Annotated in this window: 44 protein-coding genes (2 of these 44 only partly in view); 20 read left to right on the forward strand and 24 right to left on the reverse strand. The window is 56.4% G+C overall.

Going from position 1 to position 57,671, the window contains the following annotated elements; all coding sequences use genetic code 11:
- From pgsC to Pla100_RS21090, 3 genes are all read right to left on the reverse strand, one after another.
- Positions 1-278 carry the 5' portion of a poly-gamma-glutamate biosynthesis protein PgsC gene (gene pgsC / locus Pla100_RS21080; RefSeq protein ID WP_146579867.1) on the reverse strand. Its footprint begins 238 nt before the window's first position, so 278 of the gene's 516 nt are visible here — the first part of the coding sequence; its start codon is at positions 276-278; the stop codon falls past the left edge of the window.
- Between the two features lies 1 nt (position 279).
- On the reverse strand, positions 280-1,668 hold the full coding sequence (gene pgsB / locus Pla100_RS21085; protein ID WP_146579869.1) for a poly-gamma-glutamate synthase PgsB: 1,389 nt from the start codon (positions 1,666-1,668) through the stop codon (positions 280-282).
- A 342-nt stretch (positions 1,669-2,010) separates the two neighbouring features.
- Positions 2,011-3,285: a hypothetical protein gene (locus Pla100_RS21090; protein WP_146579871.1), complete on the reverse strand. Its 1,275-nt coding sequence runs from the start codon at positions 3,283-3,285 to the stop codon at positions 2,011-2,013.
- A gap of 1,096 nt (positions 3,286-4,381) precedes the next feature.
- Here Pla100_RS21090 and Pla100_RS21100 point away from each other — a divergent pair.
- The 5 genes from Pla100_RS21100 to Pla100_RS21120 all read left to right on the forward strand — a co-directional run bounded on the left by Pla100_RS21100 (position 4,382) and on the right by Pla100_RS21120 (position 12,752).
- A complete protein-coding gene (locus tag Pla100_RS21100) occupies positions 4,382-5,662 on the forward strand; it encodes a glutamate-5-semialdehyde dehydrogenase (protein WP_146579873.1) in 1,281 nt (426 codons plus the stop codon).
- An 8-nt stretch (positions 5,663-5,670) separates the two neighbouring features.
- Positions 5,671-6,972: a flagellar motor switch protein FliM gene (gene fliM / locus Pla100_RS21105; RefSeq protein WP_146579875.1), complete on the forward strand. Its 1,302-nt coding sequence runs from the start codon at positions 5,671-5,673 to the stop codon at positions 6,970-6,972.
- 144 nt (positions 6,973-7,116) lie between these two features.
- Positions 7,117-7,410 carry a hypothetical protein gene (locus Pla100_RS21110; RefSeq protein ID WP_146579877.1) on the forward strand — a complete coding sequence of 98 codons (294 nt, stop codon included), beginning with the start codon at positions 7,117-7,119 and terminating at the stop codon, positions 7,408-7,410.
- 254 nt (positions 7,411-7,664) lie between these two features.
- Positions 7,665-9,542, forward strand: coding sequence for a Mur ligase family protein (locus Pla100_RS21115; RefSeq protein ID WP_146579879.1), 1,878 nt, complete (start codon positions 7,665-7,667; stop codon positions 9,540-9,542).
- A 33-nt stretch (positions 9,543-9,575) separates the two neighbouring features.
- On the forward strand, positions 9,576-12,752 hold the full coding sequence (locus tag Pla100_RS21120; RefSeq protein WP_146579881.1) for an FAD-binding and (Fe-S)-binding domain-containing protein: 3,177 nt from the start codon (positions 9,576-9,578) through the stop codon (positions 12,750-12,752).
- Between the two features lie 54 nt (positions 12,753-12,806).
- Here Pla100_RS21120 and csrA read toward each other — a convergent pair whose 3' ends face one another.
- The 4 genes from csrA to Pla100_RS21140 form a co-directional block, all read right to left on the reverse strand.
- On the reverse strand, positions 12,807-13,031 hold the full coding sequence (gene csrA / locus Pla100_RS21125) for a carbon storage regulator CsrA (RefSeq protein ID WP_007325270.1): 225 nt from the start codon (positions 13,029-13,031) through the stop codon (positions 12,807-12,809).
- Positions 13,032-13,289: 258 nt separating this feature from the next.
- Entirely contained in the window at positions 13,290-13,754 is a 465-nt protein-coding gene (fliW, locus tag Pla100_RS21130) for a flagellar assembly protein FliW (protein ID WP_146579883.1), read from the reverse strand.
- 400 nt (positions 13,755-14,154) lie between these two features.
- Positions 14,155-15,021 (reverse strand): cysteine peptidase family C39 domain-containing protein, encoded by an 867-nt coding sequence (locus Pla100_RS21135; protein WP_231603304.1) that lies wholly within the window; start codon positions 15,019-15,021, stop codon positions 14,155-14,157.
- A 434-nt stretch (positions 15,022-15,455) separates the two neighbouring features.
- Entirely contained in the window at positions 15,456-16,694 is a 1,239-nt protein-coding gene (locus Pla100_RS21140) for a S26 family signal peptidase (RefSeq protein WP_146579887.1), read from the reverse strand.
- Between the two features lie 124 nt (positions 16,695-16,818).
- Between Pla100_RS21140 and Pla100_RS21145 the strand changes: the two genes are divergently transcribed.
- The 8 genes from Pla100_RS21145 (at position 16,819) to Pla100_RS21180 (ending at position 26,317) form a co-directional block, all read left to right on the forward strand.
- Positions 16,819-17,244: a histidine kinase gene (locus tag Pla100_RS21145; RefSeq protein WP_146579889.1), complete on the forward strand. Its 426-nt coding sequence runs from the start codon at positions 16,819-16,821 to the stop codon at positions 17,242-17,244.
- 1 nt (position 17,245) lies between these two features.
- On the forward strand, positions 17,246-17,761 hold the full coding sequence (locus Pla100_RS21150) for a flagellar basal body rod protein FlgB (RefSeq protein WP_146579891.1): 516 nt from the start codon (positions 17,246-17,248) through the stop codon (positions 17,759-17,761).
- A 135-nt stretch (positions 17,762-17,896) separates the two neighbouring features.
- On the forward strand, positions 17,897-18,316 hold the full coding sequence (gene flgC, locus Pla100_RS21155; protein WP_146580044.1) for a flagellar basal body rod protein FlgC: 420 nt from the start codon (positions 17,897-17,899) through the stop codon (positions 18,314-18,316).
- 109 nt (positions 18,317-18,425) lie between these two features.
- Positions 18,426-18,830, forward strand: a complete 405-nt coding sequence (locus Pla100_RS21160; RefSeq protein WP_146579893.1) for a flagellar hook-basal body complex protein FliE — start codon at positions 18,426-18,428, stop codon at positions 18,828-18,830.
- A 56-nt stretch (positions 18,831-18,886) separates the two neighbouring features.
- Entirely contained in the window at positions 18,887-20,476 is a 1,590-nt protein-coding gene (locus Pla100_RS21165) for a beta-cystathionase (protein ID WP_231603306.1), read from the forward strand.
- 5 nt (positions 20,477-20,481) lie between these two features.
- Positions 20,482-22,284 (forward strand): FMN-binding protein, encoded by a 1,803-nt coding sequence (locus tag Pla100_RS21170; protein ID WP_146579897.1) that lies wholly within the window; start codon positions 20,482-20,484, stop codon positions 22,282-22,284.
- Between the two features lie 169 nt (positions 22,285-22,453).
- A complete protein-coding gene (locus Pla100_RS21175; RefSeq protein WP_146579899.1) occupies positions 22,454-24,997 on the forward strand; it encodes a DUF1592 domain-containing protein in 2,544 nt (847 codons plus the stop codon).
- A 9-nt stretch (positions 24,998-25,006) separates the two neighbouring features.
- Positions 25,007-26,317 carry a DUF1552 domain-containing protein gene (locus tag Pla100_RS21180; RefSeq protein WP_146579901.1) on the forward strand — a complete coding sequence of 437 codons (1,311 nt, stop codon included), beginning with the start codon at positions 25,007-25,009 and terminating at the stop codon, positions 26,315-26,317.
- Positions 26,318-26,970: 653 nt separating this feature from the next.
- Here Pla100_RS21180 and Pla100_RS21185 read toward each other — a convergent pair.
- The 5 genes from Pla100_RS21185 to Pla100_RS21205 form a co-directional block, all read right to left on the reverse strand.
- A complete protein-coding gene (locus tag Pla100_RS21185) occupies positions 26,971-27,219 on the reverse strand; it encodes a (2Fe-2S)-binding protein (RefSeq protein WP_146579903.1) in 249 nt (82 codons plus the stop codon).
- 25 nt (positions 27,220-27,244) lie between these two features.
- Positions 27,245-28,321, reverse strand: coding sequence for a sugar kinase (locus tag Pla100_RS21190; RefSeq protein ID WP_146579905.1), 1,077 nt, complete (start codon positions 28,319-28,321; stop codon positions 27,245-27,247).
- A 40-nt stretch (positions 28,322-28,361) separates the two neighbouring features.
- Complete coding sequence (locus Pla100_RS21195) at positions 28,362-29,171, reverse strand: SDR family oxidoreductase (RefSeq protein ID WP_146579907.1); 810 nt, start codon at positions 29,169-29,171, stop codon at positions 28,362-28,364.
- A 163-nt stretch (positions 29,172-29,334) separates the two neighbouring features.
- Positions 29,335-30,819, reverse strand: coding sequence for a DUF805 domain-containing protein (locus tag Pla100_RS21200; protein WP_146579909.1), 1,485 nt, complete (start codon positions 30,817-30,819; stop codon positions 29,335-29,337).
- Positions 30,816-32,114, reverse strand: a complete 1,299-nt coding sequence (locus tag Pla100_RS21205) for a CCA tRNA nucleotidyltransferase (RefSeq protein ID WP_231603307.1) — start codon at positions 32,112-32,114, stop codon at positions 30,816-30,818. The genes Pla100_RS21200 and Pla100_RS21205 overlap by 4 nt, the downstream gene beginning before the upstream one ends.
- 126 nt (positions 32,115-32,240) lie before the next feature.
- Here Pla100_RS21205 and Pla100_RS21210 point away from each other — a divergent pair, with 126 nt between their 5' ends.
- Positions 32,241-32,690, forward strand: a complete 450-nt coding sequence (locus Pla100_RS21210) for an anti-sigma factor family protein (RefSeq protein ID WP_231603308.1) — start codon at positions 32,241-32,243, stop codon at positions 32,688-32,690.
- A 205-nt stretch (positions 32,691-32,895) separates the two neighbouring features.
- Here Pla100_RS21210 and Pla100_RS21215 read toward each other — a convergent pair whose 3' ends face one another.
- The gene (locus Pla100_RS21215; protein ID WP_146579911.1) at positions 32,896-33,549 is read right to left on the reverse strand and encodes a Uma2 family endonuclease; all 654 of its coding nucleotides are present in this window, start codon (positions 33,547-33,549) and stop codon (positions 32,896-32,898) included.
- Between the two features lie 165 nt (positions 33,550-33,714).
- Between Pla100_RS21215 and Pla100_RS21220 the strand changes: the two genes are divergently transcribed.
- On the forward strand, positions 33,715-34,464 hold the full coding sequence (locus tag Pla100_RS21220) for an esterase/lipase family protein (protein WP_146579913.1): 750 nt from the start codon (positions 33,715-33,717) through the stop codon (positions 34,462-34,464).
- Here Pla100_RS21220 and Pla100_RS21225 read toward each other — a convergent pair.
- The 6 genes from Pla100_RS21225 to Pla100_RS21250 form a co-directional block, all read right to left on the reverse strand.
- Complete coding sequence (locus tag Pla100_RS21225; protein WP_146580051.1) at positions 34,431-35,252, reverse strand: lipoate--protein ligase family protein; 822 nt, start codon at positions 35,250-35,252, stop codon at positions 34,431-34,433. The genes Pla100_RS21220 and Pla100_RS21225 overlap by 34 nt on opposite strands.
- A complete protein-coding gene (gcvPB, locus tag Pla100_RS21230; RefSeq protein WP_146579915.1) occupies positions 35,249-36,757 on the reverse strand; it encodes an aminomethyl-transferring glycine dehydrogenase subunit GcvPB in 1,509 nt (502 codons plus the stop codon). Before gcvPB ends, Pla100_RS21225 begins: the two co-directional genes overlap by 4 nt.
- A gap of 498 nt (positions 36,758-37,255) precedes the next feature.
- The gene (gene gcvPA, locus Pla100_RS21235) at positions 37,256-38,653 is read right to left on the reverse strand and encodes an aminomethyl-transferring glycine dehydrogenase subunit GcvPA (RefSeq protein ID WP_146579917.1); all 1,398 of its coding nucleotides are present in this window, start codon (positions 38,651-38,653) and stop codon (positions 37,256-37,258) included.
- Positions 38,654-38,656: 3 nt separating this feature from the next.
- Complete coding sequence (gene gcvH, locus Pla100_RS21240; protein WP_146579919.1) at positions 38,657-39,055, reverse strand: glycine cleavage system protein GcvH; 399 nt, start codon at positions 39,053-39,055, stop codon at positions 38,657-38,659.
- Positions 39,056-39,072: 17 nt separating this feature from the next.
- Positions 39,073-40,248 carry a glycine cleavage system aminomethyltransferase GcvT gene (gene gcvT, locus Pla100_RS21245; RefSeq protein WP_146579921.1) on the reverse strand — a complete coding sequence of 392 codons (1,176 nt, stop codon included), beginning with the start codon at positions 40,246-40,248 and terminating at the stop codon, positions 39,073-39,075.
- A 162-nt stretch (positions 40,249-40,410) separates the two neighbouring features.
- The gene (locus Pla100_RS21250) at positions 40,411-40,974 is read right to left on the reverse strand and encodes a hypothetical protein (protein ID WP_146579923.1); all 564 of its coding nucleotides are present in this window, start codon (positions 40,972-40,974) and stop codon (positions 40,411-40,413) included.
- A gap of 310 nt (positions 40,975-41,284) precedes the next feature.
- On the opposite strand from Pla100_RS21250, the gene Pla100_RS21255 reads away from it, so the two are divergent.
- Together Pla100_RS21255 and Pla100_RS21260 are read left to right on the forward strand one after the other, a co-directional pair.
- Positions 41,285-41,725, forward strand: coding sequence for a hypothetical protein (locus Pla100_RS21255; protein ID WP_231603309.1), 441 nt, complete (start codon positions 41,285-41,287; stop codon positions 41,723-41,725).
- Between the two features lie 76 nt (positions 41,726-41,801).
- Positions 41,802-43,259, forward strand: a complete 1,458-nt coding sequence (locus Pla100_RS21260) for a bifunctional aminoglycoside phosphotransferase/ATP-binding protein (protein ID WP_146579925.1) — start codon at positions 41,802-41,804, stop codon at positions 43,257-43,259.
- Here Pla100_RS21260 and Pla100_RS21265 read toward each other — a convergent pair whose 3' ends face one another.
- Positions 43,260-43,703, reverse strand: coding sequence for a methyltransferase family protein (locus tag Pla100_RS21265; RefSeq protein ID WP_197168120.1), 444 nt, complete (start codon positions 43,701-43,703; stop codon positions 43,260-43,262).
- 420 nt (positions 43,704-44,123) lie between these two features.
- On the opposite strand from Pla100_RS21265, the gene Pla100_RS21270 reads away from it, so the two are divergent.
- Genes Pla100_RS21270 through cls form a run of 3 tightly spaced genes read left to right on the forward strand, consistent with a single transcriptional unit; the run spans position 44,124 to position 49,107 of the window.
- The gene (locus Pla100_RS21270; RefSeq protein WP_197168121.1) at positions 44,124-46,142 is read left to right on the forward strand and encodes a DUF1592 domain-containing protein; all 2,019 of its coding nucleotides are present in this window, start codon (positions 44,124-44,126) and stop codon (positions 46,140-46,142) included.
- The gene (locus Pla100_RS21275; RefSeq protein ID WP_146579929.1) at positions 46,139-47,527 is read left to right on the forward strand and encodes a DUF1552 domain-containing protein; all 1,389 of its coding nucleotides are present in this window, start codon (positions 46,139-46,141) and stop codon (positions 47,525-47,527) included. Before Pla100_RS21270 ends, Pla100_RS21275 begins: the two co-directional genes overlap by 4 nt.
- A 44-nt stretch (positions 47,528-47,571) precedes the next feature.
- A complete protein-coding gene (cls, locus tag Pla100_RS21280) occupies positions 47,572-49,107 on the forward strand; it encodes a cardiolipin synthase (RefSeq protein WP_146579931.1) in 1,536 nt (511 codons plus the stop codon).
- A 352-nt stretch (positions 49,108-49,459) separates the two neighbouring features.
- Here the strand turns inward: cls and Pla100_RS21285 are convergent, their stop codons facing one another.
- The 4 genes from Pla100_RS21285 to Pla100_RS21300 all read right to left on the reverse strand — a co-directional run.
- The gene (locus tag Pla100_RS21285) at positions 49,460-50,968 is read right to left on the reverse strand and encodes an efflux transporter outer membrane subunit (protein WP_197168122.1); all 1,509 of its coding nucleotides are present in this window, start codon (positions 50,966-50,968) and stop codon (positions 49,460-49,462) included.
- A gap of 238 nt (positions 50,969-51,206) precedes the next feature.
- Positions 51,207-52,745, reverse strand: a complete 1,539-nt coding sequence (locus tag Pla100_RS21290) for a phytoene desaturase family protein (protein ID WP_146579935.1) — start codon at positions 52,743-52,745, stop codon at positions 51,207-51,209.
- The gene (locus Pla100_RS21295; RefSeq protein WP_146579937.1) at positions 52,742-55,834 is read right to left on the reverse strand and encodes an efflux RND transporter permease subunit; all 3,093 of its coding nucleotides are present in this window, start codon (positions 55,832-55,834) and stop codon (positions 52,742-52,744) included. Before Pla100_RS21295 ends, Pla100_RS21290 begins: the two co-directional genes overlap by 4 nt.
- 42 nt (positions 55,835-55,876) lie before the next feature.
- Positions 55,877-57,671, reverse strand: partial view of an MBL fold metallo-hydrolase gene (locus Pla100_RS21300; RefSeq protein WP_146579938.1) — the 3' portion only. 794 nt of this gene lie beyond the right edge of the window; 1,795 of the gene's 2,589 nt are visible here — the last part of the coding sequence; its start codon lies beyond the right edge, outside the window — the gene reads right to left on this strand; its stop codon occupies positions 55,877-55,879.

Genomic DNA, 57,671 nt, shown 5'->3' on the forward strand with positions numbered 1-57,671 from the left:
TCGAGGATCGCTCGGAGCGTCGCCGCAACGGCGAAACCGAATACCATCGTGAGCACGACTCGTCGTCGTCCGAAAAGGATCGCGTATCGGTCGATTTCGTGGACCATCCACGCGGTAATCAACGCTGCCGCGATTGTCGCGATCACCGTCAACGGTTGATCAAACGACAACGCCAAGTATCCGGGTACGATCATGCCGCCGACGCTCAATCCGAATGCTTCGGTGAACAAGAGACTGACGACCAGTCCGATACCGATTGACAAAGCTAACCATTCCATTTCAGACCATCTCCATCACACGTTCGCTATTGGACGTTGTCTTTCCGGCCGCAACGATCGGCTTGGAAAACTCGACACAACTGTTCGGATCTGCAAAGAAATCAGCCAACGCCATCCCAGGTCCGGCGATGTTGCCGACTCCCATCAACAGCATTCCCGATGCGGTAGCATTTTCATTGGTAGCGGTCGGGGCGTCGGCTTGCGGTCTGGATGCCGTTGTAGTGGCCGAAACCAACTCAGCCGTCTTGATCGCGGCCGTCGTGTGGCTTGACTTGGCTTTCTCGGCCGCAAACGACTCGATCAGCATCGAGACGACTTCGTCACCATTGGCGTTACCCAAGCAAAGGATGTGATCGGGGTTAACGCCACCTTTGAGCAGCCGACGCAAAAACACGTCGGTACCTGATCCGATGATGACGAATCGGTCCGCTTTGCGCCACTGGACACAAGCATCGGCCATCGTGACGCTGCGGTCGATCCGGTCGACCCGGCAGTTCATTACCAGGACGCGACGCTGCACACCCGGGAAGTAATCATAGGCCGCATCCCAAATACGCGTTGTCGACTCGGGATCGTTGGCGGCGAAGGCGTTGACGAAATGCCACGAGTCGCCACGAACGGTTTGTTGGTGAACACGCATCGCGCCTGGATCGGGTTCGGCGGCCCACATGCCACGCAAGGCGACGTCGCGGTCAATGCCGAGCTGTTGGCACACCGCCAAAGACAAGGCGACATTCTCGGCATGCTCGAGATATGAAAACTGCGACAATTCTTCGGCGGTCACGTTTGCCGAATCGGCGGCCGTGATGCTGTGCATCGTCGTACCCCGATCCTTGCAAGCCGCATTCATGACTTGCAATGAGTCGTTGCGGTCTTCGGCGGTCAACAGCGTTCCGGCAACCGGTACCGTCGCCGACAAAGCGCGGGCGACATCGAGTCGTGTCGGCCCCATGACGTCCAAATGGTCGGCGCGAGCATTCGTGATCACCCCGTGAGTGGATCGGACCAGCTTCAATTCGCAGACCGATTGCAACAACGGTTGCAACGCCATGCACTCGATCACGAGGGCTTCGGCCTGCTCGGCGACGGCCGTCTTGACGATTCGTTTTTGCTCGATCACGTTCGCGCGGTCAGGACGGAAGATCGGCAGTTCGCGACCATCGGTAAAAATCATTCGTGCGAGCGTGCCCGTTGTCTTGGCACACGTTCGAATGCCGCCGGCACGCAATCCAGCCGCGATCAATCGCGTGACCGAAGACTTTCCTCGGGTTCCATTGACGTGAATTCGAAATGGGATCTTTTCAAGCTGGCGACGATACCACCAGGCTTCGGCAAGAGCGGCCGCACCAACGATAGCGGCAACCGCTACCAACGCACACAATCCGTTCACGAACGGTTCACTTTCAAAAGGATAGACGCACGCCACCCATTCGATGCCGACGTTGGCACAGGGGGAAAATGGGCAGCCAAAACGACAAACCGGGAACCAACTGCACTCCAGCGATTGGTTCAATTCAGGGAATGAGGACCTTCACTTCGTTGAACGAAGGTGGTCGAGGCTGAGGAAAAGGCCCGTGAACGAGTCAGCCAAACTCTTAATGCTCTTGGGTGAACGCGAGAATTATTCTTTAGGATCGGCAGGAGTAAAGAGCAGTCCTGAAGAAATTTTCAAGGTTCTTTGAAAGTTCATTCGCGGACCACTCAGTGCCACCTACAGGAATCCGCTGGACCATTAAAGGTTTGAATTCCTCTTGACCAAATCACCCAATTGTCGGTCTCGTTCATACTGCGTGGCAAACCCGATCGAACTGCGACGCACGCCCCAAATGGAGTCGGCTTGCAGTTGAGGCATTCCTTGCTGACGAGCATCGTCGCCGTCTCGATCCATCAACACCCAGGCGGCCACGTCTTGAACTCGTGTCGTGATCGCAGCGTCAACAAACATCGATGGCTTCACCTTCGGCAACAATTCGTCAGGCCGTCGGGCCAACATCCGGCGATCGGCGAGTGACTCCGAAATCGCCTGCCAGCGGTTCCTCCATTGGGGTGATCCGGATGTCGAATCGGCAAAACTTCGTCGCTGTATTTGACGCAATGCCAACATGGAAACCGCCCAGTCGACTGGTAAACGGTCTTCGGATTGCCCGACCGAATCCGCGATCCGTAAGGCGGTGGCGTCACGCCGGTACATCAACGCCAGTCGCAACCGTTGCTCGACCGACCAACCGTACGGGTTGTCGCACAAAGTCCGGTCGATCAACCGCCCCAGCAAACGCGAATCGCTCAAGACGCTCGACATTGTTCGATCGGCCCATTCGAAATGGTCCAGGCGGCGATAAACCACCCTCGCTTCGACCGCGTGATAGTGGGGCTCGGTCGGTGCGATGCACCCGAGATGACTGATAAAAATGTCACAGTCGTCCTTCGTTTGCCCGTCAATCGCAAACCACCGCCACGATGGGCCTGCCTTGCCAGCGAGCCGAGCGAACACTTGCCGCGACTCGAGGTCGTCGCCGGCTCGAGCCGCGAAAGTTTGCCAGTGCAACGCCAGGCAACCGGACGGCTCGAGGTTGGTGGCAAGGTGTGGAATCGGGGCCAAGTCGGGCTCGAGAAAATCTTTCAATTCCCATGAATGTTGCGTCTCATCCAAGTCCGCAAGCAGGCGTTCCAAGCTAAGCTGAGACTCCAGATCCGCATTCAATCCGGCTCGCAATAGGCCCCGCAACAGATGCTGTCGGATGCGATCGAGGGTCATTCGATCGGCATCACGAACAAGCCTTCCGATTTGCTCCTCGGCCCTGACTCGGGTCGCCGGCCGGTCATCACTGAGGGCTTCTGCCCAAATCAAGGCCTCTTGAATCGCCTCGGAGTCGCTCGATACTCGCCCATCGGCCCCCCGACCCTCAACCATTTCGATCAAAAAAAGGCAGCCAACCAGCGTCGCGGGGACGACCAACGAAAAGACCCTGCCCGCTCCATTGGAACGGGCTCGCAGTAAATCTAGCATCCATTTACCCAACGCAAGCGTTTTGTCTGGGAGTGACGAGAGTTCGGACAATCACAAGTCTAGCTCGCAAACCCAGGCGGGCAAAATCCGCGACGTTTATCCTAGTGCTTTGTCTAGATTCAACTTTAGGGTTGGCAACATTAGCCGTTTGGGCGCTAGCGGGCTGTCGATTTAATTAGCCGTACCGCGTTAGCGGCGGTTCCCGCGACCGTTAACCGGGGCTAACGCCCGTCGGCTAATTGTTGTCACTCGGTATACGATTAAACCGACAGCCCGCTAGCCCCGGTTCTTGCGACGAAACCGTGGCTAGCGCCAAAACGGCTAATCCTAAAATCAAAGTTGGACGAAGCACTAGTAGTCTATCGCAGCTCAATTTTCGGGTAGAGGCGTCTTAATTTGATCCGAGCGTCTGCGGTCGTGAACTGCCAATCGATTCCCGTTTGACGCTCGTTTCGCGCGGCATACCACTTGGTAATTCGCTCGCCTCAGCGACCAAAAGGGTTCCTGGGGGAAAGGGGGCCTTACGGAGCGATTCGGCTCAAGCAGCGACCAAAGCCAAACTTGATCAAAGGTTGCCAACTGACAAAGGCTCGTGAATAATCCGGGCTAGCGGGCTGTTGATTTAGTGGTATCGAAACCCGAAGCGTGAGTTTTTGAAGTTGCGCTTTTGCCTGTGGCATTGGTTTATCGTAACCCGAAGCGTAAGCGAGGGATGAGTCAATATCAATTATCCCTCGCTTACGCAGCGGGTTACGAAAAAAGCGCAACTTCAAAAAGCGTGAGCGAGGGATACATACAAAGGACTTAATTGCGATGAATCCCTCGCTCACGCTTCGGGTTACGATTAAATCAACACGCCGCTAGCCGCGGGCATTGCTCAACGCCCGACGCTAGCGGGCTGTTGATTTAGTGGTATCGCGACTCCTTTTCGTTTAACGGCAAGCCGTAGGCGTCAATTGGGGGCATCGCCGACGCCTTCGGCTTGCCGTTAAACGACTAAATCAACAGACCGCTAGCGCGTTCGGCTCACCCTAAAATTAGATTTTGACGAAGCACTAACTTGATAAACACGAATTACCATTAGGTACTCTTCCCCATGACCACTGAAACCGAAAATCAAACCGACTTGGCATCCGCTTGTCTCCAAATCGCCCGTCAAGCGAAAGCCGCCTCTCGCCGTTTAGGTTCACTCGACACCACGATCAAAGACCGGTGGTTGAGCGAGTCGGCGGATGCGTTGATCGAAGCGACCGATGCGATTATCGAGGCGAACGAACAGGACTTAGCCGCCGCCCCGGCTTACGGTCTGACCGATGCCAGCATCGATCGCTTGCGGCTTGATGCGGCGCGGATCGAAGGCATCGCCAAGGGGCTTCGCGAGATCGCGTCCCTGAAAGACCCGATCGGCGAAGTCCTTGATGGATTCACACGCCCCGGAGGCATGCGGATTGAAAAACGGCGGGTGCCGTTGGGGGTCGTATTTTTTATCTACGAGAGTCGGCCCAATGTGACCGCCGACGCGGCCGGAATTTGCGTCAAGAGCGGCAATGCGGTCATTTTGCGGGGAGGCAAAGAAGCCATGCACAGCAGCCGCGCGATCGTATCGGTATTGCACGAGGTCGCTGCTCGGGTCGGGGTTCCCGAGCATGCGGTTCAATTGGTCGAAACGACCGACCGGGCCGCCGTCGGACATTTTCTGAAACTCAACGACCAGATCGACGTGACGATCCCCCGGGGCGGCGAGGGTTTAATTCGCCGGGTTGCCGCCGAGGCGACCATGCCGGTCATCAAGCACTATGACGGCAATTGTCACGTTTACGTCGACGCCACGGCGAACATCGACATGGCCGTCGATGTGATCGAAAATTCCAAATGCCACCGAATGGGTGTCTGCAACGCTTGCGAATCGTTGCTTATTCACGAATGGATCTTGGCCGACGCGTTGCCCGCGATTGCCGCCCGATTGGCCTCTCGGGGAATCGAAATGAGAGTGGACGAGCGAGCGGCCGTGCACGTTCCCGGCGGCATTCCGGCTACGGAAGAGGATTTTTCGACCGAGTTTTTGGGACCTACGATCAGCATCGCGGTGGTCGATTCGCTTGACGAAGCGGTTGAACACATTAATCGCTATGGCTCCGGACACACCGATGCGATTATGACATCGGAGATTGCAGCGGCGGAGCGTTTTACCGATTTGGTCGACAGCGCCGCGGTCATGGTCAATGCCAGCACTCGGTTCAACGACGGCGGAATGTTCGGTCTGGGAGCCGAAATCGGTATTTCCACCGATAAGTTTCACGCCCGAGGCCCATGCGGGTTGCGGGAATTGACCAGCTACAAGTACATCGTACGTGGGAATGGTCATTTGCGGAGCTAGGATTTTCGATGTCAGACGAAGCACTCAGCCAGAACCAGGTCGAAAACCTGCTCAAGGCGATGGAATCAGCCAACGCCGATGCCGATGCCGATCCAGATTCGGACGTGCCCGCTAAGGCGCCCGAAACCAAAGCGGGAACCAAAGCGGGTGCCGCCGACCAAGCAGGCGCGGCCAGTCAAAATGACATCGATAGCCTACTGGCCGCCCAAAATTTAGGCGGTGCCACCCAGGCGAAGCCTGCTCCGCGACCCAACGAAGCCCAACCGCGGGTGCGAACGTCTTCCGGGAAGCCTTATTCGCCGGGGGTCCCCGAAGGTGCTCGGGTCGCCGCGTACGATTTCAAACGTCCCGAACGTGTCGGCAAAGACCAAATGCGGGCGATGCAGTCGCTCCACGAACAAATCGCTCGAAATTTCGGTGCTTCGATCTCCGGTCTGTTGCGAACGATGCTGGAAGTCAAATTGCTCAGCGTCGACCAACTCACTTACAGTGAATTTGTTTTCTCGCTGGATAACCCGAGTTGTTTCAACATCGTCAAACCCGCACCGCTGGAAGGGCATTGGGTGTTGGACATCGCACCCTCTCTGGCCTATGCGATCATCGACCGTATGCTCGGTGGCGAACCGGTTCCCGGCGAAACGATCCGTCGTCCATTGACCGAGATCGAAACGCGATTGATGTGCCGCGTGGTCGATTTGTTCCTTGAACAAATCGTTCCAGCTTGGGAAAACATCGTTACCTTGGAACCCGTCATCGAAGCCACCGAAAGTAATCCACAACTGGCACAGATTGTCCCTCCCAATGAAGTCGCGATCTTGATCGGATTCGAAGTGCTCTTGGGCAAGAACCGCGGCATGATGAATTTGTGCATCCCTTTCAATACGATCGAAAGGTACAACGCGAAATTATCTCGCAACGGTTGGGTCGGCTATGGCAAAACGACTCCCACCGAACGCTCGCGTCGCCGTATCGCTAGCAGCATCGACGCTGCCCCGGTCGATGTGGTGGTAACTTTAGCACGCAGTCGGATCAAAACATGTGACCTGTTGGACCTGTCCGTCGGTGATATCATTGCGACCGAGCAAGACGCGAACCTGCCTTTGGAACTTTCGATCCAAAACGTTCCCAAGTTTCAAGCCACGGCAGGCGCTTATAAAGGCAAGAAAGCTGTTCAGATCCAGCAAATGATTGAACACAAACCTCACTTGCCGATCGATAACGACGAAGCGGAAGCGTCCGCCGTGAACGACGAGGTAGCCAACGCGGTAGCCCAAGCCGAGCAAATTCTGGAATCGGTTGAAACGCATTGATGTTCCAATTGCGTGTCGGGCGTGGAACGACTTGACTTTCACACAACCAGGACAAACGATAAGACGTTGTGTTCTACCGGTGGCTCGTTCGCGTTGTCTGATCCCCAAGATGAACGCTGCTGCAACGCTTGGGAACTGATAAAAATGTCGCGATTTTTCTTTGGAATGTTATTGGGGGCCGTGTTGATGTACGGCGCGATGCACTACCACCTCGTCCGGGGCGATGAAGGTTTTTTCCTCGTTCCCAAAGTGACCAATCAGCTCGGTGAAGTTTATGTCGACATCCGCGGGTTCACGTTAGACGATTGGCGGGAACACAAACCGCTTGCCGCCGCAATCATGAAAAGCAATCGCTCGGAGTTGCTATCGGATGCGGCATTGGGCGGATTTCGGCAGAACCTTCATTCCGTGGTCGACCGTTTATTCTCCGACGAATAAATCTCCTCGCGGCAATCCCTGCGAATGACGCATCGGGATCGTTTGCTAGCAAATCGGCGGCCGAATGACTTTGATTTTCGACCTTGACGGTTTCGGGCAGATGGGAACAATTGGACGAATCGAACGAGCAGGAGCGAGTTCGGCGCGGGAAAGGAATTCCCGTGACAACACCATCTCGACCACCGGACCGTCTCATCGGTCATGCAGTCGAAGTGGCATTGTGAAACTCTTCCCGTCAGCATGGAGGCGACGAGATGCATCACGCAATCAATCGGCATCGTTCACAAAATGCCCACGTCTTTTGGACTTCCCCATTCGTCGCTCGGTCCGAATCGTATTCGCGGAAGGGTCGACTCAGTAAGGCGTCCCTCTTAGCGATTAGCAACGGCCGTTCCGATTTGGCCCCGTCCGATTTGCCGAGTACGCCCAAAGCGGACCTGGATTTATCCGGTAGCGAACCAAGCCATCTGCTGAAGATTCACGAGCCGTCGGACTCGGCGTCGTCCCACAACGATGTCGTCAATGACACGGCGCGTTCGCTGAAGGACCTGTTGCCCCAGGTACGTTTTTTTTCCGGCGACGACATTCGGTTTGAATCGATCGCCGAGTCGGTGCAACGATGTACTCCAGGGCAGTTGGTGGTTTATCGAATCGGCTTGGATTGCCCGGTGGAGTTCATCGCCACGGCGCTCGCACGCGGTGCGGCGGGGATCTTGACCGAGCAAGTCCTTCCCGTTCCGTTGGTTCAGTGCATCGTCGGGGATACCGATCGCGCGTTGGCCGAGATCGCTTCGCGAGAACTGATTGATGAGAACGGCACCCGTCCCGATCAGCGTTTGCTGACCATCGGCGTGGTCGGCGAGAGTGGCAAGACATCCACCGCTCTATGCTTGGCGACGGTCTTGAAAGACTCCCCGTGCCGTGTCGCCTACGAAACCGATTTGGGACATAGCGACGGGATCGGTTCCGAAACGATTGATCAGCCGGTTCCTCGTGGTGCGGAGCTGTTGCGCCGCATTCATGAAGCTGCCGATGCGGGAGCCGCCATTGCCGTTTTGGAACTCGAAGACAACGCATTGCGTTCGGGCGGCTATGATCAGATCGGTTTGGACATGCTCGTCATCACCGGTCGCAATCGCCCACGAACTGACTTTGGTCCTTCGGCGATCGATTGTGCGATCGAACGTGTGTTGCCCGATGGCATCTTGATTGTGAATGTCAGCGATGCGACCGCCATGTCAGCGGCGACGGCGTCCGGTTTGACGATTTTTAGCTATGGTGTCGATACGCCGGCAGACGTTTCATTGAAAACGGCTCATCATCAAGACGGCGTATTGACCGCGATGATCCGGCACGAGATGAACTCGGCGATGATGGAGTCGACGATCGGATTCGGTTGTTTCACCGCACCCTTGGCCGCTGCCGCGGCGGTGGGCGTGGCGACCGAAAACCCGCTGGTTCAGATCGCCGAGTCGTTGAGCCGTTTGCGCTCGATTCCCGGTCGGATCGAGCGGATCACTTGCGAAGATTGGCAAACCGCTCAAACGCAGCCTCAAGTGTACTTGGACGCCTGCGGCAGTCCCGCTCGGGGAGCCTTTGTCCTGGAACATCTGCGGGAACAACTGCGAAATCACGTTGAGGGAGCGACCGGTGTTGTTGAGCCGATGCTCTTCTCGATGGAAGACGTGGTTCAATCCCAGCGAACTCGCGGCGGGCAGATTTGGTGCGTTCTGGCGCCATCGATCGAGGACACTTCCGAAACGTTGATGTTGTACGGGCGGTTGCTCGAAACGCTGCCCGATCATTGCATCTTGACCTGCCATCCTTCCGAGAAAGCCGGCTTTTTGGCGATGAGCCACGCCGTGCTCGACGGCGTCGAGGACTGTGCGGCGATGCGATTGGTTGCCGACCAGGAACGCGCGATCGGTTGGGCGATGCAGGCGGCGCGACCGCAGGATACGATCATTGTGCTGGGCGGATTGGATCGCTCCACGCCGCTCCGCCAACGCGCCGACATCCGCCGTGTGGAAGAGCTGATCGCGGGGGTTCGATCTCGATCAAGTCAAAACGCCCCCTCTCCGGGCGAGCCGGCGGCTCCACCGAAGTTAAAATTGTTTCATCCTGACGCTTGACGAACCCATCGCCTGTGGGCGGTAATGGTGCCAATGCCCACTGACACGAATCGCCAACGATTGCACGATGACCTTCGCGGACTAGTTGAAGGGGAGGTATTGTGCGACAACGTCTCGCTGCAACTCTACGCTTCCGACGCGAGTATTTATCAAGTTCGACCGCTCGCGGTCGTGCGTCCTCGTTCGGCGGCCGACGTAACGGCAACGGTTCTGTACGCGAACGACCAAGACCTACCGATCCATTGTCGTGGTAGTGGCAGCGGCGTCGCGGGCGAGTCGCTCGGCCCGGGCATCGTGCTGGACATGTCGACGCACTTACGGCGAATGATTCCGTCGGACGACGGCAGTCGCATCACCGTCCAAAGTGGTGCGACACTGGCGAGCGTCAATCGCCTACTGAGCCATTACGGCCGGTGGTTCGGCCCCGATCCCGCGACTCGCGCGATCACGACGATGGGCGGCGTGATTTCGACCAACGCCTCGGGTAGTCATTTCCTGCGCAGCGGTTCGGCCCGCGATACGATCGAATCGGTCCGAATGATCAACGCGAGCGGCCAATTGGTCGAGTTGGCTCAACATTCGCCGGACTTTTATCTGCGAAACCATATTCAACCGCCGGCGAGGACCGATTCGTCGCACCGTAACGAGCCCGACGCACCTGGAGAGACGGAGTTCATCCGTCGAGTCGCGAGAGGACTGAATGAAATCCGCAATCAATTCAAAGATCCATTGGCAGCCGGCCCGTTCCGCTCGCCGGCGAGCAACGGCTATCGAATCGATGACGTGGTTGATCATCAACGCGTCGTAGACTTGGGCAAGTTTTTCGCCGGGACACAAGGCACGATCGGGGTCATGATCGATGCGACGTTGCGGACCGAGCTAATTCCCGCTCATCGCGGTGTGGTGTTGTTGTTTTTTCACCGGCTTGACTCAGCCATGCGAGCAGCCGTTTCCGCACTCGGCCATGGTCCGATCGCCTGTGACGTGATGGACCGGCGGTTGTTGCAGATCGCCCGCGAAGGCGAAAAGCGGTTCACGGACTTGGTCCCCCGCGAAGCCGAAGCGGGTATGTTGGTCGAGATCCAGGGTGAATCGTTAGGCGACCTCTACCATCGTTTGGCCATCTTGCGGCAAGTACTCGCCTCGGGCCATGACGCCGCGTTCGCGTCCGAAGATACCGTTCAAAATGAACGACGAGATTTATTCTGGGCGTTGTTTCGTCGCGTGATCCCGCGTCAGTACCGCGTCAGCGGCACCGCGTTGCCGTTGCCGTTTGTCGAAGACATCTACAGTCCGCCGGAGCAGATTCCGCAGATGTTGGTCGCGGTTCAGGATGTCTTGAAACGGTTCCACGTCACCGCCACCGTGTTTGCCCACGCCGGTCACGGCCAGCTTCACATTCGACCGATGTTGGACATGGCCGATGGGATTGACCGCAAACAAATCCGACCACTCAGCGAAGCGATCGCCGAAGCGGTGTGGAAACTCAAAGGCCAGATCGGTGTGGAACATTGCGCCGGGTTAAGTCGTTCGCACCTGATGCCGATGCAATTCGGCGAGTTGTGGCCGGCGATGGGCCAAGTGAAACGACTTTTCGATCCACAACACCGGTTCAATCCCGGCAAACTCTTCGGCGCGATTCTGCAAAAGCCAGACGAGAACCTACGACCTGCCGACCAGACCATTGAAATCGTCGCATCGGGACGCAGCGTCTTGCCGATGCGTCGAAGTTCGGGGCAAACGAATGCGGCGACCGAACCGGACTCCGTCGACGAACTAGACGAGATCGAATCGAAGAGTGATTTCCCCGAAGAAGTCGCTCGGAAGCACGCATCGGGTTTCACCGAATCCGCAACGACCAAACTGGTCGCCTCCCTATTGCCGCACCAACCATCGCCTCAACTTGAAGTCTTGCAGCAGTGGCCGGGCGGTTCGCCGATCACCAGAACCACGCGTGCATGCAATGGTTGCGCGCGTTGTCGTGCGCACAACGACAACGAGCGGCAGTGCCCGATGTTTCGGATCACGGCGACCGAAGAGGCATCCCCACGGGCCAAAGCCAACCTGTTGCGTGGTGTTTTGAGTGGTGAACTTTCGGTCAACGAACTCACCGGAGAGCGAGCCAAAGCGGTCGCGGACCTTTGCTTCAATTGCCATTCGTGCCGGGTCGAATGCCCGGCATCGGTCGATATCCCCAAGGTGGTCGGCGAGATCAAGGCGCAGTACGTGGCGACCAACGGCTTGCCGTTGTCGGATTGGTTGATGGGGAGGATCGATGTCGTGTCCGCCGTCGCCTCACGAGTTTCTTGGCTTTCCAATTTCTTGCTCAGACGTACCGCCGTGCGATGGCTGGGGGAGCGACTATTCGGATTGTCGTCGGCGCGGGAGATCCCCGCGCTCGCCGGTGAGTCGTTCGTTCGATACGCGACGCGACGTCGGTGGCACAAAGCGTCTCCCCACGGCGGATTGAAAGTGGTGTATTTCGTCGATCACTTCGCCAACTATCACGACCCGGAAATCGGCCGCGCACTTGCTGAAATTCTGCAACACAACCAGATCGGTTTTTACGTCCCCGTCGGTCAATCGCTCAGCGGGATGGCCCGGATCACCGCTGGCGATTTGAAGGGGGCCCGTCGCGTGGCGAGGCGGAACGTGCGGATTCTGTCCGAAGCGGTTCGGCAGGGTTACACCGTGTTGGCGACCGAGCCGGCTGCGGCACTGTGTTTGCAACACGAATACCCGAATCTGCTCGACAACGAAGACGCTCACCTAGTCGCCGAACATTCTCACGAAGCGTGCGAATATCTTTGGTCGTTGCATCAGGAGGACCGACTGACGCTGGAGTTCGCACCGATTCGGCATCGTGTTCTCTATCACCAGCCTTGTCACAGTCGAGTGATCGACGCAAACATGTCGGCCGCCCGTTTGATGCAATTGATCCCCGAACTTGAGGTCGAAGTGCTCGACAAAGGATGCAGCGGGATGGCCGGAACCTGGGGGCTGCAGCGGAAGAATTATCGCAATAGCCTGCGGATCGGCTGGCCGATGGTTTCAGCCGTTCGACGAGCGACGAACTGTTCGCCGACTACCGAATGCAGCGCGTGCAAGTTGCAAATGCAACACGGTGGAGACTACGAAGCCATCCACCCCTTGAAGTTGCTTGCCCACGCCTACGGCCGGTTGCCGTGCCCCGATTTACGTCAGAGGTAAACGTCGGCGAGCCGGAAGATTCAAGTTCCGACGCCCCGAAGTTCGCCGCCGATCTCAATCGCGAGGTGGTCGCACGTCCTTGGTGGCACCCGCGCCGGTTTGCGAGGCTCGACGATTCTCGCGTTGAATCGCGTCATAGACCTCTTGTCGGTGCACCGGAATCGCCTGGGGCGCCTCGATGCCTAAGCGAACTTTGTCGCCGCGGATGTCTACGATGGTCACAACCACGTCATCACCAATCATGATGCTTTCGTCGCGGTGTCGGGAAAGGACGAGCATGATGTCCTCGGTTTTGGATATCAGGGGGGAAGATCAATCGGACCAAATTGGTTGGAATCGTGATGCTATCGGTTCGGCAATCCTTGCCGTGATCTGCATTCCATCGCAACGATCAAGCGAGGTCTTCAGTCAGAAACAACACCCGTTGTTTCGCCTCGCTAAGAAGATTGATCGACCGTGGGCAAGAATTTATCCACGCCCGCCTGAGAAGGTCCGCACTTGCCGGTCGTGCGGGTTCGCCACCGTGAATCGATTGTTTTAGGCGGCGCGTGTTTGGCTGATCGGCATCGGCTCTTCGAGCGAATGAACTTTCGTTGGCAACGGTTGTCGTAACGGGCGGTCATCGTTGGTAATGACTTGGCAACCTAACCGCCGATCCAGGTTGACTAGCAACGGGGCTCGCAGGTTCGTGGTTAATTTTCCGACATGACCGGCCACGGTGGTCATGATGTAGACCTCTGAACCGCTCGTTAAATGCAGACTCGCTAAATCCCGACGTCCAATGTGAACACGGTAATCAGGAAAAAAAGCTCGGGGACTGATGACCGCCAAGGCGCGATCGCCGCGAACCGCCGACTGCAACCAGGCAACCGATTCGTTATCTGGATCGGGAATTAACGCCCATTGATGCAGTGTTTCCATCCCAACGAGTCCTTGAGGAAACAAGAACAGTTGATCGGCGTTGAGTTCCAAGGTGCCGAAGCGATGGGTGTCGATCCGCATGGCAGACTTCCGGTTCGCAGGTAAGTGAGAAAAATCAAGAAAGCCGTCGGGCCACTCGGCCAAATCAGAGCTTCTCTCGTACTTTTAATCGGATAAAACCGACGGTCCGGATGACCGATTATTCCGAATATCCTGAAAATAGGATCGCAGGACGATGAATTCAGTGATCGCCACGTTTCGCCTATTGAAATGCAAACGATACAAGTCCGAAGCGCAGGGGCGTGTTGATGTAGTCGTAACCCGACGCGTAACGGCGTGTTGATTGAGTGCACGTTTGGGCGTTTTCGTTTAACGGCAAGCCGCAGGCGCCCGCGTCTTCCAACTCTGTCGCCTGCGGCTTGCCGTTAAACGATTGAATCAACAGACCGGCAAGCGAGGGATAGTTGGCGGCGGTGCCGCATTAACGTTGCTTGCTCAAGAAGATCGCTTCACCGGTGAAGTGAGATCGCAATTCCGCGTCGGACCATGATAGTTTTCCGACCGCCGGATCGCCGATCAGCCATCGCCCACCGTCGGTGCGGCCCATGACCGTCACAGCATGTCCGGCAAAACGGTTTCCCAAAAATCGATTTTCGATCACTGAACCGCTACCGGTCGGAAACTGAACCACGGCCACCAACGGTAACTGCCCCGTTGCAATCCAACGCGACGGATCGCGACCGGCCACCTTGGCGACGTAACCATGTTCTCCGGCGATCGACTTCAATCCTCGATAAAGTCCCAACGGAGCCGTCCCCAACCGACTGCTCAGACAAGCTTCGGCGAGCAGGAATTCGTTGGCAGGAATATCATGATGTCGCAACAGAGTCGCCGCAGCGGCCGGGGCGCAGCTCGACTCATGGGATTGCAGACAAACACCATTTTTCCATTGGGATTGGGCCGGCAGGTCGAGCGGAAAAAACACCGGTCGAGCGATCGGCGTGGCGACAAAACCGATCGCCAACGCCATAAAAATCGCCACGGCGATCGGCCGGAGACCGCGTCGCAGTCCTCGGGTGTGGCCGACCAGCCCTCCGGCAAACCCCAAAGCGATCGGGGTAAGATTGGACCAACAGAGTACGGAGCTGGATTGAATCGTCTCGGCCCACACCAGACGGCCGAAATAACTCCATCCCAACAGGAACGCGAGGCTGATCATCCCCAACAAAACTGCGTGCTCACAACGCTGCGACTTGACTTCATAACGGCTGCCGATTCGATAGGCGAGGAGAGTCAAGACCGTCATCACAAGGACCGCGAAGGCCAACTCGGAATCAGTTCGAGACAATCCTGAGGTCATCAAAGCCCCTCCGGCTGCGGTTACATCCGCTTACGATGAAAATGAAGAAACGACGTCTTTATTGTGAAGATCATGTTAACTATACGTGAGTGGGGAGCCGCAGTGCGCGGGCAATACCCCCTTTTCGTCGCAAAAACCCGGATTTCTTTATGAAGAAGTGCGTCTTTCGCCAATTCGGTGAGATTTCACAATTGTGAAGACGATGTGAAAGCAAATGCGATGCCGAATTGGATGAGCGCAACACGGCGCGTCACGACGCGATGATTTAATCGTAACCCGAAGCGTCAGCGAGGGATTCATCACCATTAAGTCCTTTGTATGTATCCCTCGCTCACGCTTCGGGTTTCGATGAGGACTAAATCAACAGCCCGCTAGCGTCATCGGCTCACAAAAACTGACGAACGCACTCGATAACGAGCCGGTCAGCGAAGGACCGATACCGTTCCCAAGACCGCAGATCGAGGAATCGGCCCCCGATGTCGGCTGTCGATCGAGACGGGGACGTTGTCACCAACAACATAGATTTGGTTGTCTTTTAATGTGACGTTGGTCCACGCGGGCAACCGATCGTCGGTCCGATAAACGATGGGCCGATCGATCCGCAGGCGAGTGGGAATGACCGATGGAGAACCCTCGTCTTTCGCCGTTCGGTCAACAGAGTCCGCCGGCTCGACCCGAAATGCAATCACCGCTGGCATTTCGACGTGTTCGATGCGATTGAACACCACGCGAATCGATGGTTCGTCCGGTTCCATCATGATCGTTTGAACGGCCGCTTCGCTCGAACCGATCCGCCACCCCTGGCATCGGAAATGAACTCGCCGCCGAATGCTCGATTTCGACTGCCAATCAATCGTGACCAGGATTTGATTGACGGGATGCAACGTTCGTTCGAGATGCCAATTGCATGGATAATCATCCATGATTTTTGCTGGCCGACCGCCACGGTAGACGGACCGATGCGTGTACGTCCAATAGCCCTCTTCATCAATGTGCCAGCGTCCGTCCATTGGCAGACTATCGGTCGCAAAGACATCCCATGACGTGTCGCTGACCGCAATTCGGTTCGGACCTAAACCGACTTGCGAGAACTTTCCAGATTCGTCAGTTGTTTGAATCTTCGCCCATTGAGGAAGACAACCGTCGACCAACAATTGCCCCAGCGGATCGACCGAGACACGTTGTCCTCCGACGGCCAACACACGTTTGACTTCCGCGATCCGCTTGCCGTTCGCAGCGGCGTCGGAATGATCGAATCGGACTGACGGTGACGACTCCAGGACCACAACATCGCCGGGTACGATCGCAGCACGATCTGTCTGGGTCACTTCCAAGCGATCCGGCGGCAGACGCTCGACGATTTCGGGAGCCGAATCATCGTGCCGTCCGCAATTCCAACAAAAGTGTTTTTTCTCCGAGGCGGTTTGGCGGACCACCTCTGCGTCGACCCGAGTTCGGATGTGACACGCGGGGCACCGAACGACCACCGAGGCATCCCATAGGGTCGGATTCATGGACGTCCCGGCGACGCGATAGAACATTCGCTCGGATTGAGAGACGTTTCGGCTACGGCAACCAACCAAGTATGCCGTGCTCGCGAACGTCATCCAGCTCACCCATCGGCGGCGAGTGATCGTCTGGCCATGGTGGTTTCGTCGCATAGGGAGAGTCCCTGCGGGTGACGTTGGCAAGAAAATGGACTTGCATCCGTGCGTGAAAATACGCTAACGGTCAAGCAACAACGTAAGGACGCGTTGTGTTTGCCCGCAGAATTGGAATCCTACCATGTCACATCGTTTGATCGGCGAAGAGACGAACCATCCTTTAGCCATAATTGTCGAATCGGTCGCTTCGAATGTTTTGCGGCAACACGCCGCAGCCATTTGCCTGGAAGTGGACATCGATTTTTCGCTCCGTTTGCCCACCGATTCGGCATCGTTTTGCCAGTTGATCGAGAGTCTCGTCCGTCAGGCGATCAACGAAATGCCTGAAGGCGGGGAGATGACGATCACCGGATGTCAAACGCCCACCGGAATTGAAATCGAGATTGCCGATACGGGCACCGACGTCGCCCATCGGGCATGCAAGTTGCCGATGATCGCCGCCGCCATGGCCGCCGAGCTGTCATGGCAAAACTGCCCGCAAGGCGGGGCCGCTGTCACGGCCAAGCTGCCCACCTACCATCAATCCGCTCGCCGCCGAGCCGCCTGAGATGTTCAATCCGTTGGCTGCGACCACCATCGGTGCTCTGGAACAAACGCTCTCGTTTACCGAGCGGCGTCATGAGTTGTTGGCAAGCAACATCGCGAACCTGAGTACACCGGACTATCGCAGCCGCGACCTGAACGTCAGCGAGTTCCAAGCCTCGCTGGCAAAGTCCATTCAAGATTCCAAACAATCGGCCACCTCGCAGATGCCGACGATGCCGGGCTTTCCGCCTGAACTGGCCGTCCAATTCGGGCTCGCCGGACCAGCCGGAATGTCACCGGGTTCGATCGAAGACCCGCGGCTTCAACCCGTCGGTCCGACCGCAGCGGAAACGCGTGACGATCGATGGAGCGGCCCTCGGGCGGCCACCGAAGCGATCGTCTACCACGACAACAGCGACGTGTCATTGGAAGAACAAGTCAATCGAATTTCTAAAAACAAACACCTCCACAACCTAGCCATCTCGACGCTGCGAAACCAATTCGAGCTATTGCGAGCGGCGATCACCGAACGCGCCTAAAGCCTATCCAAAAACCGCTCTCAGAATTAGCCGATGGGCGTTAGCACCGGTTTTCGCGACTCGAACCGCGATCAACGCGATGCAACGAATGGTTATCGGATCGGCACTCAGTACCACAAAGGACAGAAAATCATGATGGTCAGCGCAATGGACATCAGCACTTCGGCGCTCGTTGCCCAACGAACTCGACTCAACGCGATCTCGGGCAACATCGCCAACATCTCATCGCTCGTCGACGAGAACGGCAACCCGAACCCTTATCGCGCCCGCCAAGTGGTTTTTCAAACCGACGAGACGAAAGGCAAGGGAGACGCGGCCGGTGTAAAGGTATCGGAGATCCTGGTCGATCAATCCGAGCCGCTTTATCGCTATCAACCCGAACACCCTCTCGCAATTAAAGAGGGCGAATGGGAAGGCTATGTGGCCTATCCCAATATTGATTTGACAACGCAAATGGTCGACGCACTCGAAACAACCCGCGCCTATGAGGCGAACATCGGCGTGATCGAAATCAGCAAAGACATGAGCCGTCAGCGACTCGCAATCCTGGCATAGAGCCTCTGCGAAAAGGGGTCTGACCCTTTGGAAGCGATTCGGTTTTGTTGTTTCTTGTTAACGTCGGAGAGGGTCAGACCCCTTTTCGCAAAGGCTCTTAGTCTGACTGATGTCCACACCCCTTCGCTTCTCTCCGATCGCACCGCCGGCTATACCGTCGTTTGCGCGAATTGCGAAGATCGACTCACTCGGCACATCACATTCCCAAACAAGCGGCCTTGCGAGTTCACCAGGGTTTTCGCTTAATCTCGAAACCGCCGGAACGCAGTCCATTGGATCGCCTTCGCAAGACATCGGTGGTTTGCCAGGACTGTTGATCAATCAAGTCCGCGGTGTCCAGTCGATGCAGTCGGGTGCCGACGCGATGGTCAATACGATGCTCACCGGCGGTGACGTCAACGAAGCCGAAGTGCTCACGTCGGTTCAAAAAGCGGATTTGGCATTTCGAATGTTGTTGCAAATCCGCAATAAATTAATGGACGCCTACCGCGAAGTTCAGCAAATCCAAATCTGATCTGAGTTCTTATGTTGCAGACCGCGATCGAACAGTTCCGAAACGTTTTCAGCTCGATGCCGATTCCCTCACGGGTCATCGCCGGGTTGTTGCTCGTCGTCATCGTGCTCGCGCTGGGGTTCCTGGTTCGCGGCGGCACGTCGACTCAATACGAATACCTGCTCGGCGGAAAGCTACTTGATGAAAAAGACATCGACGCCGCCGAGTTAGCATTCGGTAGCGCGGGATTGACCGGGTGGGAACGTGAATCTCGCCGGATCAAGATCCCCATCGATCAACGTAGTGCGTATCTTGCGGCGCTCGAACAATCCTCCGCACTGCCGATGTCGTTGCGAACCCATGTTCAATCGGCACTCGATTCAACATCGCCGTTCGATTCGAGTGAACAACGCATCGCCCGTGTGATGCACGCCAAAGAACAAGACCTCAGCGACAACATCACCAAGTTCCCCGACATTCGCACTGCGACGGTGCATTACGACGAAGGCGAGCGGATGGGATTGTCGCGCAGCCGTCCGCAATCGGCGAGCGTGATCGTTCAACCCGAAGGGTTGCAACCGTTGTCGCAAGCTCGCGTGCAAATGATCAAAGAAATGATCCGTGCGTCGTTTGCCGGAATGCGGGTCGACGACGTGCAAGTCACCGACACGAACAGCGTCACGATGCCCGGCAGTGGTGAGGACGAAGATCCGTTGTCGAAGAAACAACGCGAGAAGGAAGCTTACTACGAACAAAAAATCCGATCGCAACTCGCCGGCTACGGACAAATCCATGTCAAGACGTTCGCCGAGATCGACCCCACGATGGGCGTTGAAAAAGCCAGCTTGAAGTACGCCGATCAACCCACCACGTTGGCCGAAACGTCTCGCAAGATGGAAGTCGAATCTTCCAGCCCCGTGCCCGGCGGCGTACCAGGGGCTCAACCCAACACGATTTCCAACCGTCCGGCGAAGATCGACGCGACAGCGCGGACGTCGAAAACCAAAGAAGACGAACGAACCAGCAGTAAGGTCGCCGGTCAGGAATACGAAACCACTCGCATCGCCGGGTTGCCCGTCAAACGAATTCGCGTTTCGATCGGTCTGCCACGTAGTTACTACCGCAAAGTTTGGGCGGAAGAATTTCTCATAAGTAACCCCGACAAGACCGGCGCGGATGCCCCTGCGATGGACAACGACGAATTGCAAAAGTTGCGAGATCAAACCAAGCTCGCGATTCAGTCTGCGGTCACTCCCATGCTGCCCGAGGTTTCCGCCGGCGAAGACCGATTTCCGTTAGTTGAAGTCTGGGATTATCCCGATCTACCGGAACGGGACGTCGCCGATTCGGGAACCAGCCAAGCGGCACTGACTTGGCTGGCCGACTCCTGGCAAACGATCGCCATGATCCTGTTGGCCGGGATGGCGTTGCTGGTCGCCCGGGGAGCCATGAAATCCATCGGCGGTGATGCCGATCCGGCAGCTTTCGCCGAAGGATTCGGTTTGGAACTTCCGGCCCCGCCCGCGCCATCGGAGGAGGTGGAAGGCAAGACCGAACAAATGGAGATCACCGGTGGTTCACTCAAACAAGAATTGGTCGGTTTGGTTGAGAACAATCCCGAGGTCGCCGCTAATGTACTGCGAAGTTGGATCGGCGAAGCCGCGTAGGATAGATGTCGATTCCTCCAACCTATCGAACCTGGCTGGTTCACGCGATCCGATGTTCGATCTTGGCTGGCTTGTTGTTGCTGTTGCCTTCGCCCCATGGACGGTCGCTCGGCGAGCGACTTGCCTTTGGCAATCTCACCATCGATGACGAAGCCGCCGTTTCACCACCTACGCTCGAACAGGTCATCGCGGCAACGGGCGGAGCGTTTGAGGTCGCTCGTGTCGAACCAACTGCGAATGATCGGGGCTTGTTTGAACTGCAAGATCAGGCGGGCAACCGGATCGGATGGGCCGCTCGCACCTTGCCCGCTGCTCAAGACGTCGCCGGTTACCGCGGGCCGACCGAAGCGGTCTTGATACTTGATCAACAACAAGCGATCGTCGCCGTCGATGTGCTCGGCAGTCACGACACCGAAGAACACGTCGACGAGGTTCGAAACTCGCCGGCGTTCCTGAATCAATTCGTCGGCTTAACCTGGGGCGGTCGATCGATCGACGACTCTTCCGTTAACATCGACGGCGTCTCCGGTGCCACACTGACAAGCCTCGCGATGGCACGCGGCATCTTGAAACGACTCGGCAGCGAAACACGTTCGTTGGTCTTCGATCGGCCGTTGAGTTTGGAGGATGCTCAAAAAGTTTTCCCGGACGCTCAAGGCGTTTCCGGTGATCCGGTGGCGACCGTCGTCGCCGACGTTGACGACCCCGAGTCCGTTCTGGGCACGCTCGTTCGGACCGGCGCATTCGTCGAGAACGAAGTCGGTTATCAAGGGCCGACGGAAATGCTGTTGGGTTTCGACGGCGACGGCAAACTGCTCAAACCGGTCGTGCGACAATCCTTTGATAACGAACCCTACGTCGGTTACGTGCCACAGGAATATTCCTTTTGGCAATTCTTCCGTGGCAAGACAATCACCGAACTAGCGGCATTCAACGTCCAAGCTGAGGGAGTCGAAGGCGTCTCCGGGGCGACCATGACGAGCATGGCAATCGCCTACACGTTGCCCCAGGTGGCGGCGAAGATCGAAGCAACCGGGGGATTGAAGCAGTGGACGGCCCCCTCCCCACCGCCGGGACGTTGGGACCGGATCGAGCAAGCGATCAGCCAGATCCGATGGACGCTTGCCGACGGCATAACGATCGGGCTCATCATGTTGCTCGCCGTTCTCGTCGGGACGCATCAAATGCGACGCAAGCCGATTCGCACGGCGTGGTTGATATTGGTGATCATTGGTATCGGTGGATGGACGGGCAATTTAATTTCGCTCGCTCTGATCGCCGGTTGGACCACGTCAGGCGTCAGTTGGTATTTGGCGATCGGCTTGGTCGGACTCGTTGCGGTTGCGATGGTGATCCCGCCGACACGTCGCGGCAATCCCTACTGCAACCATCTGTGTCCTCACGGCGCGATCCAGCAATTGATTCGGCCCGGTGCCACATCGAAACGAAAACGCAACTTGCCGCGAGGATGGCATGCTCGTTTGGCCAACTTACCCGCCGTAACGCTCGCGGTCGCGTATGTGTTGCTGTTGTTCCGGCCGCAAACCGACGTGTCCGTGCTCGAACCCTTTCATGCTTACTTGTGGACAATCGCATCTTGGTCGGCGATCGTGTTCGCGGTCGCGACCCTGCTGTTTTCCGCGACGATTCCGATGGGCTATTGTCGATTAGGCTGCCCGACGGGGCGTTTGATTGAACACATTCGGCTCAAAACGAGTAGTAATCGATGGAGCCGATTTGATTGGGCGGCATCGGGTTTGCTACTCATTGCACTCGTTTCATTTTTGGCAAGACGATCGATCGTCTGAGAAATTCGAGCGGAAAGGCGAGGCGGTCAACGGTTCAGCCGGTCCGGATTGTCGCACGAATTCAATTCGCCTACCGTCGCCAGACCTGGTATAATTCAACGCTCCTTCCCCGACCGCGTCATCGATTTCCCACCTCTTACGCGGTCTGACTACCACCTTCCTGAAATTCATGAAGATCATGTTCCGAATCCTTTCGGCGGGTTTCATTGTTGGCACATGCGTCATTTGGCTCGCTTCGTTTGCTAACGCGGTCACTCCTGAAAACGTTCGAACCGACGCCCAAGCCAGTCCCGCTTCGCCCTCGGTTTCCATTCCTGCATCTTCGATGGCGTTCGTTCGCGCAAACTGCATGGACTGCCATGACGGCGACTCTGGGGAAGGTGACTTTGACGTCAATGCTTTGCCGGGCGATTTGTCAGACGCGGAGAGTATCGAGCAGTGGGTGCGGGTTTTTGACCGAGTACAGAACGGCGAAATGCCTCCGCCCGAAGACGCCGTCGTGGACGCCAAAGAGCTTCAAAAGTTTTTGCCGCCGACAAGCCAAGCGATCAATCAAGCCGAACGTTTGGCAAGGTCTCAAGACGGTCGTGTGCAAGGTCGTCGCTTAACGAACCAACAATTGCAAAACACACTCAATGATCTTCTAAGCATTGACGTGCCGTTGGCATCTTTGATGCCTGCCGAACAACGCACCCATGGCTTTGTTCATTTGGCCGAAGCGCAAGCGATGTCCCACTTTCAACTGCAATCCCACTTGCGAGTGGTCGACGCCGCGTTGGACGCCGCCTTCGACCGGGCGATGTTGCCCGACCAAGATTGGTCGATCGATTACGGCCCGGAAAAGATCGCCAACAAACGCCCCAAACAACGCAACCGTGACCCGGAAATGCGAGACGGGTTGGCGGTGGTGTGGAGCCACGGTCTGATTTTCTACGGAAGGATCAGTAACAGCGAAGTGGACCAATCGGGCTGGTACGACATCGAAGTCACCGCTTCGGCGGTTAAGTCGCCCAAGGATCATGGTGTGTGGTGCAGCGTCCGCAGCGGCGAGTGCAGTTCGGGCGCCCCGCTGATGACCTGGATCGGCGGTTTCGAGGCAACCAAAGAGCCGAAGACGATGAAGTATCGAGCCTGGATTCCTGAAAACCACATGCTCGAGATTCGTCCGTCCGACGTGACCTTGGCCAAAGCACGAACGGAGGGCGGGCAAGTTGGTTTCGGTGAGTGCGAAAATCAAGATGTGCCCGGGGTGGCGATGCATTCACTCAAGATGACCCGAGTGTTTCCCGGCGGCGATGTGGCGACGGTCCGAAAACGTTTGTTCGGTGGCGCATCGATGCAATGGGACAAAAACACGAAACGCTCCTATCCCAACCTGGACGATGTGGACGACGAGGCGGCCGCCATCGCATTGCAGAGCCAACTGTCGCAGTTTGCCCAGTACGCATTTCGACGTCCGACGTCGCCTGACCTGCTGCAACCCTACGTGGAGTTCGCGGTCGATTTGTATCGTAACTTACGTGGCAACGACGACACCGACGCGCAAGACAAGACGCCACGTGGGCAAGCCTACTACGAAGCCCTGCGATCGGGTTACCGCGCGATTTTATGTTCGCCACGTTTCCTGTACTTGACCGAGCCCTCCGGTGCGGATGGTCGATTGGATGACTGGGCGATCGCTTCGCGGCTGAGTTACTTGATCACGAACACGATGCCGGACAAGGCGTTGTTAGTGGCGGCCCGGCAAGGGTCACTGGACGATCCCGCCGAACTGCGTCGCCAAACGACACGATTGCTCGCCACCCCCGACGGCCAACAGTTCGTCGCGAACTTCGCCGCACACTGGCTCGATCTGATCGACATTGATTTCACCGAACCGGACCGACGACTTTTCAAAGATTTTGATGTCGGCGTGCAGGACGCCATGCTCCAGGAGACCCACCGATTTCTTAACAAGTTGCTCGCCGAGAATCGGCCGGTCAGCGAGATGATCAACGCCGACTACACGTTTATGAACAGCCGCTTGGCTCGGTACTATGACATCGGTGATGAACTCAGTGGCGTTTCGGCGAATCAACTCGATGACCAGATGCGATTGGTCAAGTTGAAGAAAGACGCCCAACGTGGTGGCTTGTTGACTCACGGATCGATCTTGAAAGTCACCGCCAACGGCAACGATACCTCGCCCGTCCTGCGAGGTATTTGGGTTTGCGAGCGAATTCTAGGGATGGAAATTCCGGCGCCTCCCGCGAACGTGCCTGCCGTTGAACCAGACATTCGCGGGGCCACGACGATTCGGGAATTGCTCGCCAAACACGAAGCCGACCCGTCGTGCGCTTCGTGCCACAAAAGTTTCGATCCACCAGGCTTTGCACTGGAGAATTTCGACGCGGGCGGTAAGTGGCGACAACAATACCAACAACTCGTTGCGGGCAAATACAAACGCGGTGGCAAGGTCGATCCGAGCTACACGATGGTCGACGGACGCGAATTCGAAACCTTTGATGAGTTCCGCGATTTAATCGCCGGCGACCCCGCGATCCTTGCTCGCAACTTGGCCTCGCAGTTGCTGGTTTACTCGAGTGGGGCCACCATCAGTTTCTCCGACCGTGCCATTCTCGACAAAATGGTGGCTCAAACTCGCAAAGACCAACACGGCTTCCGTTCGATCCTAGATCAAGTCATCGCCAGCGATGGTTTCTTAAAGAAATAGTCTTCTATCATGAACATCGAAAATACTCTCTTCAATTTCCGACAAAAACTTCACCGCCGAACCGTGCTTCGTGGCGGCGGGGTGGCGATGAGTTTGCCGTGGTTATCGGCGATGCGACCATCGTTTGCCGCCGAGCCGGCCTCAACCAATGATCCACAAAACCCCCGACGTTTTGTCGCGGTCACGATGGGACTCGGACTCGTTAGCGAAAACTGGATGCCCGAGGGCGAAGGCAAACAGTACAAGCCGTCGTTGTACCTGAAGTCGCTCGAAGACTTGCGGGATCGGTTGACGATCGCTTCAGGTGCGTCGCACCCCGGCGTGACCGGCGGCCACCGCGCCGAAGCTAGTATCTTGACCGGCACCGCGATGGGAACGAGCGGGCGGGCGGTCAATTCGATTTCGATCGATCAGTACCTTGCCAAACACCTCGGCGATGCGACGCGGTTTCCTTCGCTCGTGCTGAGCACCGGTGGCAGCACGAGTCCTTGCTACACCGAAAGCGGCGCCATGATTCCGCCGATTACCTCAGCTTCGCAACTGTTCGCGGAGCTGTTCATCGACGATTCACCGCGAGAACGCGAGAGACAAGCCGCGCGTGTCCGCCAAGGCCGCTCGATCATGGACTTGGTGGGCGACGACGCCAAATCATTGCAACGCACCCTCGGCAGTGGCGATCGCGATCGCCTCGACGCTTACTTCACCAGCGTTCGGCAACTCGAGCAACGGATGGAGCAATCCGAAAAGTGGGCCAAGATGGCCAAGCCGAAAGTGGAAGCGAAACAGCCCGTCGACATCAAGAACCCCAACGACCTAGTCGGTCGATTCAAGACGATGTGTGACGTGATGCAACTCGCGCTGGAAACCGATTCGACGCGGTTCATCACCTTGCATTTGCCCGGTGGCGGCGGTGTGGTGCCGATCGAAGGCGTCGAGGAGGGCTACCATTCGCTGAGCCATCACGGCCGCGATGAAACCAAACTCGAACAACTCGCGATCGTCGAAGAAGCCGTCGTGGCCCAGTGGGGCAGCTTCCTTCGCAACCTCAACGGCTACGAAGACGCTCGAGGCAATTTACTCGATCAAACGACATCGCTGCTGACCAGCAACCTGGGCAACGCGTCCAATCACAGCAACAAAAACATGCCGGTCCTGATCGGCGGCGGTGGTTTCCGTCACGGCGGACATTTGGCCTTCAGTCAAAAAGAAAACTATCCGCTGACGAATTTCTTCGTGTCCTTGGCTCAACAATTCGGCATGGAAGTGGACCAGTTCTCCACCGGCACCAGCACGATGGACGGCCTGCCGATTGCGAGTTAGGCGATTAGCGATTGGCTGTTGTCTAACAGCCGATTTGCCATATGGTTCTCGCCCTGCCTGTTGTTCATCTCCTGTAGGCTGGGTCGCAGCCGCTTCGGCGGAGACCCGGCAGGCGTATGTTTCAACCGGCTTTTTCCCATCGCAATGCCGGGTGTTCGTCGCAAAGCCTCCTCCACCCAGCCTACGGTTGCCGTCGGCGATATTGGGCTCGCTGCTCGGCGTAATCATGAGGCGTGGGCAATGATTCCGATTCGGGACGTTCCGATTCCATCAACCGTTCCAAAAAGGGACGGCACCATCCGCATTGATGTAGGCTGGGTCGCAGCCGCTTCGGCGGAGACCCGGCAGGCGAATGTTTCAACTGGCTTTTCCCGATCGCCATGCCGGGTGTTCGTCGCAAAGCCTCCTCCACCCAGCCTACGGTTGCCGTCGGCGATATTGGGCTCGCTGCTCGGCGTAATCATGAGGCGTGGGCAATGATTCCGATTCGGGACATTCCGATTCCATCAACCGTTCCAAAAAGGGACGGCACCATCCGCATTGATGTAGGCTGGGTCGCAGCCGCTTCGGCGGAGACCCGGCAGGCGTATGTTTCAACCGGCTTTTTCCCATCGCAATGCCGGGTGTTCGTCGCAAAGCCTCCTCCACCCAGCCTACGGTTGCCGTCGGCGATATTGGGCTCGCTGCTCGGCGTAATCATGCGGGGCGGGCAATGATTCCGATTCGGGACGTTCCGATTCCATCAACCGTTCCAAAAAGGGGCGGCACCATCCGCAACCGGTACCCGCCCCGTAGCAGTTCGACAATTCACTGGCGCGTCGAGGTTGTTCGACGCGGATGAACTGGATCACCTTTCGACGCGACACGTGAAAGCACAGGCATACATCATCGTCGTCGTTCATGGTGAACCTTACATTGGCGGCGAACCTATCGTTGCACGCGAGCGTTGCCTTTCCAGATGCTCCAAACTTGATCCTCGTCGGCCGGTTGGCCGTAATCGGTATTGAGCGTCGCGGTCAATGCTCCCGTCGCCCATCCGAACTGCGAACACTTCTCGGCGTCCCAACCCTTGAGGACGCCGTAGAGCAATCCGCCGACGAATCCATCGCCACCACCGATACGATCATAGACACCGATCTGTCGCGGCTCGATGACCGTATACTCGCTGCCGTGCGAAACGATCGCGCCCCACATGTGTGAGTTGGCGCTCTCGACTTCACGCAGCGTCGTTGCGAACAAAGTCGCACCGGAGTACTGTTCTTTGACGCGATTGATCATGCCTTTGAAACCGTCGATCTTCGCGCCGATGCCTTTGCCGCCCGCCTCAGGGCCTTCGATGTCCAAGCACAATTGAAAATCTTCTTCGTTGCCGATCAAGATATCCGACAAGCTGGCGATTTCTTTAAACTGGGCCGACAACAATTCCTCACGGCCTTTCCAAAAGGACGCCCGGTGGTTCAGGTCGAATGAAATTCGAGCTCCGTTCTTCTTGGCAACCCGAGCGATCTCCAAGCAGAATTCACTGGTCTCTTCCGACAACGCGGCGATCAAACCGGACATGTGAACGATCTTGGCACCTTCGTCACCAAAGATACGTTGCAAGTCAAAATCTTTGACGTTGAGTTTGCGGCCCACTTCGCCGGCACGGTCGTTTTGAACACGGGGCCCACGTGAACCCCAACCACTATCGGCCATATTGATCTGGTGCCGCACACCCCACGGGGTGTCTTGCTCGAACTCAGGGCCTTCGTAATCCATGTGTCGACGGGCTAGGTCGTCTTTGATGAACCGAGCAACCGGGCTGTCTTTGACGAACGCGGTCAGGATTTTGACCGGCAATCCCAAGAACGACGAAATGCTGCCGACGTTCGATTCGGCACTCGTGCCCTGCATCTTGAACGTGTCGCTGCAATGAAACGGTTGGTGATCGACCGGCGTCAAGCGGACGCCCATGCTGGTCGGGATGATGAGGGAATACTTAGCGTCGTCGCGTAACTGGATCATGGTCGGCAGTGGAAAGAGTGGGGAATTGAGAACGAATCGATCAGATGGTCACGGAGGCAAAGCCGCCGTCGATAGCGATGTTTTGTCCGGTGACAAACGAGGACGCTTGGCGACTGGCCAACCAGATCGTCGCACCGGCAAGCTCTTCCGGCTTGCCGAATCGAGCCATCGGCGTATGCCCGATGATCTGGCCGCCCCGGTCGGTGTAGGAACCGTCCTCGTTGAAGAGCAGTTTGCGGTTTTGTTCGGCGGGAAAGAAGCCCGGGCTGATCGCGTTGACCCGGACGCCTGTGGTTGCCCATTCGCGGGCCAACCACAGCGTCAAGTTAATCACGGCGGCCTTGGCGGCGGAGTACGCGACGACGCGGGACAGCGGAATGATGCCGGACATCGAAGCGATGTTGATGATGCTACCGACGCCCTGCTGGATCATCGCAGGCGCAAACACTTGGCTGGGCAGGAGTGCCCCTCCGACGAGGTTCAAGTCGAATACCGTTTGCCAAGCCTCGCGGGGGAGTTGGCAAACATCACTGCCCGGCGGAATCGTCGCGGCGGGATGGTTGCCGCCGGCGGCATTGACCAAGACGGTCGGGGTGCCCGCCCATGCGGTGATTTCGTCGCGGGAGGCTTCGAGCGACTCGCGGCTCAGCCCATCGGCGGCAAAAAACTTCGCTTGGCCGCCGGCCGCTTCAATGGCATCGGCTCGAGCACCGCCGCGTTCGCTGTTTCGACCGACGATGGCGACCTTCGCCCCGGCACTACCGAGCGCCTCGGCCATGTGTCCGCCCAATTCGCCCGTACCGCCGATCACGACGGCAACATCATTTTTAAGATCAAAAAGAGTATTCATAGGCGAATACCATAGTCGGGCGGATGTTCGCCGAAAAGCCGTCTCCGGGTGCTTAGCATCGCGTGAACAATAAGTGATGGATTCTTAACGTGGCGTCGACTTTCAGTCGACGTTTCAGGGTTTGGCGACTGAAAGTCGCCACCACTTAATGTTCACGCGATGCTTACGGAGTCGCAGATTCGCAAACGGTCTGGATGTGATCGAGCACCCGTCGATGGATCGCGTGGATCGTCGGATCGGCCCAGATTTTCCAGTACAAGCGAGGACGTACGTCGATGTCGTACCAAGTCGTGCCGGTCAATCGTGTCCGCCCGTCTGGCAAAGGTTCCAGCACAAATTGACCGCGGCGGCTGACAAAACCGTCGTCCAAATGCGGCGGATGCAATCCGGAAAACGGAGTCCATTCCTCCATCGGCAGGGGCTGGGACTGCACGTCGAAGCCGAGCTTGCCGGATTGCTTGGCAGTGACCGGTTCGTCCCACTGGGTGATCGGCTCGACGAACGCTCCCGTCGTGAATTCGCAATACCGACATGCCCCCACACCGGTGCATTCGATTCGGGCTCGGATCGGCGCGGCGATGCCGGCACGGAAGAACCAGGCCGGTTCGGCGGTGATCTCGGGGAAAGCGACCACTTGTTTCCAAACCTCCGGCGTCGGCGCGTTGACGATCACCGTCGTATCGACCCGGTGCAGTTGGCGGTGATGATCGAGCGGCTCGAGAAGCAACGCGAGCGGCAACAACATCATCGACGCATACAGCCCACGTCGTTCGTCACGGCCGCGCAATCGGGAGGTAACGATCGAACGGCCGAGCAGCCCGCCAAAGAAACTGACCGGCCACAGCAACGGAAACGCCATGAACAAACAAATCGCGCCATCGAGCCCGACACACAACATGGCCGCGTAGGACACAAGATTCATGACCGCGATCAACAAAAACAACAACCCGGCGGAATACTTGTACTGAAGATTGAAGAAACCTCCCGAGGCAGCCCCGGCGAAAAAAGGAGTCGTGAAGAACAGGATCAAGCCGTACTCACGCAGCACCCAAACACTCAGTAATCCCACAACGACTTGGATCAAAACACCGATCCCCAAGGCCGGATAGAACGCCGCCGTCGCCGAAGGCCTCCGCGGCGCGTACGGGTTCTCCCATTCTTCCGATTCATCGTCCCGAACCGGCGCGGGTGGCGCGAATGCCGCTTGCGCGACGTGCCCGTCTCGATCCTCCGGCAAGTCGGACGTGCCGGTCCAAGTCGGCAAGATCGAAAGCACTGTCATCACGAAATAATTCAACAGCGGCACCATCATGAACAATCCACACCATGGGCTACGCCCGGCGTCGGCCGCGCGTCGGATGCTCATCGAAACGGCAATCATCACGAACGGAATCGTGAACAGCAACCACACGATCGCCAACTCAGGCGACGCGTCCAGGAACCCTGCTTTGCTGTTGAGCCAAGGATTCAAGAATTCCCAAGGACTAAAAAGATGACCGGTGAGGAACAGGATGACTGAAAACTCGATCGCATACTTGACCAACGACAAAGCGATTCCCAGCGTGAAGTACTCCGACCGCGTGACGGGGCCGTCAACGACAAACCATCGACATGGATGCAACAAGATGGCATTGGGTTGTTCGCTCATGAGTCCTGCCTATTGATCCACTGAATCGCTTCATCGAACGTCGAGATCTCACCATCGAGTTGAGCCTGACGCAAGTGCGACAACCACTCCCGAAAATGTGGCCCCGGTGTGATGCCACGTTGAATCAAATCATTTCCGGTAACCAGCGGTGGCGGATCGAGTGGCCGGTCGGTCCGTCCGAGTTCGTGTTCGGCTCGGTCGACGCCCGCCTTTGTTTCTGGATCGGCGATCGCCTTGGCGACATTCAGCGTGGTCGAAATGTCGCGATCGATCAGCAGCGGTTGCAAACGCGACCACGGCATCGTTTCGCAATCGACGAGTTGCTCGGCCGTCGACACTGCGGTTTGAATCGCCCGCAGGTGAGCCGTCGATAACTTCCAGTTGTTACCGAGTCGGCGAAGGTCTTCGGTCGCGGCCGCGATGGAATCATGAAGTGTTAACAGCGACGTCGCCATGCCGGTCTCGAACGTTAGTAAGTCCATCCGAGCGTATCGCGTTTGCAATCGTTCCCAATCCATCGTCTCCGCCCCCGGCCAAACGAACCGATGCAAACCAGACGTTACCAACCATTTCAAACCCCGGTGACCGAAATGGTGCGCGACGACGCGTTGCATCTCGGCACCGATCCGTTCACCGCTGACGACTCCGATCGTTCCGGCGTGTTCTTGAATCGCCGCGAGCGTTTGCGGTTGCATCGTTAAGTCCAATGTCGTGACGAACCGCACCGCCCGAAGCATCCGAAGTTTGTCTTCGTCGAACCGGCGGACAGCGTCTCCGATCGTCCGCAAATGTTTCTCTCGCAAGTCTTGCAAACCGCCGACGTAATCCAGGACCTTACCCGCCAAAGGGTCGTAGAACATCCCGTTGATCGTGAAGTCCCGCCGCAGCGCGTCCGCCTGAGCATCGCCGAAGGTAACACTGTCGGGGCGTCGGCCGTCGGAGTAATTTCCGTCGGCCCGAAACGTGGCCACTTCGGTGGGCTCACGCAAAACCGCAGCAGAGCCGGATGAATCGTCTTGCGATCGACGAGGCGGCAGAACACCGATCACGCCGAACGAAGCCCCGAAGGCCAACGTGTTGCGTTTGCCAAAAACTTCCCGAACCGAATCGGGAGTCGCATCGGTCGCCACGTCGAAATCCTTCGGCGTTCGGCCGAGCAACGCGTCACGCACGCAACCGCCCGCCAAAACGGCTACAAAGCCCGATCGGCGCAGTTGCTCGATGATACGGACCGCTTCCCGGGCAGGCGGTGAAGCCAGCGTCGAATCAGGCAGCGTGATCGATGAGTCCGACAACTTAATCCCAGCTTAAACAGAAGTCCGGTGCGTACGATGGTGGGTTACGTTAGGATGGAGTTTAGCACAAACGGCCTTTCACCCCACCCAAGATCGACCAGCGATCCCACACTACGAGACCATGCGATGGGGAACCAATCCAGCGACACTCGATTCGGCGATCCTGATCCTATGAACGCGGATTTCACCGACGCTCAATTGATCGCTTTCTTGGACGAGGAACTCGCTCCTGAACTGTCCTCTCGGCTCGAAGCGGCGCTGCGGGAACAGCCTGCCTTGCAGCAGCGTTTGACGATTTTGCGAGGCCAGAACCTAGCTGGCTTGCACACGATCGGTGCGATTTGGCGTCGACAGCGATTGAGTTGCCCGGACCGAACTCAGTTGACGAAGTTTCTATCAGGACAATTGTCACCGTCCGAGGCGGACTACATTCGATTTCACTTAGGCGAAATCCATTGTCGGGTTTGTAACGCGAACCTGGATGATCTGAAGCAATCGCAAAGCGATACTCATGATTCGCGAATCCGACGCGGACGCTTGTTCGAGAGCAGCGCCGGACACTTGCGCAAACGCTAGTGGTCTGTTACAGCTAAAAATCAGGTTTGGCTGTAGTGGATCTTGTTAAAGATCCGACCGCTACAGGATCTTTAACAAGATCCACTACCCTAACTTTTAGCTGTCCCAGACGACTAGGTCATTCTTTCGCCTGGCAGCCGCGACCTGATTCACAGACTCACAAACGCTGCATGTACCAACTGGACGGTATATAAGAATCTGACCGCTAGATTGATTGAGGCCCTTGCTGATCAAGCCGGGTGAACAATTCACTCAAATCGACCTTCCATTTGGGTAACACGTCTTGGCCATCCAAGGTCCCTTCTTCATCGACGATCACGACATGGTTGGACGAACTGTAAACCGCAACAGTTCGACTTCGTGGATCCACCATCCAGACCAACTCAACGCCGGCCTGAAAGTACTCACGTCGTTTTCGTGACATCTCCGCGCGAGTATTGCTGATGCTGAGCACCTCGATCGCAAAATTCGGAACAAGATCGGGAATCGGCTGCTGTGGTAGGCGACCACCTGGCAATCGCGACCAGTTCACGAATGCGACATCCGGGCCGCGGACCGTGTCGCCAAAGAGCCGAGTCATCCCATCAGCCCCCGTCGCGACACCGAGTGGTTCTTTATCCAGATAGTTGTTCAACCACTGCAACAAAACCCCCGCCAACATCGACTCTTGCCACCCCATTGCTTTCTCCACCAAAGTATTGTCGACGAGTTCATACAGTTTGCCCTCGGTTTCCCGCAAATGGTTGACGTCGTCGATCGTGGCCTGCCCAGGTGGCGGGTTGTTTCGGATCCGCTCAAGCGGCACATTTCCAAGGTCGACGAGCCGGTCGGCCAACGACAGGGCAATCGCAGAATTCATCGAGACCTCTGATGGAAAATGACTGATGGATGCAGGGTGGTTTATTCTAGCCTGACTCCAAGTATCCTGCGACTCATTCTTCGAGGACGAAGATGACGACGCGATTTTGAACCAGCCCGAGAGGAATGGTTCAAGCCTTCTCAGCTTCGATCCGATAAAAGAGAAATGTTTCGCTCCGTCGTCAACCGAATCGACTCCGAATTGACGGAGACAAAGCGGCCCGGTGAGGTCGTTTTGACCGTCCACGGGTTGCTCGCCGGATGCCGCAGCATGCGAAGTTTGGCCGATGCGGCGCGGCAAGAAGGTTATTCGGTGATGGATTGGGGATACCCCAGTTTGCGAGGGTCAATCCTGCATCACGCGGCGGGATTGAGCCGCATGTTGTGCGACTTAGCCAAACGTGACGGCGTGAAACAGATCCACTTGGTGACCCATTCGATGGGTGGCGTGATCGCCCGGGCGGCCATCTTGCAATCACGTCTCGAAAACCGCTGGGCCGATAAATGCGGCCGCATCGTGATGCTCGCACCTCCCAATTCAGGGTCGAGGTTGACGCGTCTTCCCTTGGGGCCATTCGCCTCCTGGTTCCCGCAACTCAAGGAACTTTCCGAGGCGCCCGATAGTTTCGTTTGTCGTCTCCCCAACCTTCGCCGGATGAAAGTCGGTGTGATCGCTGCTCAGCACGATTTTGTCGTCGATGAACTTTCCACGCATCTGGTTGGTCAACGCGATCACGCGACGGTTCGAACGTCGCACCAGCGTTTAACCCGCCACCCCGATGCGATTGAAATGACGATCGAGTTTCTCAATACAACCTGCTTGAGACCAGCGGCCACGACCGTCGCCTTTGAGACCGATCACATCGACACCGTTTCCGACGCTCACCGTCGGCGGGTCCATTCCGCAGCCGCGTAACGTTGACGGACGATCGTTTCGGCGGACTCATTTTCAGCATCGCTTAAAACGCCCGCTTCGAACTTGATTCCGAGTTCGCGTTCCAAGCAATCGGTAACGTCCGCCGCGAACGTCTCGATACCCAAGTCGACGTTGGTCAACTCTCGGATGCCAGGCAAGACGTCCGCCCAAGGGGAGACGCTTAACAACAAGCTACCGTGTTGCAAAATGCCACCACGCAGGCGTCTTTGGGCACTTCCAAGAATCTTGTAACCGTGGCAAATCAAGTCTTCGCTCGTGCGACGTTGAAAGCACAAAAACCTCTCGTCGCTTTTCTTTCGCAATCCAACCGGCCGATCACTTGAAACGCGATCGTTTGACGCATCGTTCACTTGATCGAATTCACGAAAAGGACGAGCCACTACGCCAGATTGCGAGAGTGAATCGCGAATGCTCTGGTGAACCGATTGGTAAACGGTCTCTCGGGCTCCGGGATCGTTGTCAGCCAATGGCAAGGACAGCGAGTAAGTCCATTCGCGATGATGTAAGATCGCTCCACCGCCCGTGCCCCGGCGGACAAGGTCGACCGAGTCGTTTGCGGTCTCAAAACTCGGCAACGATTTCAAGTAGGCTTCCGCTTCGGCGAACCGTTGGAAATACCCCAACGATAAGGTTGGTTTCCGCCAGCCGTAAAAACGCAACGTCGGACCTTGTTCGCCGGCAGCAACCGATAACGAGATCGCTTCATCGATCGACATGTTCGACGCCGCATCGAATGATTCGAACGCCAGCAATCGTCCTTGCATCATTGGCCCGAATCGGACGCCGAGGAATCCGATGATGAATCCGTCCAACGTAAGATCGGATGCCGGGCGGCCGACACATCATCGGGGCGACTGATTCGGGTCGTGTGAGGGGCATCGTGGACGAACTCACCGGATTCGTCGGTGATCCGGAACAAGGCTTCGGCGAACGCGTCGAGCGTTTGCTTACTTTCCGTTTCGGTCGGCTCGACCATCACGGCTTCGTCGACGACGAGCGGGAAGTAAACCGTCGGGGCGTGGAAACCATAGTCCAAAATCCGCTTGGCCAAATCCATCGCCGACATCTTCTTCTCTTTCTTCAAACGCGTGGCCGACGCGACGAATTCGTGCATGCATCGCTCGCCGTGGGGAACGTCGAGAAAATGTTTCACTTTACTGAGCAAATAGTTCGCGCTCAAGACAGCGTCCTCACTGACCCGTCGCAGCCCGTCGCCGTAAGTCCGCAGATAGATGTACGCTCGGATCAAGACGCCCGTGTTGCCAAAGAAACTCCGCACCCGCGCGATCGAATCTTCCGAAGGCGACTCGAGATGATAGATGTACGAACCCGAATCCTTTTCATCGGTCGCTCGGGTCACGATCGGACCAGGCAAGAACTTCGACAAGAAATCTCGCACGCAAATCGGCCCCGCCCCAGGTCCGCCGCCTCCGTGCGGTCCGGAGAACGTCTTGTGCGGATTGTAGTGCATCAGGTCGGCACCAAAATCGCCCGGCCGGGTGATTCCCAAGATCGCATTCATGTTCGCACCGTCGAGATAGATCAATGCGCCGGCGTCGTGGACTAATCGATTGATCTCTTCGATTTGCGAATCGAATAACCCCAACGTATTGGGATTGGTGAGCATGAACACGGCGGTGTTGTCATCAAGCTTCGCCCGCAGATCTTCCAGATCCACCATACCGTTGCCGTTGGACTTGACCGTCTTGGTTTGAAAGCCCGCCATTTGGGCACTTGCGGGATTGGTGCCGTGGGCGGAGTCCGCCGTCAAGACGACCTTGCGATCGCTGCCGATCGATTGGAAGTATTTGGCCGCGACGAGTAACGCGGTCAATTCACCATGGGCACCGGCGGCGGGTTGCAGCGAGACACCCGGCAAACCACTGATCTCGGCGAGCATCGTTTGCAAGTCGAACATCATTTCCAATAGTCCTTGGATCTGAGATTCGTCCTGCATCGGATGAACGTCGACCAACCCCGGCAACGACGCAATGCGTTCGTTACGTTTGGGGTTGTATTTCATCGTGCATGATCCGAGCGGATAGAAATGCGTGTCGACGCTCATGTTCAAGGTGGATAGTCCGACGAAATGCCGCACCACATCCCCTTCGGCCAATTCGGGCAAGGGCGGCGGATCGCTCGCGATCATGTTCCGTGGGAGTGCCGCGACGGCATCTTCCGCACCTGGCACGCCAGGATTGCCAAGACGGTGAGCCCGGCGTCCGGGACGGCTGAGCTCGAATAGTAGTTGCGTGGCTTGTTGGTTTCGCATGGGAGTTGCGGAGGGATTGAAGATTGAAGATTGAAGATTGAAGAGTGAAGAGTGAAGAGTGAAGAGTGAGGAGTGAAGAGTGAAGTACCTGCCTCCATTAGCTGCTGGCTTAGCTTGGCGGCTAATTGCGCGGTGGTTCCTGCATCATTTGTCTCCGCATTCGGTGTTTTTTCAGGCATTTGCAACAAGCCCGACTCGCGAGTTTTGAAGTCGCACTTTCTTCGCAACCCGCTGCGTGAGCGAGGGATAATTGATATTGACTCATCCCTCGCTTACGCTTTTTGAAGTTGCGCTTTCTTCGTAACCCGCTGCGTAAGCGAGGGATTATTGATATTGACTCATCCCTCGCTTACGCTTCGGGTTACGAAAAACCAATGCCACAGGCAAAATCGCAACTTCAAAACGCGCGAGCGAGGGAATTCCTTCCAAATTTTTCAATGCCAGAGACTCTACTCGCTTGCGCGTCGGGCTTGTATGTTTGCGGCGTAGCCGCGTTAGCTAAACGGTTGCCATTTGGGGAGCTTGGCAAAGCGTTTTGGCCCAAAGTTCAATTTCGGCTTCGGAGCGTTTTTCGGTGACCGCGACAAGGAAGCAATCGCGATACTTCGCCGCCAATCCGGTGAGCGAACCTTCGACCTGGGTACCCACAAGCGGGTTCAGGTCGATTCCGGCTAGCACGCCCTGAGTTCGTGCATACGCGAGCAAACCGGCGACATCACCGGCCCGATCACGGACGACGAACTCTTTGATAGCGGGACCGTCACTCACAATTTCGAAACGATCGCTTGCGGTGATTTGCTTTTTCGCATAGGCCGTCTTGGCGATGCAGTGATCCGTTGTTTCTCGCAAACCGTGAGGCCCTAACACGCTTAAGTGAACGGTCGCGCGGAGAGCCAACAAAGTCTGGTTGCTACAGATATTGCTGGTCGCTTTCTCGCGACGAATGTGCTGTTCGCGGGTCTGCAACGTCAAAACCCAGCATCGCTTGCCGCGACGATCGATGGTTTGGCCGGCGATGCGTCCGGGTAAACGACGAACCAGTTCTTCGCGGCACGCCATGATGCCCAAATACGGCCCACCGTAACTCAGCGGGTTGCCCAAGCATTGGCCTTCGGCGATGGCGATGTCGACACCCAAATCACCGGGACGTTTGAGCCGACCGAGACTCACCGGATCAAAGGACTGGATCGTCAACGCACCGGCCGCTTTGGCCGCCGAAGCGATCGCCGCCACGTCTTCGAGTCCGCCGAGGAAGTTCGGATGCTGAATCAACACGCATGCGGTCTGCCCATCGATCGCGTCGACGATGGCCTGTGAACTACCGTTTTCGTCGGACGCGACGACGATGAGTTCGGCGTCGATGTTGACCAAGTATCCGGCGAGAATCTCACGGTATTGCGGATGCACCGTGTCGCTCGTGATGACCTTCGTCCGGCCACGCTGCATCGCCAGCGACATCAACACCGCTTCGGTCGCCGCCGACCCGCCGTCGTACAGACTCGCGTTGCTGACGTTCAGTCCGGTCAACTGCGTGATCAGGGTTTCATACTCGAACATCACCTGCAAGTTGCCCTGGCTGACTTCGGCTTGGTAGGGTGTGTACGAAGTGTAGTACTCACCCCGAGAGGCGATCTCGTCGACGACGGCGGGGATGAAGTGGTCGTACGCGCCGCCGCCGAGGAAGCAAACATGGGACGACGCCGACGCGTTCTTAGCGGCCAATCGGCTCAGTTCCGCCGTCAGTTCCATTTCGCTCACCGCCGGCGGCAGTGCCAGCGGTCGATCCATTTGAACGGACTTGGGAACCTGAGCGTCTAAGATTTCGTCGATGCTTGAGGCACCGATCGATTGCAGCATCGCCGCACGGTCTTCATCGGTATGAAACAAATAGGGCATCGTCTATCCAGCCTCAGAGCATTGTTTTTGGTAAGCGGCGTGATCCATTAACGATTCCGGCAAGCCGCCATCGAGTTTGACTTTGATCACCCAACCGAAGTCGTACGGATCGTCGTTGAGTCCGTCCAAGTTGTCCGGCAAGTCGGTATGAACGGCGACGACTTCGCCCGCGACGGGACTGTACAAGGGACTAACCGCTTTGACCGATTCGACTTCACCGAATTCATCACCGACGGCCAATTTTCGGCCGACTTCGGGCAAGTCCATGTAGACGAGATCGTTGAGTTGCTCGATCGCGAACGCGGAGATACCGATCGTGGCAATCGCATCGCCGCCATCGTCTTGAACATCAACCCATTCGTGAGTTTCGGCGTAGCGCAGTTGGGTGGCATCGCGTGCCATGGGGACCTCCTTAAAGATTAAGAAATATTGCGTTGATAAAACGGAAGCTTGGTCGATCGGGCCTCTGCCGCCCGACCTCGAATGTCGATTTGGAATTGAGCATTTTTGGCGTGACGGGCGTCGACCATCGCCATCACGATCGGCACGCCCAACGTCGGCGAAGGACCACCGCTGGTGACTTGTCCGATTTGGTTTCCGTCTGGGTCGAGGACGAGACAGCCTTCCCGAGCCGGTCGTTTACCTTCGGGAAGCAAACCGATGCGAACTCTCGCTGGGCCGTCTTGTTTGATTTGTCGCAACGCTTCGTCTCCGATGAAACTTCGTCCCTCCAAATTCACCGCAAACCCCAGTCCCGCTGAAAACGGATCGATGCTCTCGTCGAGCTCATGACCGTAAAGCGGCATGGCGGCTTCCATGCGAAGTGTATCGCGAGCCCCCAATCCGGCGGCGGTGAAACCGGCATCGCGTCCGACGAGTAGAACGTTTTCCCAAACCCGATTGGCCTCTTCGGCTCGCACGATCAATTCCAATCCGTCTTCGCCGGTGTAGCCGGTTCGACTGACGATGACTGGCTTTCTAAACTGGTCGGTGATGCGGGCTTGATAGTTTTTCAATCGCGATGGGTCGAAATGAAACAATCGTTTGCAGACGTCAATGGCCATCGGTCCTTGGACCGCGATCATGGCGGTCAATTCCGTCCGATCGGACATCGTCACCATGGGGAAGTCCGCCAGATGTGGTTCCAACCAACGCATGATACGCTGGCGATTGGAGGCGTTGACGACGAGCAGATAAAATTGTTTCTGCGACGGAGTCTCTAAATTAGAAACCAGCACATCGTCGAGCACGCCGCCTTCAGCATTGCAAATCATCGAGTATCGAACGCCCCCGATGGGAAGATCCGTCACCCGTCGAGTCAGCACATGGTCCAAGAAAGCCGCCGCACCTTCACCTTCGAAGCGCAACCGCCCCATGTGCGAAACATCAAAAAGGGCCGCCCGAGTTCGGCAAGTCTGGTGTTCGGCGACGATCCCACCGAGTCGCGAGTTTCCGGCCGAGTCGCTCGGGGCGTACTGGATCGGCATTTCGTAACCGGCGAACGGAACCATTTTGCCGCCGTGGTCTCGGTGCCAAGCGTCCAACGGAGTCTTGGCGAGCGGGGTCGCGAGCGGCGGATCGGAAGGATTCGTCATGAGCAAATTCGCGGGCGCGGACGGGCATCACGAACGCAAGCGTGACACCGTCGAACCAGGGCGTTGGAGACTTTCGAGATGAAAAAGATCAATCGCGGGACAACCGCCACGCGGGCGAAAGCTTACCACGCCTCGTTATCTCATCCAGCCCCACTGGCCAACTTATCGAAAATCAGTTGGCAATCGCATCGACTCGACCACTTGATGAATGATCGCGTTTTCCTTGGCGGAAATCTTGCCTAAACCCAGATAACCGCCCGACGCCTTGGCGACCTCCAACATCTGTTTTTGCGTTAGGTCAATCAACCGCTCTCGAGCGACCTCAGACATCGTCGAAAACATTTGGTGAGTGTATCGCCTCCAGGCATCCACACCCAATCCAGGAGGACGCTTGGTAAGCCATCGGTCCAGAAGAATCCACGCGGTCGTGCCCTCAGCAATTCCTAACGCGGTCGCGTGGGACATCACCGACTCACGTTCATTGGCATCCGCGTCGGCTTCCGCCCACGCGACCAACACGAGTGGGAACAGTCGCAGTGCCAACAATCCATCGGCGGTGATCCCGAGCTTGCCGAGTTCGTCAATAAGGAGGGTGTCGTGAGTCCCGGTCGCACGTAGCAATTCTTCTCGCCCGCTTGGACTGTTGGCTTCGTTTCGGAGTCGGGAAAAAATCTGATCCTCGATATCGTGAAAAAAAGCTTCTGTTTGGACGTCGCGATCAGACATGGAAACCCCTCGAGTATGAGCCCTCTCTCGTCAGTACCAGGGAGAGCAACCAAATTCATTGCAAAGCTTGGGCCGCGAACTTTCTAGTTCTATTCCGCACACTTGAAGCCACGATCACCGACTTGAATCACGTCGGTGTGCCCCCAACGCACATGAGCGAAGGCTGGGCGAGCCGATTTCGCCCAACATTGAACCTTGGCATTCGAACTGCTCTGGAACGCAATTGAACTGACACGGCAACCGACTTGTGTCAGCATAGCACGTTTGTTCGCCAAACCCGAACAAACTTCCTTCAATCGTGAGAGCTTTAATGAAACGAATGATGACATTGGTGTTGGTGTTGACCGGCGCATGCCTGATCGTTGGCTTGCATTCCAGCACAGCCGCCCCGCAAGCGGATGCCGTCGAACGGCCTGCGTCTCATCTAACGCCTCTCATGCGAATGAAGCTCGACCGGTCCAAGGGGATTCTAGAAGGTTTGACCTTAGAGGATTTCGACATGATCGTATCGAATGCCCGAGCCCTGCGATTGCTCAGTACCGAGGCCGGTTGGAACGTCATTCAAACAACCGAGTACGCCGCCCAGAGTCGCGACTTCCAGCGAGCCACCGATTTGATCGTCGAAGCCGCCGAGGGCAAAGACATCCACCGCGCCGCAATGGGATACGTGGCGTTGACGGTTCGGTGCGTCGAATGTCATTCGTACATGCGAAAGGTTCAAGCCGTTCCCGAGTCAACCAACCGCGAGTGAATTAGCCATCAACGCCGAGACGCTCATCGAAGGTCTGACAAAACCCGATGCCTATCCGCATCGGGTCGGCGGGGAAGTGCAGGTCCACGAGACCCACATCTCGATCGTATTCCTTGCCGGAGAGTTTGCTTACAAAATCAAGAAGGCAATCCATACCGACTTCTTGGACTACCGCACGCTCGATCGCCGCAAGCATTTCTGCGATGAAGAAGTCCGACTGGATGGTCGCTATTCACGCGATCTCTACATCGGTGTGGTGCCGATCGGTTGGGAAGACGGCCATTTGCAAGTCGGGTCAAAAAAGGAACCGGTTGAGTTCGCCGTCAAGATGCGGCGTTTTCCGGCGGGATCGCTACTGAGTGAACGCCTGGCGGCGGGAAAGTTGACCACGGCCGAGGTTCACCAACAGGCCGAAACGATCGCGGACTTTCATCAATCCTCGGAGGTGGCAAACGCTAACGTTGCCGCTCAATGGCCAGACTATTTCGTCAACAATGTGCATCAGATCTTTCAAACGCTTGAGCCGAAGCTGAGCCAAGAAACCCAGGCAACTCTTAAGGTTATTCAAAACTGGATCGATCAATGGTCGCAGGACCATCCCGACGCGTTAGCACGCCGAGTGAAACAGGGGGCGATCCGCGAATGCCATGGTGACTTGCACGTCGATAACGTGGTGCAATGGGATGGGCGGTTGGTTCCATTTGATGGAATCGAGTTCAGCGAACAACTGCGATGGATCGATGTGTTATGCGATGCCGCATTTTTGGAAATGGACTTGGCGTATCGAGATCATCTCGATCTGGCAAGAACGTTCATGAATCATTACTTGGAAACCACGGGTGACTACGAGTCGCTAGAGCTACGTCGGCCTTTTTTGATCTACCGGGCGTTGGTCCGTGCTCTGGTAGCGATCATCCGGAGTGACCAGAGCCAACTGAGCGCCGGTGAACGCGAAGAGGCATTGGCGGATGCGTGTCAGCATGTCCGCTTGGCTTACCGGTTCACGTTGAAAGAAACGCCACAGCTTTGGATCACCCACGGATTCAGCGGAAGCGGCAAGACGACCTTCAGCGAAACCGTCGTGCAGCGTCACGATGCCATCCGACTGCGGAGTGACACCGAGCGCAAACGTCTCTTTGGGCTCCATCCCACCGATCGCCCGTCACCATCGATGCAAGCTCAAGTTTACAGCGACGGTTCCAACGAGCGGACTTACACGCACCTGGAATCATTGGCAAAAGCAACGTTGCAGGCGGGATACGGCGTGATCGTCGACGCAACGTTTTTGAGGCAACGCGATCGCCAGCGTTTTCATGATCTCGCGCGACGTGAAGGGGTTGAGTACGTCATCCTCGATTGCCGTGCCGATCATCAGACGCTTCGTCAACGAGTCGCCGATCGCATGGCGGGCAATCAAGACGCGTCAGACGCAAACTTAGATGTTCTGGAACACCAGTTTCGATCTGACGAGCCACTCACCCCAGCCGAAATGAAGCACGTGGTCGTCTTGCCCGATTTCGCCGATCGATTGTGATTAGCGTGTCGACTTTCCGGGGAACTTGGGGAACAATCCTCCAACCTGTTCACGGTAGGTTGCGTACTCGGGGAACCGTTTGATCATCGCAATTTCTTCTTCGCGAGTCTTGGCAACCAGTACTGCAAGCAAGATCACCCATGCCGCAAGTCTCCACCAAGTCAACGGGATCGGCATCAGGGCTGCGGTCAACCAGAGTAGTCCTGTGTACATCGGGTGACGGACGATCGCGTACGGCCCACGCGTGGTCAATCGAGTCCGGGAAGACGTGGTCGGATGAATACGAAGACGTCGCCACCCCATTGTGAACCACGCCCAAATCGCCAGTCCGATTCCAGGAGCGGCCAGGGTCATTGCCAAGAACGGAAGAGGCATCCAATCGGCCGACAGGATGAGCCACGCCGACAAACCGAATTGAGCCGTGATGAGAAAGGTGTGATACATCGTGAGCCTCCAACGTCCCAACCGCATGAACCGCCGCGTTCGCTTTAGCATCGCGTGAACAAAAAGTGATGGATTCTTAACGTGGCGTCGACTTTCAGTCGACGTTTCAGGGTTTGGCGACTGAAAGTCGCCACCACTTAATGTTCACGCGATGCTTAGAACGTGTTTTAAAAAGGGGTCTGACCCTCTCCGGCGAGGCCAAAAACCCAATGAAATCGATTCGCCTCCAAAGGGTCAGACCCCTTTTTAAAACACGTTCTTAGCATCGCGAAAAGGTCGGCGGTGATATCATCGTGTCATCATAGCGGTTAGAATGAGAGCCCCCGCAAGCCCGCCTTTTTTCGTAGGAAGATGCAACTCAGTTTTCCTGGTTGCCGTGCTTTCCACGTCCCGCCCTAGCCGTTGATAACGGCTTCGATCATGAAAATCCATTTCAGTTCAAATGTGACCCTACGAAATAGCGATCTCTGCCGTCACGTGAGGGCTTGGTCGATGGTATTCGGTCTGTGCTCGATTGCTGTTGTAGGCGTCGGTCAATCCAACGGCCAGACCAAAGACGATACGAACCGCGCACCTGAGAATGACGGATCGAGTCGAGATACAAATTTCGCAGATCTCAAATCCGATACGGAAAAGTTCTTTCGCGATCGTGTCACGCCGTTCATTAAAACCTATTGCCTGGATTGCCATTCGAATAAAAAACCGACGGAAGCCGGGGTTAACTTTTCACCGACACTCAAGACACCCGGTCACGCTGCTTTTAGTGAGCAATGGAAAAATGCGGCCGCAAGGGTCAAGGCCCATGACATGCCTCCGGACTATGAGGATCAACCATCCGATGCGGACCGGCAAATGTTCGTCGAGTGGCTTGAGAAGATCAAGTATCTCAGTGAGAAGGACCCGGGACATTTCGTAATTCGAAGGTTAACCAAGACAGAATACGCCAACACTCTGCGTGATTTATTTGGTGTGGACGGTTCCGTTGCCGATACGTTGCCCGATGAAGTCAGTGGCGAAGGGTACCTCAATTCGCTTTCGCCGATGCAGCTCGAACAATATCTCGAGATCGCCGACAAAACGCTCGACCAGACATGGTCGGACAAGAATCTTAATCCGACCAAGATCCTTGAACCTTTCCTGAACGATGCACTGGAGCTCGAGGCCGACGCTCGCGATCGAGCCCGGTCGGTCGCTCGCAGTGTTGCCAAAACGGTCTTTCGACGACCTGTCTCCGAAGCGGAAGTGGAGGTTTTGCTGGAAGTATTTGACTTGGGCACACAAAACGAGCTGGATCATCAGGCGGCCCTTCGGTTGATGCTCAAGTCGATGTTGGTTTCGCCTCAGTTCTTGTTCATCACGCCAGCCGGACAAGTCGAGTCGGCGTCCAAGATCGTCCCGCTGGACGACTATCAACTGGCATCGCGACTGTCGTACTTGTTATGGGCAACCATGCCCGACGCCGAACTGACGTCGCTTGCCGATCAGGGAAAGCTGCAAGAACCCGATGTTTTGAAGGCGCAGGTCAAAAGATTGCTCGCCGATCCTCGCTCCCGCGCTTTGTTCGATGGATTCGCCGCTCAATGGCTTCGTCTCGATGATCTCAAAACTAAGGTGTTTGACCCGGACAAGTTTCCACAAATGACGAACGAGACGCGAACGGCGATGTACGACGAAGCCCGATTGTTTTTCGATAGCGTCTTGCGTGAAAACAGCAGTGTGGTGAGTTTCATCGAAAGTGATTACACGTTTCTCAATGACTCGCTGGCATCGTTTTATGGGCTCGAAGATAATGTAACGGGCCGACAGATGCGGCGTGTCAAACTCAGCAGTGCCCACCGAGGCGGCCTGTTGGGCATGCCCGCCATTCTTGCGGCCACCTCATTCCCGAATCGCACCAGTCCCGTCAAGCGAGGCGTGTGGGTCCTGGAACAAGTGCTCGGCGAACACGTGCCATCCGCTCCGCCTGACGTTCCGGAATTGAAAAAACAAGATTCACAAGATTCCTCCAACTTGACGCTACGTGAACTCACCGAACTTCACACTTCCGATCCGGTGTGCGCCAACTGTCACACGATGCTCGACCCGATCGGCTTTGGTCTGGAGAACTTTGACGCGATCGGTCAATGGCGAGAACGCGACGATAATGGCGAAGCAATCGATGCGTCCGGGGAATTACCCGGCGGAGAACGTTTCTCGGGGGTGGCGGAATTGAAAGCGATTCTCGCCGGTCGTGCCGATCAGCTTTCTCGGAATCTGGTCGAGAAACTCTTAGCCTACGCGTTGTGCCGAAAGCTCGAAGGCTACGATGAGATTGTCGTTGATGAACTGATGCAAACGATCGCAGCAGACGGTTATCGCATGCAAACGCTTGTTGAAGCCGTGGTGACCAGTTACCCCTTTACCCATCGTCGTATTGAAGATCAAAGGATTTCCCGATGAACAAAAACATGCTCATGGATCGTCGCTCGTGCTTAAGAGGCGTCGGGGCGTCGCTGGCATTGCCGCTATTTGATGTGATGGGATGGGCGGAAACGATCGGCGGTACCGCCTACCAACCGCCGGTGCGTCTTGGTTTCATGTACATGCCGCACGGGGTGATCTTGGATCAGTTTTGGCCTGCCGATGCGGAAAGCTTCCTAACATCGCCTCCGCCCGCCCTGGAATCATTGGGACCGGTACTCGACCAATGTCTACTCATGAAGGGGATCTCGGGCGTACCGATTGCACCCTACAACGGCGCGCCCCACGCGTTGGAATTGTCGACATGGCTGACGGCCACGTTGCCTGACCCGGACAAACGGAACGAAATTAGCATCGCCATATCGGCCGATCAGATAGCTGCCAATTACATGGGGGCCTTCACCACTTTGCCGTCATTGGAATTGGCAACCATGCCGCAAACGTGGAAGGAAAATCAAGAGGGACTCAACGAAGCGTACTATTCCCATTGCAGTTTTCGTTCGCCTACCCAAGCCGTGCCCGCCGAAATCAATCCACGCAATGTACTCGATCGTCTGTTCAACAAAAACGACCCAACCGACTCGGGTACAGCGTCGCACTTGGGTGCGTTGGACCGCAGCATGCTGGATATCGTTTTGGGCGGTGCGAAGGACCTGCGGCGAACGCTGCCGGCCACCGACCAACGCAAATTGGATGAGTACTTGGACAGTGTTCGATCGGTCGAACGTCGTATCGCGGCCATCGAGATGCGACAACAGGAGGCCGCGCTGGAGAAGGCCGGTGTACGGCCGAGTCGACACAGGGATTCCGATTCGCCACCGATCGAAATCAAGATACCCGAAGGCGACAAACGCAGTGAGTACATGCAGGTCATGTGCGACCTCAACGTGTTGGCGTTTCAAACCGACACTACCCGCGTTTGCACCTACATCGGCTCAAGGCCCAACGGAGCCTCGTATCCCGAACTGGGGTTCAACGATCAGCATCACTCGCAAACCCACCACAACAATCAACCCGACAAGGTCGAAAAGGTTGCCAAGATCACCGCGTTCAATATCGCCCAGTTCGCTTACATGGTTAAGAAAATGCACGCATTGAAAGAAGGCGACGGCACCCTTTTAGACAATTGCATCATGATGTGGGGGTCCGGCCTCGAAGACGGCGACAAGCATTCCCGTGCCAACCTACCTTTCATCTTGGCCGGCAAAGGTGGTGGTTCGATTGAGACTGGACGGTTCCTGCCCGACACGAAAGGGAACCAAGGCGATCTATTGACCACGATACTGGCTTGTGCGGGTATTCCGTTGGACCGTCCGATCGGGATCGCGACCAAGCAGATACCAGAGATCACGACGCGCGTTTGAGTTAGGCCCAAGAGTTTCGATGGCCGTCAAGGAAATAAACCGAAATGGATTGGCTCGTCGAGTCGTCAAAACTAACGTGGACTTCATGGGGAATCGCGGCGTCGATCTTGTTGATCCATGTGGCAGCTTTCTTTTCGGCGTTTCATTCGCTGCAGCACGTTCGCACTTCTCAAGCCGCCGTCGCGTGGGTCGTCGGGCTGATTACGTTGCCCTACCTTTCGCTGCCGATGTATTGGATCTTTGCCCGGCATCGCTTTGAAGGTTATCGCGAGGCGATTCGCGAAGTCGGAAATACGCATGAGCGGTCCGTGGCAGCGATCCGGAGGGAACTGACGACCCCGGCGGATTGCCAATCAACCAACCTGAATTCGCCGCTTGAACACGTGGCCGACGTGTTGGACACACCGATCAGCGAAGGCAATGAGTTTCGTTTGCTAATCGACGGCGATGCATTCTTCGACACCCTGGTTCAGCAAATCCAACGGGCCCGACGTTATGTTTACGCGGAGTTCTATATTTTGCGGGATGACGAAGTCGGCAAGCGTTTCGCCGACGCGCTGATCGAACGGGCACGAGAGGGTGTGGTCGTGCGTTTGCTGTATGACGAGGTCGGTTGCCTGCGATTGCCCGGACAATATGTTCAGCGTTTGCTCGATGCCGGTGTCGATGTCCACGCATTCAACACGCGGCAAGGTTGGGTCAATCGACTCCAGATCAACTTTCGCAACCACCGAAAGCTGGTCGTTGTGGATGGTCGCCACGCCGTGATCGGTGGCTTGAACATCGGTGATGAGTATCGAGGAAAAAATGTATGGAAGGACCGGTGGCGCGACTCCAGTGTTGCGATCACGGGACAAGCCACTCGAAAAATTCAGGCCGTCTTTGCCGGCGATTACTACTGGGCTGCACGAACGAACCTTCCCGAAGCGGACTGGGGCGATCGCGAACCGGAAGCAGTCCAAGACAGCGAGCATCAAGCTGGACCGTCCAGCGAACAACGGACAACATCGACTTCAACAGCAACGGACGCCCGTGGCCGTGCCGCCGTATGCACGACCGGACCGGCGGACATCCGGCCTCGCGCGGCGATGATGTTTGCCGCGGCGATCCAAGCGGCACGTTCGAGGCTTTGGATCAGCACGCCGTATCTGATCCCCGACGAGTCGTTGATGGTGGCTCTCTCGATGGCCAAGGCGCGAGGCGTCGATGTGCGTGTTTTGATTCCGGCGGTTCCCGACGAATGGCCGGTCTTCTTGGCGGGATATCATTACGAACACGAACTCGCCGAATTGGGCATTCCGGTGTTTCGCTATTACGCGGGAATGTTGCATCAAAAGGCCGTCTTGATCGATGATTCGCTGGCCTTGATCGGTTCAACCAATCTGGACAACCGCTCACTCTATTTGAATTTTGAGTTGATGATCGCAATCGAAGACAGCCTATTCATCGATGATGTTGCTAAAGCCTTGAGCCAAGATTTTCGCGATTCCCGGCATAGCAATCATGATCGCAAACCATTGCGTCCCTGGTTTGCTCGAGCGGGAACGGCCGTCGCGAGGCTGTTTAGCCCGGTGCTCTGAGAGGTTGGTTTTTTCTCATCAATTTTATCATCGCTGCTCGACTGGGCAGACTTACCCTGCTCATCGACCCCGACGCGATAAGGTCGCGGTAGCATGACCCCCACGAGCTCGTCTCGTGGGTGAATAAGGTTTGCGAGCTAGGCACCGACGCCATGCCAACCATCCGAGTTTAACTTGTGCTCGCCGCCTCAAGCGGCGAGCACAAGTTCAACTCGGAAGGTTGGGAGAACTGCGGCTTGTGTCTAGCTTGCCAACCTCGGCTTCCTGCCAGACGAGCTGGCAGGGGAGCAATCCATGAGGACTTGTGGCCTATAAAGAGGGCGGGAGCCTGAGATCGAGTGCTTATGAGCGTTTAACGAACGAGAGTTACCTCGCGTTCAGATTCCGCACATATAGCCGTCGAACAATGCGGGGACGTGATGGATGGACTTTCCCATCCGCCACCCATTGCAAGATAGACTTTGACCAAGCTCATCGCGAGGTCGCCTCTCGCCGTTGCCGCCTCCGATTCCGCTAGCAGGTGTGCTTGCTGCAGCCTCAAGACGCGGTCAAGGTTTGCAGCCCCTTCGGTGTAGGAGACGTGTCCGATCCGTGCCGCCTCAAACGCTGACTGCGACGCGCGTTGGATCATGTCCAACCTGGCAAATCCGTTGACGAAACTGACCTGCGCATCCTCGGCTTCTCGATAAGCCTCCAAGGCGGCTTGCTGGTAAGCGTAATACAGTCGCTCGAATGCGTATCGTTCGGCGGCCACTTGGTTCTTGATCCGTCCGTAGTTCAAGATGTTCCAACGAAAACCCGGTCCGACATTACTAATCAGGCTTGCCGCCCCGAAAAGATCATTGAAGTTCTGCGCCTCCAAGCCGACCTGACCGATCAGCGTAATGTGCGGATACAGTTCGGCCTCGGCGATTCCAATTTTCGCACTTTGAGCGGCGAGTTGCCGTTCGGCGACGTGAAGGTCCGGTCGACGTCGTAACAAGTCCGAAGGGATGCCAACGGCGACACCCGCCGACGGGACGGGGATCTGACCGCTGTTTCCCAGCACCTCGTGCAGATCAACGGGGCAGGATCCCGTTAGTACACAGATGCGATGACACGCTTGCCGTCGAAGCGTCTCTAATCCGGGAAGTTGATACTCGACGAGATGAAGGTTCGACTTGCTTTGTTCCACGTCGAGTCGATCGCCTTGACCTTCCTCGAAACGTCGTTGTGCGAGCGACAGTAGCGTTTGTTGGGCCGCGATCTGTTGTTGCACCAACATCATGCGGGCCTCGATCGTCCGCATCTCGATATAACTTTGAGCGAGTTCGGCGAGCATCACTGTGCGAACGAAGTTGTATGCCGCGACCGATCCATCAACATTCGCGTCGGCGGACTCGACCGCACGTCGGAGGCGTCCCCAAAAATCTAGTTCCCACGCCAGTCCGAAGTTACCATTCCAATTATCAAACACGCGATCGGTTACAAAGAAACCAGGAACGGTTACGAAGTTGGCGGTGTTCTCGCTAATCGATAGATTTGAAAAGCTTCCGTTGAGCGACTGTTGTTGGGGAAGCAGGTTGCCGGCAACGACGTTTCGCTTGGATCGCACTTCAAGGATGCGTTTGGCCGCTTCCTTGAGCTCCATATTGTCCAGCAATGCAATCTGTACCAACTCGTCGAGCACGGGGTCGTTGAAACTCCGCCACCAATGCGACGAATGGTCAATTTCACCTTGAATCGCCGGATGGGCTGCCTGCGTCCAAGCGGGCGGCGAGCTCGCTGGAACGCCACGATACTCGGGCCCCACCTTACACCCCATTAAAGCGCATAACGCGATCGCGAATGCTAAGTTTCGGCGCGTCCATTCGCTCGGCATGTGCTTGCGATCCGTTGCAAGTGATTGGTTCAGAGGTCTCCTAGAATCTAGATCGTATCCGTTCACCCGAACCATCAGATAAACAGCCGGTCACCGCAAAAGCAGAACAATCCTGCTTTCCCATATAACTGCGTCGGTACATTCACCGGCTAACCCAACACGCGTGACGAATTCGGTCAAAGACCCACTACGTTTTTTCGTTCATCGTTAATCCTGGGACGGCTTTGCGATACAAGATTCACGATTGGATGATCTCTGGTAGGCGACGAAACCCTAGGATCTTCACTGCAGTAAAAATCGATGCCATCATCGAACCGTTAATTCCCGGCGATCCGATGTCGCATCCTGACAAATACAAGTTGGGCAAGCTCGTTGCCACTCTCCATTGATCTTTGTCGAGTCGGTCTGGATCACATAGCTGCCCGTAAACCATTCCACCGGCATGTCCGGAAAATTTCTCAAACGTGACAGGTGTGGAAAGCTCGGCGTAATCGACCAAGTCACGAATCTTCGGGACGTGTTTTTCCGCCAAACTCAACAACGCTTCGGTGAGCTCGTCTTTCAATCGGTCGTATTCTTCGCCGCGACGTAACCACGGTTTGTCCGCAAACTTTTCCCAGGCGTCGTAATGACTGAATGAGATGATTTGAGCGGTATGTTGTTGCTGCTCCGGATTTCGAAGAGACCCGAACGATAAGAAGCCGCCCCGGATGTCGAGAACGTCTTCAGGTTTCGCGGACTCACTGTGATCGAGCGAAGAAAAGAACCAATAGTTCGCATCATCGAACCCGTGATTTCTCGGGTCGTCGTTCAAACCGAGGAACAATGCCACCGCCGATGTCCCTTGTTTGAGCCGACCGGCCTTTTCCTTCTCTGCTTCGCAATAGCCCTCGGGAACTAGTTTCTTGAACGTGGTCACCGCGCCAGCGTTCGATACGATAATCGGTGCGGTGAAGACGAACTCTTTTCCTTTATGAATCGTTTTTACGCCGCAGGCTTTCCCGTCCTTCACGAGGATCTCTTGCACGGGGTGATTGACTAAACAATCGCCGCCCGCTTCGGTCACAATTTCTTTGACAGAATCGGCGATCTCTTGGGCGCCACCGATGGGATAGAAGGAGCCATTGAAAAAGTCACCGGTCACTGCCGAATGATATGCAAAGGCGCTCTCGGACGGCTTGGCACCGAAATCCGGCCACTGAGCCGTCAAGATTGCCCTAAGAAACGGCGAACGTATTGTTTTTAAATAGTCGTCGGTAATCGTCATCGCCAACTTTCGGCCGGGCCAAGTGAGGACCTTTTGCAACGAAAGCGGCATCATTTTGGCAAAAAAGTATCGGGCGATCCAATTCTGGCACTTCTTGACGTCACGAAAATACTTCTCAATGGCTCGGCGTTCCTCGGGGAACTTTTCGATCAATCGTTCTCGCAGATGCTCTGGATTGTCTGGGTATTCAAACTGTCCTTCGGGGAAATGGAGTCGTTCGACAACCGAACCGCAGCGGTGCCAGAGCACTTGTTTTCCGGTGACCAAGTCCATGACCTTCCTCGAGAGACTTCCCTCGTGCATTTCGCCGACATAATGAACACCAACGTCCCATTCGTACTTGCCACGTCGAAACGAATGCGTGTAGCCGCCCAATTTGAAATGACGTTCGAGCACCAACACTCGCTTCTTGCCCAGTTGGGCGAGGAGACTGGCCACGGTCAAGCCGCCCATCCCGGATCCGATCACAATGGCGTCGTACGATGATTGATCGTTATTCGTGGTTTTCATGATTGATTCGATCCGGAGATCGCGATGTCGGATTCGGGGGTTCGGAGTAGTAAGAGATAACAACAGGGAACAAAGAACAACGCGAGAATGGTCGAACCAAAAACGCCCATCGCAACACAGACGGCGGTCGGTGGCCAGAACTCGCCACCGCTCCAGTACAACGGAAAGAATCCTGCGATCGTGGTAACGCTCGTGACGACGACATGGCGGGAGTTCTCCGTCACGACTTCAATGATTCGACTGCGACACCCACCGCGGGCCTGAGGATCAAGAGAGAGACTCTTCAAGATCAGCATCGAGTCATTGACCGCCACGCCGAGCATCCCGACGAGGCCAACGATCGCCATGAATCCGAACGGCAAACCCAACCAAGCGAGTGACAACAGGCTGAAGCCCGTACTGAGCAAACAGACAACGCCGATGAGCAACGCGAAGCGAAACGAGTTCATGCTGAGCACCAAGACTCCGACGAGCGAAGTCGCCATGATCACGGCATAGACGCCCAAGTTTCCGATCGCCTGCTCTTGCTCCCCGGCCGACCCCAAGAAGGTCAGGCTGTAGCCCGCAGGCACGGCAAATCCACTTTGGTCGAGTCTTCGTTGAAAATCGCTTTGAACGATCGATGGCAACACACCCGCCGGAAGATAACCGAGAACCTCGGCCGTGCGGGCTTGATCGATCCGTGTGATCGACGCGACATCGGCGGCCAAACCGATCGAAGTGATCGCCGAAAGTGAAATCGCTGACGTTTCGTTGTCGATGCGGTCGGGTTGCACTTCGGTGGAGATGATCTGATTGAGGTCTCCGCGTTGGTGTTTGGCGATCCTGACGCGGACGGGAATGCTCTCGCTACCTTCAATGATCGAGCCTCCGACCGTGCCATCGAGCGTTCCATTGAGCGCGCGGGCGATCGCAGTAAGGTCGTAACCGGCCGAATAAGATGCGGTTTGATCGACTTGTATCTCCCCTTTGGCGAGCACCTCATCAATCTCGCACCGCGTGTGAGTGATGCCGGGAGTTCGTGCGAGGACGCCACGAACATCTGCGGCGAGTTCTTGTAGCGTATCGACTTCGGGACCGGTCAAGCGAACTTCGATCGGTGCCGTGAACGGCGGTCCCTGCTCGAGTTGTCGAACTGAGATCGTCGCTTGCGGAAACCGATCCGACAAAATCGGCTGCAATCGCAGCATCGCTTGTTTCGCCATGTCGGGCGTCGGGCAGGTGACAATCGCTTGAGCATAACTAGGCTGATTGGAGCGAACCGATGCGACGTTGTAGTAAAACAGCGGGGCGCTTTCACCGATGAACCAGTGCACGTCATCGACGCCATGGTCCTTCAGCATGACATCGCGTAGCTGCTGTGCGAGTTGTTCGGTTTCTTGGGTGCTCGCATTGGCCGCGAGATCCACTTCGATATGAAATTGATTGCGATCAGCCGGCGGAAAGAACTGATCTTGCAAATTCAAGCCGAGATAAAGTCCGTACAACGCGATCGATGCCGGCAACGCAGCACCGAGCAGAGGGAATCGCATCAGGTGACTCAACACGAACCGATAAGCTTGGGTCGAACGTCCGAAGGGATTCGTGATGGGGTTGTTCTTGCGACGATCGGGTTTCAACAGGAATAAGCTGAGCCCTGGGATGACGGTCAACGACAAAAGATACGACAAGCCGACGCTAATGATGGTGACCTGTGCGATCGAACCGACGAATTCGCCGGTCGAACCCGGCATCAACGCGATCGGCGCAAACGAAAGGACCGTCGTCAGTGTCGCGCCGAGCAGAGGGATCGCCAAGTATCGCGAGCCTTCGATCGCGGCGTCCCGAACCGACAATCCTCGACCGACTCGGTGACCGATCTTGTCCACCACCACGATCGCGTTGTCGACCAGCATCCCCATCGCGATGACCAATCCGCTGACGGACATTTGATGCAGCGGAATATCGAAAATCAACAGTATCGGTAGAACAAACAAACAATTAAGCGGCAACATGATCCCGACCAAGATCGCGCTGCGAACGTTCATCCAGATGCCCGTGCAGATCACCACCGAGATCAACCCCGTCAGGAAGTTGACCCGCAGCGAATCGAATCGCGATTGAACATAGGGATATTGATCAAAGATCGTCTCAACGGTGATGCCGGCGGGGAGTTCGTTCTCGAATTCCCGGATGACTTTTTGTGCGTCGCGGTGCCAATGGTCGATGCGATAGTCGTCTCGCAAGTGAACGCCGACGACCACCGCCGGCCGACCGCTGGTAAGTGCCTTCGACGGTGCGGGATCGGGAATGGCGCGGGTAACGGTCGCGATGTCGCCGAGTTGGACGATCGTGCCGGATGTTTGACGAATCGGGATTTGGCTGATTCGCGTCTTCGTTTCCAGATTGCCGGTGATTTCCAACGCCATCGCACTGCGAGAGCCTTGCAGGCGACCGGCGGGCATCTTGGTGTCATTGTTGGCAATCATCGTGGCCAGTTGATTCGCGTCCAAGCCCAAGCTGTTGGCCCGCTGCCGATCAATCTCGATGATGATCTCTTCGCCCGGATCGCCGGACAGGGAGGTTTTCTCGGTCCCCTGGATTAAGTCCATGCGTTCTTGGAGCCGTTTGGCCAAGCGTCGTAAAATCGAGTAGCTCGGTGGTTCTTCGAGGTCCCACCGAATCGCCAGCAACATCGCATGAGCTTTCGCGTCGAGCTCTTCCAATTCAGGCTTGCTTGCCATCGTCGGTAATCGACCCGAAGCGGCGTTCAAACGCTCTCGCACCAGTCCCCACGCGTTGGCGACCGATTCTCGATCGAGGTGATCATTGAGTTCGACGACCAAAACGGACACACCGGCTCGGCTCATCGATGTCAATTCGGCAATCTCTTTGATGTCGATGAGTTCTCGTTCGATTGGTTTTGAAACCAGCGACTCGACGCGACCGGGCGTGCCACCGGGATAGGTCGTGGTGATGACGGCAAAGCGTGCTGTCAAGATCGGGTCTTCCATGCGAGGCAACGCTTGATAAGACGCAATCCCGGCAACGCAGATCAGGACGATCGCCATCGCGAGAAGCCGGGTGTTGGAAACGAACCATTGAGTCATGGGAGTGTTAGCTAGATGAAATGTGTCGGTGGTTGGTGTCGGCTACAGTGTCGGACTCGTCAATGAAGCATTCATGCTCTTGAACGCGACTTGAGAATCGACCCGCACGATTTGTCCCGGCGTCAAGCGATGCAAACCGGCGGCGACGATCGGTTCGCCTTCCTGTAGGGTGCCGCGGACGTAGCCACGGTCCGAATCGACAAGGATCACCTCGAGTTCTCGCTTGACCAAGCGAGCGGTGTCGGTCTGTTCGATGGGTTCGAGGGCGAGGACTGCCCACAGACCGTGATCGCCTTGGATGATCGATGACATCGCGACCCAAAAACCACTTTCATCCATCGGCTTGGTGAGTTCGATTTCAACGGATCGACCGATGCCCCAGCCGGGTTCGAGATCGATCAGTTCGAACACAGCCGTATTGGTTCGTGTTCCAGGATCGAGTTCCGGCAAGACGGCTGATAACTTGGCGCCGACCGATCGAGGACCGATGCTGACCGTGATCGGGTCATCAAACATCAAGCGATCGATGTACTCCGGTGGCAACCCGATCCAAGCTTCTGGTGCGGCAACCTCGACCAATCGAACGACCGGTTCACCGGGCGAGACGACTGAACCAGGTGAGCGATATCGTTCCGCCACGATCGCGTCGAAAGGCGAGACGATGCTGCTTTCTTTCAGTTGCACCGCAAGCTGTTCTTTCGACGCGGCAAGCTCTTCGAGCACCGCCCGCTGGGCAAGTACCTGTTCGGAACGGGTTCCCGAGAGCAGTTCGTCGAGTGAGTTTTGCGTCGCGTTGAAGCTCTCTTGTTTGCTTTTGACTTGCGAAAACGTCTCGTCGACCGCTTGCCGCGAAACTGCTCCGATGGAGACCAATCGTTGCGTTCGCGCGAACGAGGTTTGAGCTAGTTCCAGCTCCGCTTGGGCCGCTTTGACTTCGTTGCGGGCGACTTCGATCGTTTGAGATCGCGGTCCGGCTAGCATTTCATCAAGCCTTGCCGTGGCTGCTTTGATTTGTGCGTCGATCGCCTTCAAATTCGCTTGCAACAAGGCGTCATTGAGTGTTGCCAACACCTGGTTCTTCGATACGTGTTGACCGCGTTGGACAGGAATGCTGTCGATCGCACCAATGCGATTGAACCCAACTTCACTGGTGCGTTTGGCCTTAACCACGCCAGTAAAACGTCGTGGTAGCTGAGTGGATGAAAGCTTGACGGGTACATAGGTTTCGACCGTGAGAAGCGGGGTTTTCAATTCGCCACCGGATGAACGGGTGCTGGTCACGCCCAGAGACCGGCCCGGATAGATCTCGGATGCTTGATTGCCGATCCTCGTCAAATGGTCGCGAGACGCGTAAACCAGACCGGAGAACAAAAGCAATCCCGAAGCCGCGACCAGGCTGCGAACACGCAATCGAACCGGTGCCGGCTTCTTGGTCTCATGTATCGCTGCATGAACCGGCGTCGGCGTCACCGAGGTAGCTTCATCGCCCGTGAATTGCGCTGTCGTTCGTTGTGAGCTGACGCCCGCTCGCGCCTTCGGAATCAATTCGGAGATGGGTTCGGATTTGCCAGGACCGTAGAGAACCGCACCTTCAGGCCCGACGGTCCGCTCGAGTTGGCCATTACTAGCGAGGTGATTCAGATAACCGACGATCTCGGGCAGCAACCGCGATCGTTCGTCTAGCGACAACGATCGATTATGAAACGGCTCAACCAGATCAACTGCGGATTGGGGGGTCGCGATCAATCGAACGATTCGTTGCATCCCGGCTTCGACATTGGTTCGGATCTGTCGCAAGCGATTCAGACAGCCTGTATAGGGTGATTGATGTCCGGGT

Source organism: Neorhodopirellula pilleata (assembly GCF_007859915.1).
GTDB lineage: Bacteria > Planctomycetota > Planctomycetia > Pirellulales > Pirellulaceae > Rhodopirellula > Rhodopirellula pilleata.

Coding starts and splice junctions, on each gene's coding strand:
- Pla100_RS21090 (WP_146579871.1), bottom strand. CDS start 3,285: ATGCTAGATTTACTGCGAGCCCGTTCCAATGGAGCGGGCAGGGTCTTT.
- Pla100_RS21100 (WP_146579873.1), top strand. CDS start 4,382: ATGACCACTGAAACCGAAAATCAAACCGACTTGGCATCCGCTTGTCTC.
- fliM (WP_146579875.1), top strand. CDS start 5,671: ATGTCAGACGAAGCACTCAGCCAGAACCAGGTCGAAAACCTGCTCAAG.
- Pla100_RS21110 (WP_146579877.1), top strand. CDS start 7,117: ATGTCGCGATTTTTCTTTGGAATGTTATTGGGGGCCGTGTTGATGTAC.
- Pla100_RS21115 (WP_146579879.1), top strand. CDS start 7,665: ATGCATCACGCAATCAATCGGCATCGTTCACAAAATGCCCACGTCTTT.
- Pla100_RS21120 (WP_146579881.1), top strand. CDS start 9,576: ATGCCCACTGACACGAATCGCCAACGATTGCACGATGACCTTCGCGGA.
- csrA (WP_007325270.1), bottom strand. CDS start 13,031: ATGCTCGTCCTTTCCCGACACCGCGACGAAAGCATCATGATTGGTGAT.
- fliW (WP_146579883.1), bottom strand. CDS start 13,754: ATGCGGATCGACACCCATCGCTTCGGCACCTTGGAACTCAACGCCGAT.
- Pla100_RS21140 (WP_146579887.1), bottom strand. CDS start 16,694: ATGCGACGAAACCACCATGGCCAGACGATCACTCGCCGCCGATGGGTG.
- Pla100_RS21145 (WP_146579889.1), top strand. CDS start 16,819: ATGTCACATCGTTTGATCGGCGAAGAGACGAACCATCCTTTAGCCATA.
- Pla100_RS21150 (WP_146579891.1), top strand. CDS start 17,246: ATGTTCAATCCGTTGGCTGCGACCACCATCGGTGCTCTGGAACAAACG.
- flgC (WP_146580044.1), top strand. CDS start 17,897: ATGGTCAGCGCAATGGACATCAGCACTTCGGCGCTCGTTGCCCAACGA.
- Pla100_RS21160 (WP_146579893.1), top strand. CDS start 18,426: ATGTCCACACCCCTTCGCTTCTCTCCGATCGCACCGCCGGCTATACCG.
- Pla100_RS21165 (WP_231603306.1), top strand. CDS start 18,887: ATGCCGATTCCCTCACGGGTCATCGCCGGGTTGTTGCTCGTCGTCATC.
- Pla100_RS21170 (WP_146579897.1), top strand. CDS start 20,482: ATGTCGATTCCTCCAACCTATCGAACCTGGCTGGTTCACGCGATCCGA.
- Pla100_RS21175 (WP_146579899.1), top strand. CDS start 22,454: ATGAAGATCATGTTCCGAATCCTTTCGGCGGGTTTCATTGTTGGCACA.
- Pla100_RS21180 (WP_146579901.1), top strand. CDS start 25,007: ATGAACATCGAAAATACTCTCTTCAATTTCCGACAAAAACTTCACCGC.
- Pla100_RS21185 (WP_146579903.1), bottom strand. CDS start 27,219: ATGAACGACGACGATGATGTATGCCTGTGCTTTCACGTGTCGCGTCGA.
- Pla100_RS21190 (WP_146579905.1), bottom strand. CDS start 28,321: ATGATCCAGTTACGCGACGACGCTAAGTATTCCCTCATCATCCCGACC.
- Pla100_RS21195 (WP_146579907.1), bottom strand. CDS start 29,171: ATGAATACTCTTTTTGATCTTAAAAATGATGTTGCCGTCGTGATCGGC.
- Pla100_RS21200 (WP_146579909.1), bottom strand. CDS start 30,819: ATGAGCGAACAACCCAATGCCATCTTGTTGCATCCATGTCGATGGTTT.
- Pla100_RS21210 (WP_231603308.1), top strand. CDS start 32,241: ATGGGGAACCAATCCAGCGACACTCGATTCGGCGATCCTGATCCTATG.
- Pla100_RS21215 (WP_146579911.1), bottom strand. CDS start 33,549: ATGAATTCTGCGATTGCCCTGTCGTTGGCCGACCGGCTCGTCGACCTT.
- Pla100_RS21220 (WP_146579913.1), top strand. CDS start 33,715: ATGTTTCGCTCCGTCGTCAACCGAATCGACTCCGAATTGACGGAGACA.
- Pla100_RS21225 (WP_146580051.1), bottom strand. CDS start 35,252: ATGATGCAAGGACGATTGCTGGCGTTCGAATCATTCGATGCGGCGTCG.
- gcvPB (WP_146579915.1), bottom strand. CDS start 36,757: ATGCGAAACCAACAAGCCACGCAACTACTATTCGAGCTCAGCCGTCCC.
- gcvPA (WP_146579917.1), bottom strand. CDS start 38,653: ATGCCCTATTTGTTTCATACCGATGAAGACCGTGCGGCGATGCTGCAA.
- gcvH (WP_146579919.1), bottom strand. CDS start 39,055: ATGGCACGCGATGCCACCCAACTGCGCTACGCCGAAACTCACGAATGG.
- gcvT (WP_146579921.1), bottom strand. CDS start 40,248: ATGACGAATCCTTCCGATCCGCCGCTCGCGACCCCGCTCGCCAAGACT.
- Pla100_RS21250 (WP_146579923.1), bottom strand. CDS start 40,974: ATGTCTGATCGCGACGTCCAAACAGAAGCTTTTTTTCACGATATCGAG.
- Pla100_RS21255 (WP_231603309.1), top strand. CDS start 41,285: ATGAAACGAATGATGACATTGGTGTTGGTGTTGACCGGCGCATGCCTG.
- Pla100_RS21265 (WP_197168120.1), bottom strand. CDS start 43,703: ATGTATCACACCTTTCTCATCACGGCTCAATTCGGTTTGTCGGCGTGG.
- Pla100_RS21270 (WP_197168121.1), top strand. CDS start 44,124: ATGAAAATCCATTTCAGTTCAAATGTGACCCTACGAAATAGCGATCTC.
- Pla100_RS21275 (WP_146579929.1), top strand. CDS start 46,139: ATGAACAAAAACATGCTCATGGATCGTCGCTCGTGCTTAAGAGGCGTC.
- cls (WP_146579931.1), top strand. CDS start 47,572: ATGGATTGGCTCGTCGAGTCGTCAAAACTAACGTGGACTTCATGGGGA.
- Pla100_RS21285 (WP_197168122.1), bottom strand. CDS start 50,968: ATGCCGAGCGAATGGACGCGCCGAAACTTAGCATTCGCGATCGCGTTA.
- Pla100_RS21290 (WP_146579935.1), bottom strand. CDS start 52,745: ATGAAAACCACGAATAACGATCAATCATCGTACGACGCCATTGTGATC.
- Pla100_RS21295 (WP_146579937.1), bottom strand. CDS start 55,834: ATGACTCAATGGTTCGTTTCCAACACCCGGCTTCTCGCGATGGCGATC.